Source organism: Sporosarcina sp. SAFN-015 (genome assembly GCF_059415085.1).
On the sequence record NZ_JBPFDR010000002.1, the window covers coordinates 343,769 to 400,247 of the forward strand.

At 43.7% G+C, this 56,479-nt stretch carries 62 protein-coding genes (1 of these 62 only partly in view); 44 read left to right on the forward strand and 18 right to left on the reverse strand.

The window, feature by feature from the left end; genetic code table 11:
* On the forward strand, window positions 1-1,138 hold the 3' portion of the coding sequence (locus tag ACR65H_RS04785) for a CdaR family protein (protein WP_440499021.1). 134 nt of this gene lie to the left of the window's left edge; only the last 1,138 of its 1,272 coding nucleotides appear in the window; the start codon falls outside the window, past its left edge; the stop codon is at window positions 1,136-1,138.
* Window positions 1,139-1,178: 40 nt separating this feature from the next.
* Complete coding sequence (gene glmM / locus ACR65H_RS04790; protein ID WP_440499022.1) at window positions 1,179-2,531, forward strand: phosphoglucosamine mutase; 1,353 nt, start codon at window positions 1,179-1,181, stop codon at window positions 2,529-2,531.
* 361 nt (window positions 2,532-2,892) lie between these two features.
* Here the strand turns inward: glmM and pstA are convergent, their stop codons facing one another.
* The 5 genes from pstA to ACR65H_RS04815 all read right to left on the reverse strand — a co-directional run bounded on the left by pstA (window position 2,893) and on the right by ACR65H_RS04815 (window position 7,381).
* Window positions 2,893-3,777, reverse strand: coding sequence for a phosphate ABC transporter permease PstA (gene pstA, locus ACR65H_RS04795; protein WP_440499023.1), 885 nt, complete (start codon window positions 3,775-3,777; stop codon window positions 2,893-2,895).
* 1 nt (window position 3,778) lies between these two features.
* Window positions 3,779-4,732, reverse strand: coding sequence for a phosphate ABC transporter permease subunit PstC (gene pstC, locus ACR65H_RS04800; protein WP_440499024.1), 954 nt, complete (start codon window positions 4,730-4,732; stop codon window positions 3,779-3,781).
* 104 nt (window positions 4,733-4,836) lie between these two features.
* Window positions 4,837-5,817 (reverse strand): PstS family phosphate ABC transporter substrate-binding protein, encoded by a 981-nt coding sequence (locus ACR65H_RS04805; RefSeq protein WP_440499025.1) that lies wholly within the window; start codon window positions 5,815-5,817, stop codon window positions 4,837-4,839.
* 175 nt (window positions 5,818-5,992) lie between these two features.
* Entirely contained in the window at window positions 5,993-6,814 is an 822-nt protein-coding gene (pstB, locus tag ACR65H_RS04810; RefSeq protein ID WP_440499026.1) for a phosphate ABC transporter ATP-binding protein PstB, read from the reverse strand.
* A gap of 126 nt (window positions 6,815-6,940) precedes the next feature.
* Window positions 6,941-7,381: a YtoQ family protein gene (locus ACR65H_RS04815; RefSeq protein WP_381441689.1), complete on the reverse strand. Its 441-nt coding sequence runs from the start codon at window positions 7,379-7,381 to the stop codon at window positions 6,941-6,943.
* A 107-nt stretch (window positions 7,382-7,488) separates the two neighbouring features.
* Here ACR65H_RS04815 and ACR65H_RS04820 point away from each other — a divergent pair, with 107 nt between their 5' ends.
* The 3 genes from ACR65H_RS04820 (at window position 7,489) to ACR65H_RS04830 (ending at window position 10,151) form a co-directional block, all read left to right on the forward strand.
* Entirely contained in the window at window positions 7,489-9,057 is a 1,569-nt protein-coding gene (locus tag ACR65H_RS04820) for an amidohydrolase (protein ID WP_440499027.1), read from the forward strand.
* Window positions 9,058-9,132: 75 nt separating this feature from the next.
* Entirely contained in the window at window positions 9,133-9,483 is a 351-nt protein-coding gene (locus tag ACR65H_RS04825; protein ID WP_440499028.1) for an NIPSNAP family protein, read from the forward strand.
* A gap of 110 nt (window positions 9,484-9,593) precedes the next feature.
* Window positions 9,594-10,151, forward strand: coding sequence for a GNAT family N-acetyltransferase (locus ACR65H_RS04830; RefSeq protein ID WP_440499029.1), 558 nt, complete (start codon window positions 9,594-9,596; stop codon window positions 10,149-10,151).
* A gap of 81 nt (window positions 10,152-10,232) precedes the next feature.
* On the opposite strand, the gene ACR65H_RS04835 is transcribed toward ACR65H_RS04830, so the two are convergent.
* The 4 genes from ACR65H_RS04835 to ACR65H_RS04850 form a co-directional block, all read right to left on the reverse strand.
* On the reverse strand, window positions 10,233-12,884 hold the full coding sequence (locus tag ACR65H_RS04835; RefSeq protein ID WP_440499030.1) for an MMPL family transporter: 2,652 nt from the start codon (window positions 12,882-12,884) through the stop codon (window positions 10,233-10,235).
* A 2-nt stretch (window positions 12,885-12,886) separates the two neighbouring features.
* Window positions 12,887-13,333, reverse strand: a complete 447-nt coding sequence (locus ACR65H_RS04840) for a MarR family winged helix-turn-helix transcriptional regulator (protein ID WP_440499031.1) — start codon at window positions 13,331-13,333, stop codon at window positions 12,887-12,889.
* Between the two features lie 204 nt (window positions 13,334-13,537).
* On the reverse strand, window positions 13,538-14,692 hold the full coding sequence (lepB, locus tag ACR65H_RS04845; protein ID WP_440499032.1) for a signal peptidase I: 1,155 nt from the start codon (window positions 14,690-14,692) through the stop codon (window positions 13,538-13,540).
* The gene (locus ACR65H_RS04850; protein WP_440499033.1) at window positions 14,673-15,188 is read right to left on the reverse strand and encodes an RNA polymerase sigma factor; all 516 of its coding nucleotides are present in this window, start codon (window positions 15,186-15,188) and stop codon (window positions 14,673-14,675) included. The genes lepB and ACR65H_RS04850 overlap by 20 nt, the downstream gene beginning before the upstream one ends.
* A gap of 97 nt (window positions 15,189-15,285) precedes the next feature.
* On the opposite strand from ACR65H_RS04850, the gene ACR65H_RS04855 reads away from it, so the two are divergent.
* On the forward strand, window positions 15,286-15,747 hold the full coding sequence (locus tag ACR65H_RS04855) for a DUF2691 family protein (protein ID WP_440499034.1): 462 nt from the start codon (window positions 15,286-15,288) through the stop codon (window positions 15,745-15,747).
* Between the two features lie 85 nt (window positions 15,748-15,832).
* On the opposite strand, the gene ACR65H_RS04860 is transcribed toward ACR65H_RS04855, so the two are convergent.
* Together ACR65H_RS04860 and ACR65H_RS04865 are read right to left on the reverse strand one after the other, a co-directional pair.
* Window positions 15,833-17,398 carry a DUF4179 domain-containing protein gene (locus ACR65H_RS04860; RefSeq protein WP_440499035.1) on the reverse strand — a complete coding sequence of 522 codons (1,566 nt, stop codon included), beginning with the start codon at window positions 17,396-17,398 and terminating at the stop codon, window positions 15,833-15,835.
* Complete coding sequence (locus tag ACR65H_RS04865) at window positions 17,376-17,942, reverse strand: RNA polymerase sigma factor (RefSeq protein WP_440499036.1); 567 nt, start codon at window positions 17,940-17,942, stop codon at window positions 17,376-17,378. Before ACR65H_RS04865 ends, ACR65H_RS04860 begins: the two co-directional genes overlap by 23 nt.
* Window positions 17,943-18,300: 358 nt before the next feature.
* Here ACR65H_RS04865 and ACR65H_RS04870 point away from each other — a divergent pair, with 358 nt between their 5' ends.
* Window positions 18,301-18,495 carry a YwbE family protein gene (locus ACR65H_RS04870; protein ID WP_440499037.1) on the forward strand — a complete coding sequence of 65 codons (195 nt, stop codon included), beginning with the start codon at window positions 18,301-18,303 and terminating at the stop codon, window positions 18,493-18,495.
* A gap of 385 nt (window positions 18,496-18,880) precedes the next feature.
* Here ACR65H_RS04870 and ACR65H_RS04875 read toward each other — a convergent pair whose 3' ends face one another.
* Window positions 18,881-20,197 (reverse strand): solute carrier family 23 protein, encoded by a 1,317-nt coding sequence (locus ACR65H_RS04875; protein ID WP_440499211.1) that lies wholly within the window; start codon window positions 20,195-20,197, stop codon window positions 18,881-18,883.
* A 182-nt stretch (window positions 20,198-20,379) separates the two neighbouring features.
* Between ACR65H_RS04875 and ACR65H_RS04880 the strand changes: the two genes are divergently transcribed.
* The 11 genes from ACR65H_RS04880 to ACR65H_RS04930 all read left to right on the forward strand — a co-directional run bounded on the left by ACR65H_RS04880 (window position 20,380) and on the right by ACR65H_RS04930 (window position 29,830).
* Complete coding sequence (locus tag ACR65H_RS04880) at window positions 20,380-21,354, forward strand: Rieske 2Fe-2S domain-containing protein (protein ID WP_440499038.1); 975 nt, start codon at window positions 20,380-20,382, stop codon at window positions 21,352-21,354.
* A gap of 142 nt (window positions 21,355-21,496) precedes the next feature.
* A complete protein-coding gene (locus tag ACR65H_RS04885) occupies window positions 21,497-22,300 on the forward strand; it encodes an ATP-binding cassette domain-containing protein (RefSeq protein WP_440499039.1) in 804 nt (267 codons plus the stop codon).
* On the forward strand, window positions 22,300-23,004 hold the full coding sequence (locus ACR65H_RS04890; RefSeq protein ID WP_440499040.1) for a hypothetical protein: 705 nt from the start codon (window positions 22,300-22,302) through the stop codon (window positions 23,002-23,004). Before ACR65H_RS04885 ends, ACR65H_RS04890 begins: the two co-directional genes overlap by 1 nt.
* 99 nt (window positions 23,005-23,103) lie before the next feature.
* Window positions 23,104-24,252 (forward strand): PstS family phosphate ABC transporter substrate-binding protein, encoded by a 1,149-nt coding sequence (locus ACR65H_RS04895; RefSeq protein WP_440499041.1) that lies wholly within the window; start codon window positions 23,104-23,106, stop codon window positions 24,250-24,252.
* A gap of 22 nt (window positions 24,253-24,274) precedes the next feature.
* Window positions 24,275-24,514, forward strand: coding sequence for a hypothetical protein (locus ACR65H_RS04900; protein WP_440499042.1), 240 nt, complete (start codon window positions 24,275-24,277; stop codon window positions 24,512-24,514).
* Window positions 24,511-25,530, forward strand: coding sequence for an NAD(P)H-dependent flavin oxidoreductase (locus ACR65H_RS04905; RefSeq protein ID WP_440499043.1), 1,020 nt, complete (start codon window positions 24,511-24,513; stop codon window positions 25,528-25,530). The genes ACR65H_RS04900 and ACR65H_RS04905 overlap by 4 nt, the downstream gene beginning before the upstream one ends.
* Window positions 25,530-25,706 carry a hypothetical protein gene (locus ACR65H_RS04910; RefSeq protein WP_440499044.1) on the forward strand — a complete coding sequence of 59 codons (177 nt, stop codon included), beginning with the start codon at window positions 25,530-25,532 and terminating at the stop codon, window positions 25,704-25,706. Before ACR65H_RS04905 ends, ACR65H_RS04910 begins: the two co-directional genes overlap by 1 nt.
* Window positions 25,707-25,766: 60 nt before the next feature.
* On the forward strand, window positions 25,767-26,234 hold the full coding sequence (locus ACR65H_RS04915; RefSeq protein ID WP_440499045.1) for a LytS/YhcK type 5TM receptor domain-containing protein: 468 nt from the start codon (window positions 25,767-25,769) through the stop codon (window positions 26,232-26,234).
* Between the two features lie 23 nt (window positions 26,235-26,257).
* Window positions 26,258-27,511 (forward strand): sensor histidine kinase, encoded by a 1,254-nt coding sequence (locus ACR65H_RS04920; protein ID WP_440499046.1) that lies wholly within the window; start codon window positions 26,258-26,260, stop codon window positions 27,509-27,511.
* On the forward strand, window positions 27,508-28,242 hold the full coding sequence (locus tag ACR65H_RS04925; RefSeq protein ID WP_440499047.1) for a LytR/AlgR family response regulator transcription factor: 735 nt from the start codon (window positions 27,508-27,510) through the stop codon (window positions 28,240-28,242). Before ACR65H_RS04920 ends, ACR65H_RS04925 begins: the two co-directional genes overlap by 4 nt.
* A gap of 130 nt (window positions 28,243-28,372) precedes the next feature.
* Window positions 28,373-29,830: a carbon starvation CstA family protein gene (locus tag ACR65H_RS04930; RefSeq protein WP_440499048.1), complete on the forward strand. Its 1,458-nt coding sequence runs from the start codon at window positions 28,373-28,375 to the stop codon at window positions 29,828-29,830.
* A 39-nt stretch (window positions 29,831-29,869) separates the two neighbouring features.
* Here the strand turns inward: ACR65H_RS04930 and ACR65H_RS04935 are convergent, their stop codons facing one another.
* Entirely contained in the window at window positions 29,870-30,619 is a 750-nt protein-coding gene (locus ACR65H_RS04935; protein ID WP_440499049.1) for a DUF3888 domain-containing protein, read from the reverse strand.
* Window positions 30,620-30,757: 138 nt separating this feature from the next.
* Here ACR65H_RS04935 and ACR65H_RS04940 point away from each other — a divergent pair, with 138 nt between their 5' ends.
* From ACR65H_RS04940 to ACR65H_RS04960, 5 genes are all read left to right on the forward strand, one after another.
* The gene (locus tag ACR65H_RS04940; RefSeq protein WP_440499050.1) at window positions 30,758-31,639 is read left to right on the forward strand and encodes a DMT family transporter; all 882 of its coding nucleotides are present in this window, start codon (window positions 30,758-30,760) and stop codon (window positions 31,637-31,639) included.
* Window positions 31,640-31,662: 23 nt separating this feature from the next.
* Window positions 31,663-32,430 carry an aminoglycoside 6-adenylyltransferase gene (locus tag ACR65H_RS04945; protein WP_440499051.1) on the forward strand — a complete coding sequence of 256 codons (768 nt, stop codon included), beginning with the start codon at window positions 31,663-31,665 and terminating at the stop codon, window positions 32,428-32,430.
* Between the two features lie 187 nt (window positions 32,431-32,617).
* The gene (locus ACR65H_RS04950; protein WP_440499052.1) at window positions 32,618-33,361 is read left to right on the forward strand and encodes a GyrI-like domain-containing protein; all 744 of its coding nucleotides are present in this window, start codon (window positions 32,618-32,620) and stop codon (window positions 33,359-33,361) included.
* A gap of 25 nt (window positions 33,362-33,386) precedes the next feature.
* Entirely contained in the window at window positions 33,387-33,806 is a 420-nt protein-coding gene (locus ACR65H_RS04955) for a GyrI-like domain-containing protein (RefSeq protein ID WP_440499053.1), read from the forward strand.
* A 101-nt stretch (window positions 33,807-33,907) separates the two neighbouring features.
* A complete protein-coding gene (locus ACR65H_RS04960; RefSeq protein ID WP_440499054.1) occupies window positions 33,908-34,708 on the forward strand; it encodes a hypothetical protein in 801 nt (266 codons plus the stop codon).
* 36 nt (window positions 34,709-34,744) lie between these two features.
* Here ACR65H_RS04960 and ACR65H_RS04965 read toward each other — a convergent pair whose 3' ends face one another.
* Window positions 34,745-35,719 carry an MraY family glycosyltransferase gene (locus ACR65H_RS04965; RefSeq protein ID WP_440499055.1) on the reverse strand — a complete coding sequence of 325 codons (975 nt, stop codon included), beginning with the start codon at window positions 35,717-35,719 and terminating at the stop codon, window positions 34,745-34,747.
* Between the two features lie 151 nt (window positions 35,720-35,870).
* Here ACR65H_RS04965 and ACR65H_RS04970 point away from each other — a divergent pair, with 151 nt between their 5' ends.
* From ACR65H_RS04970 to ACR65H_RS04990, 5 genes are all read left to right on the forward strand, one after another.
* Window positions 35,871-36,593, forward strand: a complete 723-nt coding sequence (locus ACR65H_RS04970) for a MerR family transcriptional regulator (RefSeq protein ID WP_440499056.1) — start codon at window positions 35,871-35,873, stop codon at window positions 36,591-36,593.
* Between the two features lie 114 nt (window positions 36,594-36,707).
* Window positions 36,708-37,889: a MalY/PatB family protein gene (locus tag ACR65H_RS04975; RefSeq protein WP_440499057.1), complete on the forward strand. Its 1,182-nt coding sequence runs from the start codon at window positions 36,708-36,710 to the stop codon at window positions 37,887-37,889.
* 321 nt (window positions 37,890-38,210) lie between these two features.
* Window positions 38,211-38,807, forward strand: coding sequence for a hypothetical protein (locus tag ACR65H_RS04980; protein WP_440499058.1), 597 nt, complete (start codon window positions 38,211-38,213; stop codon window positions 38,805-38,807).
* Window positions 38,808-38,888: 81 nt separating this feature from the next.
* On the forward strand, window positions 38,889-40,085 hold the full coding sequence (locus ACR65H_RS04985) for a class I SAM-dependent rRNA methyltransferase (protein WP_440499059.1): 1,197 nt from the start codon (window positions 38,889-38,891) through the stop codon (window positions 40,083-40,085).
* 117 nt (window positions 40,086-40,202) lie between these two features.
* A complete protein-coding gene (locus ACR65H_RS04990; RefSeq protein WP_440499060.1) occupies window positions 40,203-40,823 on the forward strand; it encodes a LysE/ArgO family amino acid transporter in 621 nt (206 codons plus the stop codon).
* Between the two features lie 222 nt (window positions 40,824-41,045).
* Here the strand turns inward: ACR65H_RS04990 and ACR65H_RS04995 are convergent, their stop codons facing one another.
* Genes ACR65H_RS04995 through ACR65H_RS05010 form a run of 4 tightly spaced genes read right to left on the reverse strand, consistent with a single transcriptional unit; the run spans window position 41,046 to window position 43,583 of the window.
* A complete protein-coding gene (locus tag ACR65H_RS04995) occupies window positions 41,046-41,456 on the reverse strand; it encodes a DUF3021 domain-containing protein (protein WP_440499061.1) in 411 nt (136 codons plus the stop codon).
* Window positions 41,453-41,911 (reverse strand): LytTR family DNA-binding domain-containing protein, encoded by a 459-nt coding sequence (locus ACR65H_RS05000; protein WP_440499062.1) that lies wholly within the window; start codon window positions 41,909-41,911, stop codon window positions 41,453-41,455. The genes ACR65H_RS04995 and ACR65H_RS05000 overlap by 4 nt, the downstream gene beginning before the upstream one ends.
* Complete coding sequence (locus ACR65H_RS05005) at window positions 41,889-42,704, reverse strand: ABC transporter permease (RefSeq protein WP_440499063.1); 816 nt, start codon at window positions 42,702-42,704, stop codon at window positions 41,889-41,891. Before ACR65H_RS05005 ends, ACR65H_RS05000 begins: the two co-directional genes overlap by 23 nt.
* Window positions 42,705-42,716: 12 nt before the next feature.
* The gene (locus tag ACR65H_RS05010; RefSeq protein ID WP_440499064.1) at window positions 42,717-43,583 is read right to left on the reverse strand and encodes an ABC transporter ATP-binding protein; all 867 of its coding nucleotides are present in this window, start codon (window positions 43,581-43,583) and stop codon (window positions 42,717-42,719) included.
* Window positions 43,584-43,613: 30 nt separating this feature from the next.
* Between ACR65H_RS05010 and ACR65H_RS05015 the strand changes: the two genes are divergently transcribed.
* The 16 genes from ACR65H_RS05015 (at window position 43,614) to ACR65H_RS05090 (ending at window position 56,446) form a co-directional block, all read left to right on the forward strand.
* Window positions 43,614-44,444, forward strand: a complete 831-nt coding sequence (locus ACR65H_RS05015) for a VanW family protein (protein ID WP_440499065.1) — start codon at window positions 43,614-43,616, stop codon at window positions 44,442-44,444.
* Window positions 44,441-44,980 carry an AAA family ATPase gene (locus ACR65H_RS05020; RefSeq protein WP_440499066.1) on the forward strand — a complete coding sequence of 180 codons (540 nt, stop codon included), beginning with the start codon at window positions 44,441-44,443 and terminating at the stop codon, window positions 44,978-44,980. Before ACR65H_RS05015 ends, ACR65H_RS05020 begins: the two co-directional genes overlap by 4 nt.
* Before the next feature lie 107 nt (window positions 44,981-45,087).
* The gene (locus ACR65H_RS05025; protein ID WP_440499212.1) at window positions 45,088-45,852 is read left to right on the forward strand and encodes a DUF817 domain-containing protein; all 765 of its coding nucleotides are present in this window, start codon (window positions 45,088-45,090) and stop codon (window positions 45,850-45,852) included.
* 100 nt (window positions 45,853-45,952) lie between these two features.
* Window positions 45,953-47,641, forward strand: a complete 1,689-nt coding sequence (locus ACR65H_RS05030) for a methyl-accepting chemotaxis protein (protein WP_440499213.1) — start codon at window positions 45,953-45,955, stop codon at window positions 47,639-47,641.
* Between the two features lie 18 nt (window positions 47,642-47,659).
* On the forward strand, window positions 47,660-48,307 hold the full coding sequence (locus tag ACR65H_RS05035; protein ID WP_440499214.1) for an HAD family hydrolase: 648 nt from the start codon (window positions 47,660-47,662) through the stop codon (window positions 48,305-48,307).
* On the forward strand, window positions 48,304-48,921 hold the full coding sequence (locus tag ACR65H_RS05040; RefSeq protein ID WP_440499067.1) for an NUDIX hydrolase: 618 nt from the start codon (window positions 48,304-48,306) through the stop codon (window positions 48,919-48,921). The genes ACR65H_RS05035 and ACR65H_RS05040 overlap by 4 nt, the downstream gene beginning before the upstream one ends.
* 177 nt (window positions 48,922-49,098) lie before the next feature.
* Window positions 49,099-49,356 (forward strand): hypothetical protein, encoded by a 258-nt coding sequence (locus ACR65H_RS05045; protein WP_440499068.1) that lies wholly within the window; start codon window positions 49,099-49,101, stop codon window positions 49,354-49,356.
* A 224-nt stretch (window positions 49,357-49,580) separates the two neighbouring features.
* Window positions 49,581-50,771 (forward strand): hypothetical protein, encoded by a 1,191-nt coding sequence (locus ACR65H_RS05050; RefSeq protein ID WP_440499069.1) that lies wholly within the window; start codon window positions 49,581-49,583, stop codon window positions 50,769-50,771.
* Window positions 50,772-50,936: 165 nt separating this feature from the next.
* The gene (locus ACR65H_RS05055; protein ID WP_440499070.1) at window positions 50,937-51,857 is read left to right on the forward strand and encodes a helix-turn-helix domain-containing protein; all 921 of its coding nucleotides are present in this window, start codon (window positions 50,937-50,939) and stop codon (window positions 51,855-51,857) included.
* A gap of 173 nt (window positions 51,858-52,030) precedes the next feature.
* Window positions 52,031-52,570, forward strand: a complete 540-nt coding sequence (locus tag ACR65H_RS05060) for a GNAT family N-acetyltransferase (protein ID WP_440499071.1) — start codon at window positions 52,031-52,033, stop codon at window positions 52,568-52,570.
* 10 nt (window positions 52,571-52,580) lie between these two features.
* Entirely contained in the window at window positions 52,581-52,976 is a 396-nt protein-coding gene (locus ACR65H_RS05065) for an NUDIX hydrolase (RefSeq protein ID WP_440499215.1), read from the forward strand.
* 22 nt (window positions 52,977-52,998) lie between these two features.
* Complete coding sequence (locus ACR65H_RS05070) at window positions 52,999-53,715, forward strand: nucleotidyltransferase domain-containing protein (RefSeq protein WP_440499072.1); 717 nt, start codon at window positions 52,999-53,001, stop codon at window positions 53,713-53,715.
* A 10-nt stretch (window positions 53,716-53,725) separates the two neighbouring features.
* Complete coding sequence (locus ACR65H_RS05075) at window positions 53,726-54,229, forward strand: NUDIX hydrolase (RefSeq protein ID WP_440499073.1); 504 nt, start codon at window positions 53,726-53,728, stop codon at window positions 54,227-54,229.
* Between the two features lie 101 nt (window positions 54,230-54,330).
* Window positions 54,331-54,783: a GNAT family N-acetyltransferase gene (locus ACR65H_RS05080; RefSeq protein ID WP_440499074.1), complete on the forward strand. Its 453-nt coding sequence runs from the start codon at window positions 54,331-54,333 to the stop codon at window positions 54,781-54,783.
* Between the two features lie 18 nt (window positions 54,784-54,801).
* Window positions 54,802-55,767, forward strand: a complete 966-nt coding sequence (locus ACR65H_RS05085; RefSeq protein ID WP_440499075.1) for a S66 family peptidase — start codon at window positions 54,802-54,804, stop codon at window positions 55,765-55,767.
* 292 nt (window positions 55,768-56,059) lie between these two features.
* The gene (locus tag ACR65H_RS05090; protein ID WP_440499076.1) at window positions 56,060-56,446 is read left to right on the forward strand and encodes a hypothetical protein; all 387 of its coding nucleotides are present in this window, start codon (window positions 56,060-56,062) and stop codon (window positions 56,444-56,446) included.
* Window positions 56,447-56,479: the final 33 nt, after the last annotated feature.

Sequence of the window (56,479 nt, forward strand, 5' to 3'; positions counted from 1 at the left end):
TCGCGACGTCCCAGTAGAAGTTTTTTATGATAATGAAAATCTCGTCGTCACAGGAGTGCCGAAGACCGTCAATATGTCGATTGACGGTCCCGCCAACCTTGTCCAGACGACAAAGTTGTTGAAGGATTTTACATTGAAGGTCGACTTGAGAAGCCTCGAATTGGGAAGGCATACAGTTAAGATCCAAGCTGAGAACCTTTCGGAAAAATTGGATGTGCGATTGGACCCAGCAACGGTGGACGTCGTCATCGAAGAGAAAATATCGAAATCATTCCCGGTAGAGCCTGAGTTTAACGAGCGATTACTTGCAGAAGGTTTCAATGCAGTTAGAAAAGAAGTGGAGCCTTCTATGATCCAAGTGACAGGCGCCAAAAGTGTCATTGAATCCATCAGCTTTGTAAAGGTTTCAGCAACAGGCGAGCAGGGCATTGATAAATCGTTTGAGCAAAAAGCCCGTGTCCGCGTGCTTGACCGGGATCTGAATAAATTGAATGTCATAATTGAACCCGAAGATGTGACTGTCAAAGTGGAAGTGAAGGAAAATAGTAAAGAGGTGCCGATCGTTCTAAGGGAAAAAGGTGTTCCGGGTGAGAACATTGTAATCGACTCCGTTTTCTCAGAGATGAAGACAGTGACACTTTACGGACCGCAGAAGACGTTGGAGTCTATTGGCGAAATCCGGGTAGATGTTGATGTTTCGAAAGTGAAGGAGTCAGGGACAGTAGAGTTGAATGTTCCAAAACCGAAGGGAGTTTCAAAACTTTCGGAGGACAAGGTCAAAGTGAATATTCGAGTTACGACTATGAATGGAGAAGATCCTCCTCCTGACGTATCGATGGAACCGACTGAGGAGGATGTTACTAAGGAATTCAAAAACATTCCTGTCGCTGTGAAAGGGCTTGATGAGAAATTTAGCAGTTCCTTTCTGAAACCAACTGAAGGTGTCGTTGATGTAACAGTGACGGCTAAAGAGGAAGTTATTAATTCACTAGACGTTTCAGACTTCGATATTAGCGTCGATGCTTCCGGGACGAATGAGGAAGGCGAACACTCATATCCGCTTTCTGTAGTTGCGCCTGACGATATTGCTTGGAAGATTTCAGAGGATGAAGTGACGCTTGAAATAAAACTCGCATAATGAAGAAGTTGATTATGAGCATTGAAAGGGAGTATGGATAATGACAAAGTATTTTGGAACAGATGGCGTCCGTGGGATTGCAAATAAAGAATTAACGCCTGAGCTTGCTTTTAAACTTGGTAGAATTGGCGGATATGTGCTGACGAAAGATTCACAGGAGACGTCACAAGTTCTTGTCGGCAGGGATACTCGCATATCTGGGCACTTATTGGAAAACGCTTTGATTGCAGGCCTATTGTCTATGGGAATCGAAGTAATGAGGCTCGGGATCATCAGTACGCCAGGTGTAGCTTACTTGACACGTGTCATGAATGCCCAGGCAGGTGTCATGATATCGGCATCCCATAATCCATTTGAGGATAACGGCATCAAATTTTTCGGAGCAGACGGGTTCAAACTGACAGATGAGCAGGAAGATGAAATTGAAACCCTCTTGCACGAAGAGACGGATAACCTGCCTCGCCCGGTAGGAGCGGATGTTGGAACTGTAACGGATTATTTTGAAGGTGGCCACAAATACATCCAATACTTGAAACAGACGGTTGATGAGGAGTTTACAGACCTCCATATCGCCCTGGATTGCGCGCATGGTGCTACTTCTTCATTGGCAACACATGTCTTTGCTGATTTGGATGCGGACTTGTCAACGATAGGTGTCTCACCGAATGGTGTGAATATCAATGACGGCGTCGGATCGACACATCCGGAAGGACTCAGCCAGCTCGTAATCGATAAAGGCGCAGACATCGGACTTGCTTTTGATGGTGATGGAGACCGCCTCATTGCAGTCGATGAACTGGGTAGGATCATTAACGGAGACCAAATCATGTTCATCATAGGGCGTCACCTCCAATCGAAAGGCCGCCTAAAATCCGACACGATTGTTTCTACTATCATGAGCAACCTCGGCTTTTATAAAGCGTTGGAGCGACAAGGCATGATGAGCGTCAAAACAGCTGTTGGAGACCGATACGTCGTCGAAGAAATGAAAAAAGGGAACTATAATCTCGGCGGTGAGCAATCTGGCCACATCATCTTGCTTGATTACAATACGACAGGAGACGGCCTATTGACGGCGTTACAGCTTGTCAACATCATGAAACGGACAGGAAGAAAGCTATCCGAACTTGCGAACGAGATGACGATTTACCCGCAGGAGCTCGTGAACGTCCGTGTTACAGATAAAAACAAAGTGACCGAAAATGCAAAAGTTGCTGCTGTTATTAAGGATGTAGAAGAGGAAATGGCCGGAAACGGCAGAGTACTCGTCCGTCCATCAGGAACGGAGCCACTCGTCCGTGTAATGGTTGAATCACCAGACCATGATACTTGCAAACGCTTTGTCAATCGCATTGCAGAAGTCGTTCGTGCAGAAATGGGAACGGAAGAATAAGAAACAGAATGAAGCTGTAGCAGAAAGTCGATAATTGACTTTTTGCTACAGCTTTTTTGTGTCAGTGGAAAGCCGCATTTATAGAAAATGCGTCATCCGCTCAAGAAAGTGGAAGCGCGCTCAAGAAAACGAATTAGCGCTCAAGAAATTGGAATTGCGCTCAAGAAAACGAATTAGCGCTCAAGAAATTGGAATTACGCTCAAGAAAAACGATTTGGCGCTCTAGAAAGTGAAATCGCGCTAAAGATTACGATTTTGCGCCCAAGAAAGTAGTTTCCATGCTCAAGGATAGCGAAATTGCCTCTCCTAGAATTATTCAAAAAAAATCGCACCCATAATGGGATGCGATGGAAAATACCACTTAGAATACACGCTGGAATTTATTCCGAATGATGATTGCTGTGGAATTTAAAATGAACAGTGCCACAAGCAATACGATGATCGTGGCGGCTGCCAAATTGGCGTATTCCGCAACTAATGAAGCATCCAACGTCCAGTAATAAATCTGTACCGGCAACACCGTAAAACGGTCCATAATGCCTCCTGGGAACGGTATGAGCAATGCAGGAATGCCTATGACGACGAGTGGTGCTGTTTCTCCAATTGCACGAGATAAGGAAAGAATTGCGCCTGTCAGGATTCCTGGCAATGCTGCCGGTAGGATGATCCGCTGAATCGTTTGCCATTTAGTTGCCCCTAATCCATAAGAACCTTCGCTTAAATGGAAAGGAATTGACCGAATTGCTTCTTGGCTTGCCACGATCACAATCGGCAAAATCAGCAGCGACATTGCCAAACCGCCAGCAAGGACGACGTTTCCAAGGTTTAACGCTCGTACAAATACTGTCATTCCAAGTATTCCGTAAACAATGGAAGGAACGCCCGCTAAGTTGGAGATATTCGTTTGAATGAACCCGAGTACTCGACCTTTCTTCGCGTACATCTCTAAGAAAATCGCAGTACCAACCCCTAAAAACATCGTGACTGGAGCAACGACAAGCATGAGCCAAAACGTTCCGAGAATTGCTCCCATAATTCCCGCGCGCTCCGGTTGTGTAGATAATTTACCTGTTAGGAATTCCATGTTAATGGAACCAATGCCGTCAGCTACAACTTTGTATAGTAAAACGACGAGAAAGAACAAGCCGAAAAAGGCGGACAGCATAAAAATGTACTTCGAAAATTGATTCAAGAGCATACGGAACTTAGTTCGACGGATATGTTGGTTTTCGTTTAGATGTTTCATGTTAGTATTCCTCCCTGAACTTCTTGGAAACAGCCCTTGCAAGAAGGTTCATAATGAGTGTGAAAACGAATAGCGTCATCGCCACTGCGTATAAGCTATAGTAAACTGTTGACCCAGCAGGAGCATCTCCGCCCGTTACCTCTACAATATAAGCGGTCATCGTCTGCATCGACTGTGTAATGTCAAAAGTGAAGTTTTTCGTACTGCCGCTCGCAATTGTCACAATCATTGTTTCTCCAATAGCTCGTGATATTCCAAGGACAAACGAAGCGATGATGCCGGATAAAGCAGCAGGTATGACAACTTTGCGAGTTATTTCAAGCTTTGTGGCGCCTAATCCTGCCGCTCCTTCACGCATTGCGTTTGGAACGGAGCTCATTGCATCTTCGGATAGGGAAGCAATCATCGGGATGATCATGACACCCATGACTAAACCTGGACTAAGAATATTCGTCGCTTGAAGGCTTGGAATGAATTCACGCAAAAGTGGCGTCACAAAAGTGAAGGCGAAAAAGCCATAGACGATTGTCGGTACGCCTGCCAGCAGCTCAAGCACCGGTTTGACGACTTTTCTAACTTTCGGAGACGCATATTCACTCAAGTAAATGGCGGCCATCAACCCGATTGGTGCGGCTACAGCCATTGCTATTAAAGACGAAGTTAAAGTACCCATCAATAAAGGGAGCAGTCCAAACTCAGGGTTCTGGCTTAGTGGTCTCAAGACAGTGCCCGTAAAGAAATCGAGGAATGGCACCCGTTTAAAAAACTCCACCGTTTCGGATAACAGTGTCCAAATGATGCCGATTGTCGTCAGGACAGATATGGAAGCGATCAATGTGAGGAAGATGGGAATTAGCTTTTCGATTCTTCTTCTGATTGAATTGCTGCGCTGATTTTGGTCGATCATGTCTCTAATATTCACTTTATCTGCTTTTGGAAATTCATGATTTATCATTATTGAAACTCCTTCCGGTAAGATGCAAGAGGATGAAGACTGCAGGCAGCCCTCATCCTTTTCTCGTCTAGACTCAATAGCCTAGGCGCTTGCGCTTTTGTTGCTTACAGGCCTTCGAGGAAGCTGACGTTTTCTTTTACTTCAGATTCTGGAATTGGTGCAAAGCCTGTTTCACCAGCGAAAGTATTAATATTGTTCATAACGTAAATTGCAAAATCTTTTACTTGCGGTTTTTCTTTTGCATGGTTCACATTCAAGTATGTGAAGACCGGGCGAGTGAAGTCCGCGTAAGCTCCGTCTTCAGCAATCGTATCTAATGCCGGCTCTACTGGACCATTTCCGAAGTCGACCGCGACAGCGTTCAACTTATCTTGGTTATTGACGTAGTAGCCGAATCCGAAGAACGCGATACCGTTTTTATCTTCAGAAACGAGGTTTACAAGTGTCGAATATTCTTGCTGTAAGTTGACTGAGCTATCCATATCTTGCTTATCAAGAATGCTTTCATAGAAGAACTCATATGTTCCGTGGTTTTCATTCGGTCCCATAGCATTGATCTTTTCATTCGGCCAATCTGGATTAATGTCAGACCAGTTTTCAACAGTGCTATCTGCAAGGAAAATGCTAATTAATTGTTCAGGCGTCATTTCTGTCGCCCAATCATTATCTTTATTGATGACGAAAGTAAGACCGTCCAAAGCAACTTTCAATTCTTTTACTTCAATACCGAGCTTATCCGCTTCTGCAGCTTCTTCGTCTTTGATTTGTCGGGAAGCATCGTTGAAGTCTGTACCATTTTCAACGAGGAATTTCTTGAAGCCTGCACTTGTACCTGCACGGCTCACTTCAACAGAGACGTTCTCTTGTTCGTTCACCATGTACTCCTCAGCAAGACGAGCCATGAGCGGGTATACTGTTCCGGAACCGTCGATTGCAACGCTGCCTTCCAGCTCTTCGCCAGAAGATCCTTGCGCGGAAGCTTTGCCGCTGCCTGAATCTGTGTTGTCATCATCTTTGCCGCATGCTGCAAGGACAACTGCAAACGCAGCCATGACCATGAATAAAAGAAACTTGTTGAACTTCATTGATAAATCCTCCCCTGAGTTATGTTCTAATGTAGATGAAGGAATCTCCCTCACAACTAAATCATAACGGCTGTTTGTTAAGTGAGTATTGTAAAAGTGTAAATGTATTGTAAATTGATTTTAAATGAAAAAATAAAAACCCGCTTTTAATAAGCGGGTTTCTATATCGTAAAGTTTAACCGAATCGGCCGTTAATATAGTCTTCTGTCATCTTATCTGAAGGATTGTTGAAGATAGTCGTCGTGCGGTCATGTTCAACCACTTCGCCATTGAGGAAAAATGCAGTACGGTCGGAAATACGTGAAGCTTGCTGCATATTATGTGTGACGATGGCGATTGTAACATCATTCTTAATAGAACGGATCAATTCTTCGATCTTATGTGTAGATACTGGATCGAGTGCCGAGGTCGGTTCGTCCATCAAAATCACTTCAGGATCGATGGCGAGACATCTAGCGATACATAGCCGTTGCTGCTGTCCGCCGGAAAGACCGTATGCGCTCTTATGCAACCTGTCTTTTACTTCGTCCCATAATGCTGCTTTCCGTAAACTCTCTTCCACGATGACGTCGAGCATCGCCTTGTTGCGGATGCCGTGGACTCTTGGTCCGAAAGCGACGTTTTCATAAATTGATTTTGGGAAAGGGTTCGGCTTTTGGAATACCATGCCGACTTTCGAACGGAGAATTTCGACAGGCATCGCCTTGCCTAAAATATTATTCCCTTTGAAAGTTACATTTCCTGAGATGGAGACATCGGCTGCTGTTTCCACCATCCGATTCAATGTTTTTATGAATGTAGATTTGCCACAACCTGATGGGCCAATGATAGCTGTAACTTCGCGTTCATTAATTGCCAAGTCTATATTCTTTAAAGCATGCGACGTGCCGTACCAGAGATTCAAGCCGTTCGTTTCATAAATCGGCTTCCGCCAGCTTTCATTTCGTACGACTGATAATGGTTTTTCCTTTATACGTTCATGAAGTGAAATTGTCATTTGAAATCCTCCTAGTTGGATTGAGGCTTACGTATAGTGTACGGGAGGATTATTGAGTGAGTATGAAGGCGATGTAAAGATTTTGTAAATGAAAAAGGCCATCCCCGACTCGGATAGCCTTTCATTTCATTCAAAAATATAATGCAATGCCTTCACGGCTTGGTCGACGGTTTCGACAGTGGCATGTGCTTTGCGTGATAGCTCTTTTAACGGATGATGATGCTGTTCGGAACGGATAAGGATAAGCGGCTTGCCGTATGCGACTGCAGCACTCGCATCCATTGCCGTGTTCCATTGCTTGTATTGCTCACCGAATAGAGCGATAACAAGATCGGCTTTCTTCATTAATAGTTCTGTCCGTAAATTGTTAAAGCTAGAAGCGGCTGCGTCTTTAAAAATCGCATTCGGCTGTTTGCCTAAAATCTCTTCACCGATATTATCTGAGCGATCGTGGTCTTCCATCGGGCCGACGAAGTCAATCGGCAAGTTTAAAGCAGCAACTTTCTGTTTCACTTCTTCGCGCCAAGATGTATGGATTTCCCCTGCAAGATAAACCGTTAATCTCATAAAAAATCCCTCCCTGAAATGATGGTTCCATTATAGCATTCATTCGAATTAGATTGCCCAACGTTGCATGAAAGTTTAGAATTAAGGAAAGAAAAGGGGGAATATGAATGAAAACGATTTGGCACAATGGCAAATTGTATACGATGGAAAAGGAAGGAGAAACCGTCGAGGCGTTGCTGACGGAAAACGGTAAAATTATCGCGGTAGGCGATTATCATGAATTAAAAGGTGAAGCGAATAACGAAATCGACCTTAATGGAGCGGTACTCTACCCTGGGTTCATCGACAATCATATGCATATAATCGGGCACGGTCAGAAGCTGCTTAGTCTGGATTTGTCGAAGGCGAAGTCCGCTGATGACATGATGGATATGCTCATGAACGCTTATCCTGATTTGAAAGCGGACGAGTGGTTCATTGGTGAAGGATGGAATGAGAACAATTTTGCGGATAAAAAGATTTTCACTCGCCACGAATTAGACAAAGTGACTGATTCGCCGATGTTTCTGAAACGGACGTGCAGGCATGCGGCTATTGCCAATTCAAAAGCACTTGAACTCGCAGGTATTACGAAAGATACACCAGATCCGGATGATGGGGTCATTGAGCGGGATGAAAATGGAGAGCCGACTGGCGTATTGAAGGAAGGTCCGATGGATCGGATGCTGCAGCTTATTCCAGAGCCGACCGAGGAGATGCTGACAAAAGCGCTTGAGAAATCGGTCGATGATTTGCTGTCGCTTGGATTGACCGGTGCAGTGACGGATGACTTAGGCTATTACGGTGATTATCGAAATCCGTTGCAAGCGTTCAGAAATGTCATAGGGGAAAAGAAAAAGTTTCGTGCGCATTTATTGCGGAGATCGACGGTATTTACGCAATTGATGGAAGACGAAGCAACGTATGATGAGCCGTGGATCGAACCGGGAGAAATGAAGTTCTTCATCGATGGATCGCTTGGTGGAAGCACAGCTTTGTTAGGGGGACCATATGCGAATGATCCATCTACTTCGGGCACAGCAGTGTTGACAGATAAGGAGATCGATGAACATGTGGCTACTGCACGGAAATATGGGCAGGCTGTTGCGATGCATATGATCGGGGACGGGGCGGTTGAAAAAGGATTGGACGCAATTGAGCGCCATCCAGTGCCGGAAGGGAAGCGGGACCGGCTTATCCATGTGAATGTGCTACGTGATGATTTAGTGGAACGAATGAAGAAACTTCCTGTCGTTTTGGATATCCAGCCAGTATTCGTATCGTCCGATTTTCCGTGGGTGATGGAAAAGTTAGGGGAAGACCGATTGGATTGGGCGTATGCATGGAAGCGGTTGATTGACGAAGGATTCATTTGCGGGGCAGGGTCGGATGCGCCGATCGAAGAGGTTGATCCGTTGCTTGGCATTTATGCAGCGGTGACAAGAAGGAAGCCGGGTGAGGCGCATGAAGGGTATTTGCCTCAAGAAAAGTTGAGCATGTTCGAGGCGGTGAGTTTATTCACATCAGGCAGCGCTGCTACAATTGGCAAAGCAGATTCACGAGGTAAGTTAGGTGTCGGTTTTGATGCGGATTTTACAGTGTTGGATAGGGATTTGTTTGAAGTGGATGAAGAGGAGATTCTTGAAACGGCTGTTGAGATGACAGTAGTGGCAGGGGAAGTTATGTATCGGAAATAACAAAAGTATTTTTGGAAGGAAGATAACATGATGTTAATCGTCTGTTATCTTCTTTTCAGCATGTGGGGGGATCTTATGTTTTATAGAAAAAAGTTTTATACTGTGAAAAAAGAGTTTGTCGAAATCTTTAATGAACATTTCAATAAAACCAACTTGCCTAACCAGTTAAAACACGGGTCCAGGTTAATTGGTCGTTGGATGAAGGAAAATGAAGACGATACTGTCGAGATTTTTGCTATTTGGGAATATGACAGTTATGAGGATTATGTGGAAATTGAAACTAAGATAAGAAATGATCATGCTCATGTGGAGCGTGTGAAGGACTGGTACGCAAAGAACGGTGGCCGAGGTTATGTATTGAAGGAATATATTCTAGAGGTTAAAAATGAAGCCATCACATCGACTCTCGAAGAAAAGGCACAGTGATTGACACACTTGGGAAAACGAACTTGCTCAGGCTGATATAGTAATTGATGCTTGCTAAGGTTGAAAACAATGTTAGGCATGGAATTTTTCAATTAATGGAGTGAGAATAAATGATCGATTTAAGTCACAAACCACTACTACAAGGGGAAAAAGTTATACTCAGACCTTTTAAAGATGAAGACTTCCCCTATATTAAAGAATGCTTGCTAGATCCAGAGGTACTAAAATTGACAGGAAGCAGTTCAGATTTTGATTGGGATAAAACTCTTCAGTGGTACAACACAAGAAATGCACAAACGGATCGCCTGGATCTTGCGATTGTTGACCAATCTCAAGGAAACTTAGTGGGAGAGGCTGTGATCAATTTATATGATGAACAGAATCATAGCATGAATTTCAGGATCCTAATTGGACCAAGAGGAAGGAATCGAGGATTCGGAACAGAAGCAATACAACTTATCATTGAATACATATTTACAAATACGACACTTTACGAACTGACCTTAAGTGTGTTTGACTTTAATCCAAGGGCGAAACATGTGTATGAAAAGTTAGGCTTTGTGCAGGTAAGTATCGATAAAAATGATTTGGAGTTTGAAGGACAATGGATTGATTCGATTAATATGAAATTGACGAGGGAAGATTGGCTGGAAAGAAGAATTGTTTAGCGCACAGAAATTGCTTGATCACGGATGAAAAATTAGAAAACGGAGCAGAAAGGCACCTTCCCCTTCCTGCTCTGTTTATATTTATCCTCTAAACGGCCACCAAACTCCACGGCCAAACGATACAGTAATTGCCGGAATAAGCAACGGCAAGATAATCAAACCGTATAACAGCAATCCGGTAATAACAATCGTCGCGATTTGCACGAGGCTCAATACGCCGGATGGCATCATCGCACCGAATGTACCTGCCAAAATGATCGCTGCAGTAATGATGACCGTCCCCATTTTCGCCATGGAAGTAACTAAAGCGTCCCGGACATTCTTCCCGTTTATGCTCTCTTCACGGAACCGGTCGAGCAGGAAGATCGAATAGTCGACGCCTAACGCAATCAGCATAATGAAGCCGAAGAACGGAACTGCCCAGCTAATGCCGTCATATCCGAGACCGTTGACGAAGATGAGCTCTGTAATGGACACCGATGTATAATAAGTGAGCAACAATGAACCAATCATATACGCTGGCATGATTGCCGAACGGAACAGGATGAACAGCACGACGAACAAGCCGACGAGCATGATCGTCACAGTCCGTGTAAAGTCCTTCGTTGAAATATCATTCAAATCGGCATTCATGACGGAAATCCCGCTGAATGCAATATTCGCTTCTTCGAAAGGAGTTCCGATGACAGACCTGTGAATCGTGTTTTCGATATCCTCCACTGTCCCGATTGCTTCGCGGGAATATGGATCCTGTTCGAGAATGACTTCAAGGATGATGCCCGTTTGCTCATCAATCGTATACCGGTCAATGACAGGTTCGAACTCTTCTTCTGCAAGCGTTCCTTTTGGAATGAACAGCCCTGTATCTCGGACGCTCTTCGTGTCTCCCATATCTTTCATCATATCAGCAAGTTCCGAAAGTCCTTCGTGAATCTCGCCAAGACCTCCGTTAGCTGCATCTACACCATTAGCAAGCTCTTTCAAACCACCAGCAAGCTCGCCCATCTGACCCCCTGCTCCGTCTAACTGATTTGCAGCGCCATACAAGCTATTGCTAACTTTGCCAAGCTCGGTTCCTAACGCTTTCAAACCGCCGGCAGCTTGTGCAGCAGGCATTCCTTGTTCAAGTCCACCGGCAATTTGTGCTAACTGATCGTTGATTTGCTTAATGCCGCCAGCAGCCTGACGCAATCCTGCACCTCCTGAAGAAGCTGAATCCGAAGGCAATTCTCCTGTAACTTCATTCAATCCGCCCTGCACTTGGCGTAGCCCGTCTTGAACTTCTGCAAGTCCGTCGACTGCTTCATTCAACCCATCTGCCATCAGCGCAATTTGATGATCGACATACAAGTCTTCAATTAATTCACCAGTCGGGCGGGTAATGGTGCGAACGCTTTTGACGCCATCGACTTTTTCGAGATCTTTGCTGATGGATTCCAAATAGGTGACATCTTGTTCATTTACAATCTTCGTATCTTTTTTCAAAATGACTTGGACTGGCAATGAATCCCCTTCACCGAACGCTTCGGAAATCCGATTCAGTCCCATGACGGATTCCTTGCTGTCATCGATCTCGTCGACTGTGTTGAACGACAAGTCATTGTCATACGTCATCAGAAGCGGAATTGTAATAACAGCAACAATCAGCATCGAAATGAGCGGGCGTGAAACCGACACTTTGCTGAACGCAATCCATACTTTACTGTCTTTATGCGATGCAGCGCCTTTGGAAGGCCAGAACAATTTATCTTTCAATAAAACCATAAATAACGGAACGACCGTGTAAAGAATGAGTAGTAGAACAGCTATCCCGACTGCAACGGCGACTGCTGATTTGAAAATAGGGAAGTCTGCGAATCCGATCGCTGCAAATCCGATGAATACTGCAGCGGCACTGATGAATAGCGTGCGGCCTGCTGTTTTGTATGTGTTAATAACCGCGTCTTCCACGGCGTGACCTTCTAGCAATTCCTCTTTATAGCGGCTTAACAAGAGAATACAATAGTCGGTTCCTAAGCCGAACAGAATCGCCACGAGGAAGATCTGCGTATAGTTTGAAACAGGAAAGCCGAACCAATCGATGAAAAACGCAACAAATGATTGGCTGAGCAAATACGAAATTCCAACTGCCAATAGTGGAACGAAAGGTGTCACGATCGAGCGGAATACAATCAGTAACAAAGCAAAGATCAGAACGACTGTAATCAATTCCGTCTTTTTCAACCCTTCCTGCGCGCTAATATTAACGTCATTGTTAATGATTGCTTCACCTGTCAAATAGACTGTTTCATCTTTAGGCAGAATGTCTGCATGGATTTTATCCGCAAGCTCAATAATTTCTTCCTGAGTTCCGTCCACTGTAACTGGAACGAGGATCGTTTTCTTATCCTCCGAAACGAGCTGTTTCTCCATATCTTCACTTTCAAACGGATCGAGTACATCCTTCACCGGTTTCCCGATCGTTTGGATTTTTTGTGCCACTGCTGAGACATCTTTCTTTAATGCCTCATCGACTGGCTTGTCGAGTGCATATACGAGGGATATCGTATCTTCCGAAGCGCCTGCTTTCTCCAGTATGTCTGCAGCTTTTTGTGACTCCGCCGTATCCGGCAACTGGAACGAACCAGCGTTCTCTGCCTGTTTCGCTAGGTCAGGAGACAAGATGAATAAGATCGCAGTAAGCGCAACAATCCCGATAAAAATGGGCCATTTGAATTTCAGCACATGTTTCATACTTACATTCCTTTCATATGTAAAATATCTTTTAATTTCCGAAACGTGTTAACGAACGTATCAATTTCATGTTCCTCTACTTTTCCGACGAACAGCTTTTCAATGCTTTCATAGACGGCTTCGTCGGACTTTCTGAGAACTTCTTCTCCAGAAGTGGTCAACCGAACAATTTTCGCACGTTGATCATTCGGATCCTTATCGGAGGCAACAAGCCCTTTTTCTACCAACTTCTTTAACCGGGTTGAAATTGCACTCTTATGCACTCCTTGTATTTCGGCCAACTTTCCATTTGATAAGGGACCTTGCGTTGAAAGTATTTTCAGCACTTGAATCTGCTCAGGTGAGTATTCATCCCAAACATCGACATTGACCGATTTTACAACATGCTCGGATCCGTAAATTAACACTTCCTGAAACAACTCGATCGCTTCTTCCAGTTTCTCTCTCAATATAGTAGACCCCCTCAACTAATATACATAGTTTAGGGGGTCTACTAATTTGCGTCAATGGATAAGATAGGTCGCTTGGGAGGGGAGGACGCGAGAAAGCTTGATAGGATGGGGCGTAGGAGGATTGTGACAAAATCGTGGCAGAAACAGAAGACAAACTGAAAGGCACTACGGATGTACCGCGTGCCTTTACTGGATAAGGTATTACTCCGCAGTGCCTGTAATAATTCCTTCAATCTCTCCAATCGGCAGAGGACCATACTCGCGGCTATCGTATCCCCGCCACCATTGATCAACGAGAATGAACACCGTATTTTCTTCAACAGGTACGGCTGCCATGTTCATATTGAAGTACTCCCTTGTTGATTGTTCATCCCTATATACGCTCCTCGGTACCGTATTGAAATACTCTTCCTCACCTGCGCCGCGCCTGGTTGCTTTCCCGTAAAACGTATCAAGCCTCTTTCCGTCGATAAACACTTGACCGCCTTTAATTTCAACCATTTCACCGGGCAATCCGACGACTCTTCCAATATACATGTCAGGAACGGCCGAATTTTTGGCAATGACGGATGCAGGCATACGATAGTAAACGGCTTGCCCCCGCTGTAACTCTTCGAAATCAGTTGAAACGACAAGCTGCCCATGCTCATGGAATTCGAAGTCATGATTACCCCTATCCATTGAATCTATGCTCCATTCGATCAAAAATGTATGTTCCGTCTGTGGGGCGTAATCCAAACGTTCGGGTGTTATGTCATCGGTGATTACCTCAAGAGTGTCCAAATAAATCCTTGTGGAATATTCGACACCGTCTTCACCGGCAAGGATTCGCGGTCCAAGTTTCTCGAAGTGATAAGTGAACCCCGTCTTGCCATCGACCTTAAGTGTGTACGTATCGCCCCTCTGTGTAACTGTGTAATTTTCGTACGTTCCAGGGATTAACAAGGGCTCCTTAATTTTGTAGCCACGTAAGTATGCTTCCCTATCCACTTTGCCTGATATAAAACTTGAACCAAGGAAGTCATCTTTAATTGTCAAGGAAGTTCCATTGAATTCCAAAACGTATCTTGTAGGACTCGTTAGACTTGATTGTTCTAAAAGCATGCCATCCCATGAAGCCGTTACATTCCTTGTATCAGAACCACCAATGGTTGCATATAATCCGACGCTAACTGAAAGTAGAACAATAAGTGAGATGAAGGTAGGGAGCAATGTATTTATCCGAAACGTTTTCTTAGGGTGGGTTGAAGTAAAGATACTCCGGTGTATTTTCTCTTTCTGTAGGGAGGAAGGTTTAAATGGTTGGCCTAGCTTCTCCAACTCTTGCGCTATATCATCATCGGATAAGTGTTTCATTCGTAAAACCACCTTTCTCTAATTCCTCTTTGAACGCGGCAAGTGCCCTCGATAGGCTCATCTTCACTTTTCCTTCCGACCAATTAAGGACGGCCGACGTTTCTTTTGTCGAAAACCCTTGGATTTTCCGCAGGATAATGACTTGCTGGTAACTTGGCTTTAGTTGGTTGAGCGCTTCGTAAAATTGCTTTTGCTGTGTATTAAGAAGGACAATTTCCTCCGATGAACGTTCGTGCTTGGGGTTATGCATATCAAAATAATACGTAATGGGATTCCTCTTTCTGAAATAACTCATCGTCGTCGTGTAGGCGATACGGAAAATCCAAGTTTTGACGAGAGAGTCCCCTTTGAATTGATGTTCATTCCGGATAACCTTCATAAATGTCTCTTGCGACAAGTCCTCGGCTGTATGGGAATCTTTCACGAGCATGAGGATGTAACTATAGACGGCATCATAATATTCATCAAACCACGCTTCACTCGACAAATCATTCACCTCACTTGTTACTTACTTAGACGCAAACTATGAAAATCGGTAACGGGTTTATAGTAAGATTAGGGAAAATCATTAAATAGATAGGGGGGCAAGAGGAATGAGGGGTATTAAGTTTCAAATAAGGAACGTTTACGGCAAACAGTTGGCTGATCTCTTAGTGGATATAGTCGACCCGAAGTGGGTGTGGTCCATCGATCCGGTCGAATCGTATAAGGTGAAGAACGACGCCTTGTCAGATCCGCTTTTTTCGGAAGCAGTTATGGATGGTCCGGAGTTTTTGGAGTTTATAGATACACACGTCCATTATCTCATATTTGCAGACTTGAAAGCTTTCCCAATACGAAAAAATATCGTCGAAGTGAAAAACTATGAAGACTTTATGCGCACTGATTGCCAGCTGGCATTTCTATTAATCGATTCTGTGTACACGCACATTCTATCTAAAGATGAAGAGATAATCCGCAAGTTTGGTGAACGTGCGCGGTCGAAAGGCTTCGCGGAAATCGAGTACCTAACGGATGAAAGGGTGAGTGGAATGCTGCTGACGGTTTGGGGGTAGAGGGGGGCGGCTGTTCAATCGAAAGCCTAGAACGATCCCAACAAAAAACGGCTGCCTATTATACCTAGGCAGCTGTTCTATTTATTCATTCACCAGTCAACGGGACTCTCCATTGCTTCTCAGCAGGGTAATAACTTGTCATTGAAACAAGATACAATGTCAATTCCTCTGGCACTTTTTCCAAACCGTCCAATCGCAAATCGATTGTTGCTATGTGCCGGCCGTTTTTATCCTTTTTATCCAAGATGGAGCTGCTGAAGTTGGCAGGGTAGCTGTTCCCATTGTCATCAACGGCAATATAGCTGCCTAAGTCTGCATCAAGCGAGTCGGCGCTGCCTTCCATTTTGATGACGACAGAACGATCCTTGCCAATCAAAGGTTTTTTCACGCTTTTAATCTCTAATTGAACTCCTTTATAGTCAAAGGCAACTGGATGCTTGTTACTGTCTTTCGGATTAAATGTAAATGAAAGATCTGTAGGTTCCTTTTTATAGACGCCATCTAATACAAATGTCAGCTGTTCTTCATTCTTCGGTACGAATGAATGGATCCAAGCAGTGCCCCTTGATGTACTCAGTTCCTCTCCCAAGCCTTGCAACATGCCTGCCGTGTCTGAATTAGGATTACGTGCTGTTGTATAGATCACTTCTCCTTCTGCATTTTCAATATGATATTCGATTGAAGAGTTATTGCCTAAGATAAGTGAATCCATGCTTCCTTTGCCAAACTGCTCCTCAAACTTGCGCATTGCCTCTTTCGACTTTTTTCTCTCTTCTTCCGTGAAAGCTGTCTCGAAAAACAACTCCATGGAAGAAGGGGCGATTTGCAGTTTCTTCAAACCGACTTCTACACCGTGATGGACAGATCTTGCACTTGTTAAGTCTACCATTTTTGTCAGTTTGCGGTTTTCATGCAAGTCGACAGGGACGTCCAATTGCCAGTTGCCTTTCACTCCATCTAGTTCTGTAAGGTCAAATTGAATTGTCATGTGCTCAATATCGTCTTGATCACGAAGAGAGAACTCGATGAGCCCATAGTCGCTTCCTTGCTGCCAGCCTGTTCCTAATGTGTCTAATACTTCGCCATTTTGATCAACCGCTGTAATTGTGTTTTCATTCAAATACGTATCTTGCGGTTTTCCACCTTTGTTTAACACTTTATACGAAAGAGAGACCCTTGATGAGTCGGCAATAACGTCTTCCACAACAAATGTCAGTCCCTGATCTTCAACTTGCAAATCAACCCGCTGTGTAAGACCAGCATCCGCTGCTATATTCAACCCTTTATCAACTTGGTCGGAAGAAAACAGTCCACCTATAAAATGAGCAAAGGCAGGGTTGACGGTTGCACCGATGCCTACCGCTAAAATAATACCCGCAGCAGTAAGTACTACTCGTTTCCAAACGGCTTTTCGTTGTTTTTTCAATTTCCCGTATGGCTCCAACTGATCCAATACAAGATCAGTGAAATTCTCAGGCAAGGTAGGTGTTTGCAACGTTTCTTCAATGAAGCGCAGTTCCTCTCGAAATGCATTCACAACATTTCCGCAGGACTTGCATGACTGTACATGCGCTTCAATTTCTGCCATCTCCTGTTTAGGTAGCAACTGATCTACAAATTGCGATAGCTTATCCGCCATTGGACATTTCATGAAAATAGCCTCCTTCACGTTTCACTGTTTCTCTCATCTTTTTCTTAGCCCGATGCAGTTTATTGCGAACTGTCGATGTAGGCACTTCCATCACTTCACCGATTTCTTCGTAACTGATTTCATTCACATAACGGAGAAGAATGATGAGGCGTTCGTCTTCGGGCAAAGTAGCAATCAGCCGCTCCAATTGGCGGCTTTTCTCTTTCTTCAGAAAAACCAATTCAGGATGATTCGGTTCGACTACTCTTTCTTCGTCTATTACGATTTGGGTCATCGAATAACGTTTCTTCCGAAATTCATCCATGCAATGATTGATAGCCACCCGGTAGATCCAGCCGGAAAATGAACCGCTGGCGTCATATTTATCAAGGTTACGGTACACTTTGATGAACGCATCTTGAACAAAATCTTGTGCGTCTTGCGGATTTTTCGTCATACGTAAAATGGTCGCATACAGTTGATTTTTATATTTGTTAATAATATGTGCATAGGCTTGTTTGTCGCCCGCTAACACTTGCTGTACCCAAAGCTGTTCCTGTTCCATGGTGACCTCCTAACTGAAACGGACATGCGCATGTCTTTTGGTGTTTCATATAGTATAACGGGTTTACTTACGAGAAAATTTCATGTTAGGTACTTTTATTGAAATGAAAGTTGAAGAAGTATGAAGAAACGGTGGTAAAGTGATGAGAAGCGGTGGTAAAGTATCGAGCATCGATGGTAAATGGTTGTGCATCGGTGGTAAACTGTCAAGCCATGGAAGTAAGGCTTTAAGGTTTGCAAAGATAGAGCGAAAGTCGATAATGTTTTAAGTGCATTATGATAGAATGAGGGCAATTCATTCGAAAAGGGCAAGCCCATGTTGTTCAAAGTATTTTTCAAAAGAGAGAGGAAGCGTAAAGATGGATGGACGTAATCGAAGTGATGTGAAGCCGGGATTGAAAGTCGCTGTTATTCTAAAAAAGGACCAGCGTACCGGTGTAAAGACGGAAGGCATCGTCAAGGATTTATTGACGAACTCGAGCTTCCACCCACATGGTATTAAAGTACGGCTGGAAGACGGGCAAGTCGGAAGAGTAAGCGATATCCTAGAGTAATCTTGCTTAGGGCAATCGCGTTTAGAACGATCCGCCGCGCGCCCAAAGTCAAGAGTACCGCGTCCAAAGCGGGCTGCCGGGCGTTCAAAGTCCAGGGTGCCGCGTCCAAAGCGAGTCGTCGCGCGTCCAAAGTCAAAGGTTCCGCGTCCAAAGTCAAGGTTACCGCGTCCAAAGCGAATCGTCGCGCGTCCAAAGTCAAGGGTTCCACGTCCAAAGCGAGTCGTCGCGCGTCTAAAGTCAAAGGTTCCGCGTCCAAAGCGGGCTGCCGGGCGTCCAAAGTCGAAGGTTACGCGTCCAAAGCGATCCGCCGCGCACCAATAGAAAAATCCAACACATACCAAAAACCGGCGAAAGGACATCATTGTCCTTCGCCGGTTTTCCTATTCTACTCTTTCGCCTTATTCGGCGGAATAATCAAGTTCAACAGCACAGTCGCCATCGCGCCGACTGTAATGCCTGAGGACAAAATATAGTTCGCCCAATCTGGTACAGTTGCGAGTACTTCTTTCGGCAAGACGGTCACTGCGATTGTTAATAAAATTGGAATGCCGATCACCATCATATTGCGGTCGTCGATAATAATTGGCTGAATAACTTTCATGCCGTTCGTAACGATTGCTACGCAGACGATACCAAAAATGCCGTTAATGACAGGTTCTGGTATGCAAGTGATTGCTGTTGATAGTTTTGGGATGAGTCCAAGGCAGACTAAAATGCCGCCGCTTACCATAATGACCGTACGGCTTGCTACACCTGTAATGGCAAGCAGCCCTGCATTTGAGGAATAGCCCGTCATCGGCGTGCTGCCGACGAGTGCACCTGCGAAACAACCTAACCCTTCACCGACGGAAGCGCGGTTCAGACGTTTTTCATCCAACTCTTCTCCCGTGACGGAGGAAACGACAAACCATGTTCCTGTCGTTTCAATTAAGATGATCAAATAGACGAAAATCATGGAAATGATAGCGCCTACGTCAAATATCGGTTTTCCGAAAGGGAGCAGTGATGGCAATGAAAACCATGCCGCTTCCTTCACCGGACTGAAGTCGACTGTACCAAAGAAGCTTGCTGTTATAATTCCGCCTAAAATGGCAAGCAACACCGAAACGAGGCGGAAGAATGTGCCTAATCCTCCTAATCGGCGTCCGAGCAACATGCAAATGATGACGATTGCTGCGGATACTGAGGCAATGATAATGTTGTCACCAATATTTCCTTCCGCAATAAAGATATTATTCAAGCCGACAGGCATAAGTGCGATGCCAACAATAATAATAACTGTTCCGCCGACTAAAGGAGGAATTACTTTTCTCACTGCCTTAGCAAACCATTTTAGCGGATAGCCGATTAAAGCGATCAAAATTGCCCCGGGTATCAAGCTCCCTGCAATGGCTCCAAGCCCCAGCTTCCCGCCGATTGCCGCGATAGCACCAATCGGCACATAAGAAGGTCCTTGAACGACAGGCATTTTAATGCCAGCCCCTGTTTGGATCAACGTCGCGATTCCTGTCGCTAAAAAGCACATCTGAATGAAAAATGCTGTATTTTCGATAGTTAATGATAGCAGCCCTGCAATAATGATAGGAGCAATGTATAAATCCATTGCAAGCACATGCTGTAATCCTAGGATTAATGCTTTTGGTGCACGCACTTTATCATTTACTCCAATTATAATTCCGTTCCTATCATTCTTTTCCACAATTCATTTCCCCACTTTCGTGTGTTGGATTGGTTTAGTTGAATTATAGTTGAAAAAATGACTTTTGTATATAAAAAACCGAACTATTTTAGTTGGTTATTATTATACGTTCGTATTTTATGTTGACGTACCTATATTTTATTGAGTAAAATGAACATACGATAACAAGTCGGGAGGAAGTTGAAATGGTAGAAGATCAAGTATTGCTGGAAGATTGGATTGTCGCTTGTCGTTCGACGGATGTAAAAGAAAAGCCGATCCAAGTCATTTTAATGGGGGAGAGGCTCGCCATTTTCCGAAACAGCAAAGGTGTCCATGCGTTCAAAGATTTATGTATCCATCGAGGGGCGGCTTTATCGCTTGGCGAAGTGAAGAATGATTGTCTCGTCTGCCCGTATCACGCTTGGGAGTATGATGATTCAGGCGCTTGTGTACACATTCCACAATTGCCTGAAGGAAGAGCGATCCCGAAAAAAGCGAAAGCATCGTCGTATAGCTGCATCGAGAAGTATGGCCTCATTTGGGTGAACTTCGCGGGGAATGAACCGGAGATTTTCGACTACAAACCAATGGCAGATAATAGTTACCATAACGTCATTTGGGGACCGCAAGAAGTTGTTGCGAAACCGCCGCGAATTATTGAAAACTTCCTCGATGTCGGCCATCTTGCTGTTGTGCATGTCGGCGCATTGGGAACGGAAACGCATCGTGAAGTAATGGATTACAAAGTGAATAGAGAAGGGGATCGTATCTTTTCGGATGAAATTGCAATTTTCCAACCAGACCCAGATGGTTCGGGTATTCCGAAATACGTTTATTACACATATGAAATCCATCGTCCATTCACGGTCAGCTTCACGAAAAGGGACAAAGAAAACGATACATTGATGACGATATTATTGACTGTTCGCCCGATTGATGAAGAACGCTCAGTGGCATATGGCATCTTGTCTTTCAATTATGAAACAGGTCTTTCAGATGAAGCGATCATTACATTCCAAGATGAGATTTTTGCGCAAGACAAGCCGATCGTGGAAAATCAAAAGCCAGAAGAACTACCTCTTGACTTGCAAGTTGAACTATCGTTAGTATGCGATCGGATGAGCATCGCTTATAGACAGTATTTGAAGGAACTTGGCGTAGAATTAGGAACTGCATAATAATAAGGTGCTGGACAGATTGTTTCTGTTCAGCACCTTTTTTCATTAGTCTGTCGAACAAAGTGAACGTAGACCATCCATTTCCAAATGCTGTATACTTTTGCTAAATGACTAAGCGCTAAAGCAAAGGGGATGAGTGCATATGTCTCTCATTTTAGAAGCTGTTCAAGTTAGTAAGGAAATAGAAGGAAGACCCATCCTGCAAAATATCTCGTTTGGATGCTCCGCTGATACGAGGTTATTAATTCGCGGAAAAAACGGGTCGGGAAAAAGCACTTTGCTTAAAATGCTGGCCGGGATTACTGAACCTTCCAGCGGAAAAATAATAGGAAGTGCTCAAAAAATCGGGTATGTGCCTGAGCATTTTCCGGAGAGCCTGCGATTCAGAGTGAAAGAGTATTTGTTGTTGACTTCATCTTTTCAAGGTGGCTCGAAAGTTTCTATTGAACAAGAACTATTGAAGTTGGCTGGGTTGTTCAGTCTAGAACCGTTTCTCCATACTTCACTTAAAGCGTGTTCAAAAGGAACAAGGCAAAAGGTAGGCATTATTCAGGCTCTCATTACGAAACCAGATCTTCTATTATTGGATGAACCTCTTACAGGGTTGGACGCAGAATCACAGCAGGTCCTCATACAATTGCTGAAAGAAGAACAAATCCCAATCATTTTCACTTCTCATGAGGATACACTCGTTACTAATTTAGCAAAGGAAGTTTTACAGATTGAAACCGGGCAAATCACGCTTCAAATCGGGAAAACAGTACCGAAAAAGAGGATTAGCGTTAATTGCCGTATGAGGGAAGATTTGAATGACCTTCCTGTCAGTCAATTGCACTTCGATGGAAAGATTGCAGTCTTCACAGTCGAAGGGGATGCAAGTGATCACGTACTGCGAGAACTGTTGCGGAAAAATTGTTCCATTTTAGATGTGAGGGAGTTGACGTAATGGTTTCGGGGTTCATTCGCTATCAATTCAGCAGTTATATTCGATCGTTGACATTCATACCTCCGCTCACAATATTCATCGGCTGGATCATTCTTTTCTATACATATAGTGGTGTTCCGATCATGAGCAGCTATGCAGTCACGTGCATCTCGCTATACTTAGTCATGACATGGGTGGCAATGAATGTCTTTGCTTTGGAAGGGGAAAGTGAAAAGAATTTACTTTTTGTGCAACTGCCTAGCAAAAAAGATTATTTATGGGGGAAATGGGTTGTTTGCTTTCTTATTGCGTCTATTTTAGAATTCATAGCGATTGTTTATCCGTTGCTAATAAACAGTTTTAAAGAGACACCTCAGCTTGTTCACATAAGCCTAGCGATTTATGGACACCTTTTTTTTGCGGCTTTCGGTATTATAGTCGGTTCGTTTTTTTCCAATAGTAAAGTGGAATCCAAGAGATTCGCCTGGCTATCGGTGATGCTAGTTATCGCTATTTCGATTGCCCAAGAAGGCATTATCGAGAAAGCGAATATCTTTAAATGGTTGCTGCTACCTTTTCCGCCCGTGTCGCAAATTCTTCGTCATTTCACAGACGAAGCGTTATCGATCGGTAAAAACTTTTGGATGGATGCCGCTTGGGTTGTCTTCTATTCCTTCATTTATCTTCTACTAATAACCCGGCTGTTCTATCGGAAAGAGCGATAAGACAAAATGCAGATGCTGGACGGAATCATACCGTTCAGTATCTTTTTTTAATTCAAAATAATGTATACTAGATGAAAGAGAGATTACGAGGGGGATGGCATGAAAACTCTTTGGGGCATTCTGTCTGTATTGTTCATCTGGGCGCTTGTATTTCCGTTCGCGGCTTTCGGGGCGTTCCTGTTATATGCTTCCAATAAGGCGTTTTTGCTGCCAATGGTTGCTGCGCTTTATCTGGCTTTTGGGGCGATGCTCGTCATGGCACGGTTCGAACTGTACAAGTTTAAAAAGCAGTTCTGGCTCGGTTCGGCCGCACTTGTTGTGATATCGCTCGTATTTGCCATTCCAAGCGTCTATGAAAAAACACGGCCGGTCATCACGGATGGGCAAGTGGATCTGGCTTCCTACCAGCCGCACCAAAAGGGAACAAAGGCAGTAAAATTAGAGAACCCTGCCTCCTTACAGCTTGAGGATAATTTGCCGGTCATCGATGGGGCGACGGCATTGTATCCGATTTACGCTGCTTTCGCACAAGCCGTTTATCCCGAAAAGGAGTATCCGCCGTTCGAAGGCGAGGTCATGTCCAACCGGACGGGGCAGGCGTATACGAATTTGATTAACGGCACGGCCGATATCATTTTTGTATTGGGACCGTCGAAGCTTCAGCTGAACCAGGCGGAAAGTGCGGGCAAGGAACTGAAGCTGACGCCCATCGGAAAAGAGGCGTTTGTCTTTTTCGTCAATGAGAAAAATCGTGTAAAAAGCTTGACGGAGGATGAAATCAAGGAGATTTATTCCGGAAAAATCACCAATTGGGCTGAAGTCGGCGGGCGGAACGATGATATCCGAGCCTTCCAACGTCCAGAAAACAGCGGGAGCCAGACGGCCCTGCAGGACTTCATGGGTCTGACGCCTATCATGAAACCGCCGACAGAAGACGTCATGTCACTCATGGGAACGATCGTCGGCGAAGTGTCCGACTATAAAAATCACCGGAATGCGATCGGCTATACATTCCGATACTATTCGGAGCAGATGGTGAAAAACAATAAAATCCGTCTTCTTCAAGTAAACGGTGTTGAACCGACAGTGGATACGATTCGATCTGGAGAATATCCGATTACGAACGAATTTTACGCCGTGACGGCAGGAAGCGACAATCCACATGTCGAAGCTTTCATCGAATGGATTTTGTCAGATGAAGGACAGGAAATCATAGAGAAGACCGGCTATGTTCCAGTCGGTGAGTGAGTAGATTAATAGGAAGGAGTGCTTGAACTTGATCGTCGCACTTTGGCAAGCATCATTGGTCATTTCGTTTCTTTCATTCTTTTTCGGTTTATTCACCAAGTCGAAAACGTCATTGCTCATCAGCTTTTTAACTTCTTTGCCAATCGCCTATTACTTCTTAGGCGCTAATAATGCATTTAAATTAATGGCGCTGTTTTCGGTATTTCCCTTAGTGATCATGTATTTGTTTTATCGGCATGAAAGAAGGAGAGTAGGCACATGACTCTTCCAAAAAATTTAGGTATCGAGCATCCAATCATCCAAGCACCGATGGCGGGGATTACGACACCGGAATTTGTCGCGGCATGTGCGGAAGCAGGGGTTTTGGGATCCATCGGGGCAGGTTATTTATCAGCAGAAGCTACAAGGGATAGTATCCGCGAAGTGAAGAGGCTTACGAATAAGCCGTTTGCCGTTAATCTATTTGTTCCGGAACAGACCGAAATGGATCAAGAGCAGCTGCGCCAGGCATATTTAGCATTGCACCCGATCGGCAAAAAAATCGGCTTGCCGTTTTGGAAGGCTCCCTTGTCCGAATCGTCATTTGACGCACAAATTGCCGTTATCATCGACGAAGGCGTTAATATTTGCTCCTTTACATTTGGCTTGCCGGACGAAACAGTTATCCGGGACTTGAAGGAGCATGGAGTCTATTTAATCGGCACTGCGACAAACGTTGAAGAAGCGATTCTCGCCGAAAAAGTCGGGATGGATGCAGTCGTTGTGCAAGGCAAGGAGGCGGGCGGGCATCGTGGTTCTTTCCTAAGTGAAGAACTTATAACGCTCGATGAACTGCTGCCTTCCAGTATAGAAGCTGTCCGTATTCCGATTATTGCAGCTGGTGGAATTGCGAACAGGGAACAGCTTGAACTGCAGCTTTCCCGCGGAGCACAAGCCGTCCAGATCGGCACCGCCTTGCTTGCGGCAGATGAAAGCGGGGCGCATCCGCTCCACAAAGAAGCGGTCCTCGCAGCGACTGGGAATTCCACTGTGCTGACGAAGGCTTTCTCCGGAAAACCGGCAAGGGGAATCCGCAATCAGTTCATCGACATGATGGAAGGTGTGCCGATTGCGCCGTATCCGTATCAGAATGATTTGACGAAAAAGATCAGGGCTGAAGCCGCTTCGAAAGGAAATTTGGAGTTCATGTCGCTGTGGGCTGGAGAACGTGTAGGAGAGACAGCCGGGGGAACAGTTGAGGAGATTGTCGGGAGATTTGTAGGGAAGGCGGACGGGTAATGAAAGGCATACTACTTTCTCTATGTGTTGCGCTGTTGCTCGTCGGCTGTTCAAAAGAGAATGTCGAGTCGGATGACGATTACGCATGTACAGACCACTACGGGTCGGTGCATGCTTTTTTTATGGCAAGTTGTTCATTCTTAAATTTTCTTCCATATGAAAAGTTGACAGAATAGAATGATTTGACGTCCTCTTTGCAGTATAATCAGTTACAAACATCACAAGTTGCTGGGGGAATGGATATGTTGGATCTTCTTGTGATCATGCTGGAGCGGGTTGGGACGATTGTGGCGGTGGCGTTCATCTTGACGCGGTTCCGCTTCTTTAAAAATATGGTCCATCAGGATTCGCTTGACCGAAAGCAGGAAATCACGGCCATCCTGTTTTTCGGCTTCTTCGGCATCATCGGGACTTATTTTGGCGTAGCATTCAATACGCAGACGCTACATTTCAATAGTGTGTCGATTGAGTTGACGACGGATGAGGCAATTGCAAATTCGCGTGTCATCGGCATCGTCGTGGCGGGCCTTTTGGGCGGATACCGGCTCGGTGTGGGGGCTGGGTTGATTGCCGGACTCCATCGGATGTCGCTTGGCGGGTTCACCGCTATTTCGTGTGGAATTTCAACAATCATTTCAGGCATATTGGCGAGCGCGTTTTACAAGCGGGGTAACACATCAAGCCACTTGCCGCGTTCGGCATAGGTGCGCTTGCGGAGACGATGCAAATGGGACTCATTTTAGTCCTTTCTGAGCCGTTCGAAAAGGCTCTCTCCTTAGTCCAGACGATTGGAATGCCGATGATCCTCGCGAACGGCATCGGAACAGCGCTTTTCCTGCTCATCGTCTATAACGTCATTAGCGACCAGGAAAAGGCGACGGCCATCCAGGCGCAGAAATCATTGCGGATCGCCGACCAGACAATCGGTTATTTGCGAAAAGGCATGAATACGGAAACGGCCCTCGCTGTGTGTAACATACTGTTCCGTGAGTTGAAGCCGAGCGCCGTTGCCATGACGAATAAAACAGAAATCCTCGCCCATGTGGGACTGGCCGATGACCACCACCAGGCATTCAGTCCGCTTCAGACGCATATTACGAAAGAAGTGCTTCAAAACGGGGAGCTCGTTCTTGCGAATGAGGAAACGATCCATTGCGTCCGCAATGATTGTCCGTTAGGTGCAGCTGTCATAGCTCCGCTGAAATTGAGAGATGAGACAATCGGTACATTGAAGCTTTATTACCCTTCCGAAAAAGCGATCACGAATGTCACGGTTGAATTGATTGCAGGACTTAGCTCCCTTCTGAGCAACCAGCTTGAAATTGCGGAAGCGGATCGTGCATTCCAGCTTGCGAAAGATGCGGAAATCAAAGCCTTGCAAGCGCAGATCAGTCCGCATTTCTTGTTTAACTCGATGAACATCATTGTTTCCTTGATCCGGACAAATCCGGATGAGGCGAGGAGGCTGCTCACATCCCTTTCCTATTTCCTCCGTCAGAACCTTGAAGGGACAACGGTAGATAAAATTACGTTAGAACAAGAGCTTTCTCATGTGAAAGCTTACTTGAAGATCGAAGAGGCCCGCTTCATCGACAAACTGAAGGTTTGCATAGATGTGGATCCATCCATCCTTCACATTACGATTCCGCCCCTCACGCTCCAGCCTCTCGTGGAAAATGCTATTAAGCACGGCATTAAAGACATGCAGAAGAACAGCGTTGTGCAAGTGAGAATACAGGATGAAGGGGACGCGATCAGCATCCTTGTCCAAGACAATGGCACTGGGATTTCAAAGGAAAAACTTCCCCTTCTTTGTGCCAATCAAATCGAATCCGAAACAGGTACAGGAATGGGGCTGTACAACGTGAACCGGCGACTTATGATGACGTTCGGAAAACAGGCGGCACTGCATATTGAAAGCGAAGACGACAACGGCACGGAAATTTCATTCCTAATTCCGAAATTGGAGGTGGCTACATGAATCAGATGATACGCGCGGTCGTCGTGGATGACGAGCGCTATGCAAGGGAAGAGCTGATTTTTTTAATTGAACAGCAGCCTTTTTTCCAAGTCGTTGGGGAGGCGGATTCTGGGGAGGCAGCCATCATGAAGGCAATTCAGCTGCAGCCTGATGTCCTTTTTTTGGACGTTGAGATGCCGAAGATGTCCGGGATGGAAGCCGCGAAAGCGCTGATGGAATTAAAGAAGGTGCCCCTTATCGTTTTCGCGACCGCTTATCCTCAATTTGCAGCTGAAGCGTTCCGAATTAATGCTGTCGACTATTTATTGAAACCGTATGATGATATGCAAGTGAAGCAGGCGGTCATCCGAATTCAGGAGAAATTGATGCCAAAACTGGGCTCGGAAAAAGGGGGACATTTAGGTAAGCTTGCCATCGAGATGGATGGGGAGATTGACTATATTCCCATTCATGAAATCCTATATATGTTCCGCGATGAAAAAGTGACGAAAATCATCACAGCAAGGAAGGAATACGAATTGCGAATGTCTTTGAAGGAACTGGAAAGCAGGCTTGCGCCGTACTCGTTTTTCCGCATCCATAAAGGCTATCTCGTCAACCTTCTGCATGTAAGCCGCCTGACGCCTTGGTTTAACGGTGCGTATCAGCTGGAAATGGAAGGGCGCAGCGAGAAGTTATCCGTAAGCCGGAATTATGTCCGGGATTTGCGGCAACGATTGGAGCTTTATTAAATTTGCATTTCATAACGCCTCTTCTGCATGTCACTCTATGATTTGAGCATCTTGCGATAGAAGAGCCCCTTTTCGGAACATTTACTATAAACTGAATGAAACCGCTATCATTTGGGAAGGGGAAAAAGAGATGGTTACATTTTTATTTGGTATTGTTTTATTAATTGTCGGTTACTTCACGTATGGCAAGTTCATCGAGAAGATGTTCGGAGTGAAGGACGACCGCGCGACGCCTGCATATACGAGCGGGGATGGAGTGGACTATGTGCCAATGAGCACAAAGAAGAACTCGCTCATCCAGCTCTTGAATATTGCAGGGGTCGGCCCGATTTTTGGACCGATCATGGGAGCGCTATATGGTCCGGTCGCGTTTATCTGGATTGTTTTCGGTGCGATTTTCGCCGGTGCAGTGCATGACTATTTGACAGGGATGATTTCCATCCGTAATCGAGGTGCGCATTTGCCGGAGCTAGCGGGCAAGTTTTTAGGGAAATTTATGAAACATATCGTAAATGCATTTGCACTTCTTTTATTGGTACTCGTCGGAACAGTTTTCGTTTCTGCGCCGGCAGGATTGCTGTACAACTTGATGAACGGCTGGATGGCAATGGGGATTATCGTAGCGTTGATTTTCCTTTATTACATTTTGGCAACGCTGCTGCCTGTCGATAAAATCATCGGCCGCTTCTATCCGATTTTCGGTGCGCTTCTTATTATCAGTGCAGTCGGAGTGGGCGGAATGATGGTCATTAAAGGGGTGCCCATTCCGGAATTGACGTTTGAGAACATGCATCCTGGTAATTTGGCGATCTTCCCGCTTCTGTTCTTGACGATTTCTTGCGGGGCATTGTCCGGTTTCCATGCGACACAGTCGCCCATCATCTCACGCACGACGCAAAAAGAAGGACAAGGCCGCAAAATTTTCTACGGCATGATGATTGCTGAAGCGATTATCGCAATGATCTGGGCGGCGGCAGGCATGTCCTTGTTCAACGGCTACGGCGGCTTGAATGAAATGCTTGCAGCGGGCGGTCCGGCATTGATCGTCAGCGAAGCGTCTACGCTTATGCTTGGCGCAGTCGGCGGAACGCTTGCCGTCCTTGGGGTTATCGTTCTTCCCATTACATCTGGCGACACGGCTTTCCGCAGCGCCCGGATGATCATTGCCGACTATTTCAAAATTTCACAGGTGAAAATGTCAAGCCGTCTATGGATTGCGGTTCCTATGTTCGCAATTTCCATCGGATTGACGCAAGTGGATTTTGATATTCTATGGCGCTATTTCTCATGGGCAAACCAATCGACGGCGGTCATTGCCTTGTTCGTCGGGGCGATGTACTTATTCATTGCCAGGAAGAACTACTGGGTGGCGCTCATTCCAGGGACATTCATGCTCATGGCAACGACAACATATATATTGAATGCGAAAATCGGTTTCCGTCTGCCTATGGATGTGTCGTATATCGGAGCATCGGTCATTTCAATCTTCCTCGTCACGCTATTTTTCTTTGCTGCAGTTCGTGCACGGGCATCGCAAGTTCCTTTGGAAGAAGACATTTCTCATTGGAAAGGCGCAGCAACAAACTAATACTATTGAAGAGACGGCTTCGGCCGCCTCTTTTATTATTTACATATACCAAAGCAAGTCGTACTCCATCTTTTTCCCTTGTTCGCTGTCTTTGTCAATGACTTTCCAAATGCCATTCTCCTTTAGAACTTTGTAATAGAAATTAGTTCCATCAGCTTTTTTGAATAGGATGAAGCCGTCATTGCCTTTAACGAAAGTTACCGGGTTGATCACATTTTTATAAGGCGGTTGGATTTCTGTGCTTAAGATATTAATGACAATTTCCTCTGCGATATGTGCGAGTGAATTGAAATCATTTTGTTTTTCGGCCTTATACCGTAACTGGTTGTAGTCGTATCGTTCATAAGGCAATAAATTCAAGTGGAACGACTGTTTAATATCGATGAGAACTTCTTTATAAAACTTCTGGATTTTCTTTTCTTCATCATCGCCTTCATGAGCAAAATCGAGCAATTTAATACCTTTCGGACTTATCCCGAATTGCAATGTCTCCTTACCGTAAGGCGGATTTTCCGCTGTCTCGAAAGTGTTTACTTGCACTTCCACTGTGAAAGAAAATCCTCCTTTTTCCTCCCTCTGGATGCTTACTATTTTCGCATCATACAATCCATACGATTTGTCGTAGCCGTAATATTCAATGACTCCTTCCGAAATATATGGCTGGAGTGTTGTTAACAGTGCATCTTGGATGGATTGTTGGTCATTGGTTGCCTGTTCTGCTTGGGACAATATAGGATGAATGAACATCGAAGTCATGAGGATTGGAATTATGAAATGCAATAGTTTCAATAGGGAAACCTCCTAACCGGGTTTTATGCTTATGTTTTCCTATGTGAATGAAACGATACGTTATACAAAAAAATCGCCTTGCATGAAGTCGGTTGAGCTATAATAAATTCAATTGAAAAACTGGTATTGGAGGATGCTATGCGAAAATATTATGGTGAAATCGGATTGCTGCTAACAGCGATCATTTGGGGAAGTGGATTTGTTGGAAGTGCGGTTGCATTGGATTCCTATACGCCTTATCAAATTTTGGCAGGAAGATTTCTAATTGGAGCCGTGTTACTATGTGCGGTTTTTTATAAAAAATTGAAGTTTATTTCAAAAAGCGCATTGATCAAAGGGGCTATTCTAGGTGTCTTCCTTTACATAGCATTTGCGTTGCAGACAGTCGGCCTTCAATTTACGACGCCATCGAAAAATGCATTTTTGACAGCGGTGAACGTCGTTATTGTACCATTTATCGGGTTGGTGATTTATCGAAGGAAACTGGATATGTTTGAAGTGTTTGGTGCATTTTTAGCGATGTTTGGCGTGGCGGTTTTGTCACTTCAATGGTCAGCAGGCATCAATATCGGGGATTTCCTGTCATTCTGCTGTGCGATTGGCTTTGCGTTCCATATTTTCTATACGGCTCAATTCGTAAAACAGGAAGATCCGATTGCCTTGACGATCGTACAGATGGCAACAGCAACTGTCATTAGCTTCATCGTCGTCTTAATGAAAGGCGAGATGGCGTTCAGCATGCAGCTTGAAGGATTGACGTCTTTGCTCTATTTAGGCATTTTCTCGACAACAATCGCTTTTTTATTGCAAACCATCTCGCAGAAATTCATTACAGAAACGAAGGCAGCAATCATCCTTTCGACGGAATCATTATGGGGGATGGTCTTCTCCGTCATTCTATTGAGTGAAGTTCTTACGCTTAAGATGGGAATCGGTGCGGTTTTGATACTTGCTGCTATCATCTTATCGGAAACGAAATTGAGTTTTTTGAAAGGCAGTAATCCAGCTAGATTGGGATAGAACAATTAATAAGGGGTGAATGTATGTATAGTGCTGAAGAGAGAAATGATTTTTTCATTAAAACGGTTGAGAGATTAGAGTCTTCTAATTTAGTTGAAGGAATTGTTCAATTAGGTTCCGGAGTGATTGGATATAAGGATGAATACTCAGATATTGATTTGATGGTTGCGACTTCTCTAGATGTTGAGAGCACAAAAAGACTTGTGTATCAGACACTTGGTGATTTCAATCCTATCTATATAAAAGAAAAGCAGTTTAGCAAGGATATCTATCTGTTGATCGCATTTCTGGGGAATTCACTGGAGTTTAATGTGTCCATTCTTCCTAGGGAATTATTGAATGTGAAATCACCTTTGTGGAAAGTGATTGTCGATAATACCGGATATATTTCCGAAAAGATGAATGCTGAAAATGAAGTATTTCAAAATAAGCCTGTCCAATACGAGGTAAATTTTGATATCGCTTTTGAGTTCGTTTATTGTGCATTGAGTGTGGACAAAGAGATGAAGAGAAATAATTTCATCTATGCGTTGAAGATGCTTGATAGTATGAGAGAGTACACGCTAATTGTACAAGCAATGAACGAGCAAAAGAAGCTTCACCAATTTAAAGCGTATGAAACATTAAACCCTTCCTTTATTAATGCTTATCTATCGACATATCCGGCTGAGCTAACTATGGAAAGCTTGGAGGCTTCATCAAAACAATTAAAAGAACTATTCGCCAATGTTGTTGAGCAGAGTTCTACTATTACGATGGATAAGGAATTACGAAATCTCCTCAAATTTTAATGAAAAATCCTTGACCTGTCCCTTGGAGGCAAGTTTAAGATGGAAATAGCAAAAGCGGAAGGTGGCGTATAGCTGTGACAGGCATAAGACAGATCTGCGAAACGGCGAACTTTGCCGTGCAGCGGAGCTGGCTTATGACCCGAGCAGCTGCCGCCTGGAGCTAGATGAGACAAGGGGGAGGGGAACTATGCTATCAATCGGGAAGACAGCCTATCTTGTCGGGCTCACGACGAAGGCGATTAAACATTACGAGGAAATCGGACTTGTCCAGCCTGCTTATGTGAGTCCGGAGACGGGATACCGGTTTTATTCGCAAAAAGAACAGCAACAGCTCGTGCGAATCAAGACATTGAGGAATTTCGGCGTCTCCCTTTCTGATATTTTGCGGGAAGGAGATGACCAAATGGATCGGTTGTTGATGAATCGAAAAAAAGAAATTGAGCAGGAAATTAATGAGCTGCAAGGGAAGATGGAAGGAATCGATCAATTACTAACAAAAGGGGAGAAGGAAATGGAAACACGCATCGTGGAAAGCGAAGGGTTTACAGTAAAAGGGTATGAGATGCAAGGTCCAGTATCGGACATTCCAGCAGAATGGGATCGGTTAATCAAGGAAATTAACGAGAAAAGTGTCGTCGTAGAAGAATCATTTGGTGTTTGCTTAAGTATGGAGAATGATATCATCCATTATATTGCAGGGCTGAAATCAGAGTTGGCGGAAGGGTTCCCGGACACGAAAGAAGTTGTCATTCCGGCTGGCAAGTTCGTCGTTGCAAAGGTGGAAGGCGGCATTCCAGGCATCCCAGCTGCATATGACTACATCATTCAAATGGAAGGCATTCAATTGCGGGATTGCTACGATTTCGAGCGATACGTCCATCCGGAGGGGGCGGCGGAAGACGTTATCGAGATTTGGATGCCAATTGAATAAGTAAGTCCAAAAGGGGATGGAATCAGTGGAGACACGTATTGAACATGTAGAACATTTCACAGTGAAAGGCTATGAAATGAATGGCTCGGTTTCGGAGATTCCGAAGCTATGGGATAAATTGAATGGAATTATAAAAGAAAACGGCGCAAAGCCTGAAGATTCTTTTGGGGTTACGCTAGGCATGGAGAATGGCAATTTTCATTACTTGGCGGGTATTGATGCGCAATTAGCGGAGGGTTTCACAGATGCGAAGGAATTGACAATTCCGGAAGGTAAATTTATCGTCGCGAAAGTTGAAGGAGGAGTCGAAGCAATTCCAGCAGCATTTGATGCGTTGCTCCGAAATCCGGGTGTGAAGCTTAGACACAGCTATGGGTTTGAAAGATACATTCATCCGATTGGTTCCGACGGGTATGAGACGGAAGTTTGGGTGGCGATAGAATAATGAGAGATCTGGCTTTCGCCGGGTCTTTTTTATTTATTCCCCATTTGTGAATCCAAATGGTTTTCGTAACGTAGATGAGAGTAAAGCAAGGGGGTGGCATCATGAAAGAAATTTATCGAAAGACGTCGATTTTTGGATTCATTGGCGGTACAGGGATGATCCTATTTTGTATTCTCTATTATTTCATTTGGTATGAGGGCTTTGCCGTAAATGGTGATGTTTTATTTGAAATAGGAATTGGCGGATTGGCTGCGCTTGGTGCGGGATTTTATTTCAAACATGCATCTGAAAAGATGGTTGACCCTGAAGTGGTCGAAAGTAAATGGGATATGGAAAGTGTCGGGGAATTAATTCTGAAAAGAGTGCCGTCGTTGCTGCCGAAAACGTACAACGTCGATCATAACGGACAACCTTTATTTCAAATCCAACCTACAAAAGGAAGATTTCTTAATAATCTTCTCTTTTTCTCATCTTTTGAAAAAGGAATGGTGTTTCCTGTCGAATACGACATATTATCAATGGACGGGTTTCCAATTGCCACATTTCACATCAGGAACAATGTGAAACAGTTTACGTTAACGTTGAAGCAACCGGATGGCACGGTCATCGGATATTACATACAAAAGCTGTCAAAATCAGCAATGAAAAATCGCGGGACACTTTATCACGCAGATGGCTCAGTCTGGAGACTGCTTGAGGCTAAAACCATGGCAGGGGATATCGATGTAGTAGATGAGGAAGGCAGGAGAACTGCGTCTTATCGCTATGGGTTGTTTCCTTATGCTGCGAACCCTGCATTTCAAAGCACCGCCCATCATGAATATGTGAGGTTTGGCGAGCATGTTTCGGTAGAGGAAAAGCTAGCTTATGTAATGATTTTCTTCTTTTGGTTGGATACGTGATGTGACCATATAAAAAAACCACCAGATAGGTGGCGATTAAATTTGTATGAGCAACAAAATGATTGAAGATAAACAGAGACAAGCGCTTGCCAAATATAAAAAGACAAGTACCTGCTTTGGCTTTAGGCCCGCGCGCAACAGCCGATAGTGAATCTGACTGGCATCTGCCTGAAAGATAGATTTGCCTTGCATATAACGTTTGGCTATGACAAAGAGATTATCAAAGATCGGCACTCCCAAAGCCAAGATGGGAATAAACAATGAGAGAACGGTCGCTTGTTTAAACGCTCCATCCAAGGCGATCACCGCAAGCATAAAACCGAGGAAACTTGCACCCGCGTCTCCCATGAAAATCTTTGCAGGCGGTTTATTAAAGCGTAAATAGGCGACGGAAATCCCTACTAAAACAATGGCCATCATGGCTGAATTCGGTTGTCCTTTCGCAACGGCGACAATAAAAAGCGTGACGGCAGATATCGCGACAAGCCCTCCCGCAAGCCCATCCATGCCGTCCGAGAAATTAATTACCGTTGTCACCCCGAATATCCATAAGATCGTCAGTATAAACTGCAGAATAAATGGAAGGGTGACATATTCACCTGATAGCGGATTTACAAAACCGTTGAACGTAATACCTGAAAAGAAGACTAAAATCGCCGCAGAAACCTGCACAATGAATTTCGGCAACGCCGGAAAATCTTTCCCTTTCGTCTTAAACCAATCATCAATCGTCCCAATCGTTAACAGTAATACGCCGCCTCCGAAAAGTGCACCGGTCTCCCAAGTGAACTCTCTCGTAAAAAGAAGATAGACGGAAAAAAAGCCGATAAAAAGCGCATAACTCGCCGTCAGCGGAATTGGTTTACGGTGTAATTTACGTTCAACGTTCACCTGCGGCTTGTCCACAAAATCAAGATGGAATGCGAGCTTTCGCAGCGGGGGAATTAGAGCATATACAATAAGAAATGACGCAAAAAAAGCTGATATGTAAAAGATTTTTCTCACCACCATTTTATTAATTTTCTATTAATAGCAACTATAATAGCAGACGAATTTCTCTGTAATTGGTTCCCCATTTTCCTTTGAAAATTCTTTGCTGATTTGTGTTGACTCTTACGTTACGTCATACTTTATAGTCAATAGTGAAGGGAGACGGGGAACTATGAAAGTGAAGGAAGTGGCGGATTTGACCGGTGTGAGTGTGCGCACGCTCCATCATTACGATGATATCGGTTTACTCGTTCCGGACGAAGTGACGGAGGCAGGCTATCGGGTTTATTCCGATGAAAACTTGACGACCCTCCAGCAAATTCTATTCTTTCGTGAAGTCGGCTTCCCTTTGAAGAAAATCAAGGAGCTGCTCGATAGTCCATCATTTAACCGATTGGAGGCGTTCGAGCTGCAGCGCGACATGCTGCTGTCAAAGCGCCGTCAGTTGGATGTAATGATTAAGACGATTGAAAAAACGCTCCAATCCGAGAGAGGAGAAATGACAATGACGAACGAAGAGAAATTCAAAGGATTCGACTTCAGTTCGAATCCATATGAACAGGAAGCAAGAGAACGGTGGGGAGATGAAGCGGTCGACAAGGCGAACAAAAATGTTGCCCAGTTCGGCGAGAAAGAACAGCAGGAGATGAATCGGATTTATTCCAATCTAGCGGCACTTCGCGGCACTGATCCCGCTTCATCGGAAGCACAAGCAGCAATCGCTGATTGGTATGCGTTTTTGAATAAAATCGCTCATTACTCGCCGGAAGCATTTGCTGGTTTAGGTGAAATGTACGTCGCGGACGAACGATTCACGAAAAATATTGATCAATTCGGCGAAGGATTGGCTGTATTCATGCGGGATGCGATGAAGGCATATGCGGATAAAAACTGATTGTATTTTTGACACCCGAATTTTCCGGGTGTCTTTTTAATGGAAAAAACTATCTAGACGTTCTAATCGTGTTGGCGTATTGTTATATAAATAAGAAAACGGGAGGAATTGCAAATGAACGTTGCTGAATTTTGCGAGCGGTATGCGGTAGAGCGAAAAGGAACTAATTCATTGAAATGGGATGCATTAGACGTGCGATTCGGTGATCCGGATTTGATTGCCGCTTGGGTTGCTGATATGGAATTCAAAGCACCGGAAGCTGTTCTGGATGCATTGCACGAGCGAATCGAACATGGTGTATTCGGTTATTCTTACGTACCGGATTCTTTCTATGAGGCATTCATCGATTGGGAGAAACGCCATCACGGTTATGAAGTGAAAAAAGAGTGGATGCGATTTTCTACAGGAGTTGTTACTGCGCTTTATTGGTTCGTCAATGCTTTCACGAAACTAGACGAGTCTGTTCTATTATTGACGCCTGTCTATTACCCATTCCATAATGCCGTTAAGGACACTGGTCGGAAATTGGTAACATGCGGACTTGTGAATGAAAATGGAAAGTACCATATTGACTTTGACGCATTCGAGAAAAGCATCGTTGACAACGACGTAAAGCTATTCATCCAATGCTCCCCGCATAATCCGGTCGGCAGAGTATGGACTGAAGAGGAATTGACGACAATCCTATCGATTTGCAAGAAGCATGGCGTCCTCGTCGTTTCGGATGAAATTCATCAAGACCTCGTCATGGAAGGTCATAAGCATATCCCTTCGGCAATTATTAATGATGGAGAGTTTGCAGATCGACTCATTACGGTAACTGCTCCATCCAAAACATTTAATTTAGCAGGACTCTTAACTTCTCATATTATTATCGAGAATGAACAGCTTCGAGCTGAATTTGATGCCTATGTGAAGACAGTGAACCAAACAGAAGTGAACATCTTGGGACTTACTGCGGCGGAAGCAGCTTATCGGCGCGGACAAGAATGGTTGGATGGCCTGTTGGCAGTCATTCGGTATAACTATGAGCATGTGAAACAGCACATACAGGAAAAAGCACCTGAAATCATCATCTCCCCATTGGAAGGTACATATTTAATTTGGCTTGATATGAGGAATGTCATCGAGGAGGGCCAAACGAAAGAGTTCATTCAAGACCGTTGTCGAATTGCTGTCGATTTTGGGGAGTGGTTTGGTTCGGAAGGGAAAGGATTTATTCGCTTAAACATGGCCACAGAGCCAAGATTTGTTGAACTTGCCGTCGGAAATATTTTGTCGAACCTTGGAAAGTGAAAACTGCTTTTACTTTATTTTCAAGAAAAGCGGGAAAGTCGTCGTGTTTCGTAGTATAATAGGAAAATCATCGATAGATGTGAAATCGTTACTCCCATGACAACCGTTGCCATCGCTTTCCGATAGAATTGAAAAATCTTGGGAAAGTGAAACTCTCCATATAGTTAAAACGTATAATACATATATAGAAAAATACTTGAACTGTCCGCCCCCAATTCATGTCTACAACTTAGGGCTTAGAAGTTTTCAATCTGCAGACGGTTTAGGTTCCTGAAAAAATTGTACATACTTGTAGAGAGAGATGAGTTAGGGGTTGGAATAATGGGGAAAACAATCTATATCGTGCTCACTGACACGGGAACGCTGCTGTCAAAGGCGATTGGCATGTATACAAGAAAGGATTTGAATCATGCCTCTATCGCATTCGACGAGCAATTGACCGAAATTTATAGTTTCGGTCGGAAGCAGCAATACAATCCGTTCCTCGGTGGGTTCGTACGTGAAAATGTTGCGGAGGGCATCTTCCAGGAGGCCGATTGCGCCGTCTACCGTTGTGAAGTGACAACGGAAGCTTATATGCGGATTCGTCAGAAAATCGTTCAATTCGAGTTGAATCAAAGTGACTATAAATATAATTTTATCGGTTTGTTCGGCGTGGCGCTGAATAGAGAGATTCAACGGAAAAGAGCCTTTTTCTGTTCGCAATTCGTCGCAACCATCATGCAGGAGAGCGAAACACACCGACTGCTGACGAGACCTTGCCTGACAATGCCGCATCATCTGGCGTATTTGCCGCATATGGAACTAGTGTATGAAGGCGACTTGAAAACGTATTTAAATAAGGTAAGAGGGCCGCAAATGGAACGTCCGATTCGAATGGGACTTTGGAAAAGTTTGGCGTTCCGCCTACTCGCCTAATGTGGAAGCTTCTCCGTTATGAGAAGCTTTTTTCATATTTACGTGCGATAATGAAAAAAATGATGGAAAAAGGATGACACGATGACGAAAACAATTGATGTACAAGTGAACGCTCAAAGCATAGCAGCCTTTAAAAAGGGCTACCCATTGATTTTAAAAGACGCAGTGATGAATCCGGAAGTGCTGATGGAAGAGGGGACAATCATCCGTTTGGTTGATAGATACCGTAAATTCATCGCAAAAGGTTATTATGGCAATCAAAACAAAGGAATTGGCTGGGTTCTGACAAGGGACGATAATGAAGAAATTGATTTCACATTTTTCGAATCAAAGATCTCTGCGGCCCTTTCACGACGGGAATCATTTTTCGAGGATAGCGAGACAACCGCATTCCGTATCTTCAATGGTGAAGGCGATGGTATAGGCGGGTTGACGATTGATTATTTCGATGGCTATTACATGGTGAGCTGGTATAGCGAAGGGATTTATTCCTTGAAGCATCATGTATACGGTGTGTTGGACAAGCTTGTGGATTACAAAGCGATCTATGAGAAAAAACGATTTGATACAAAAGGTCAATATATTGAACAGGATGATTTCGTAAAGGGAACTCCAGGCGATTTCCCGATTATCGTGAAGGAGAACGGCATGAATTTTGCCGTCGATTTGAATGATGGTGCAATGACGGGGATTTTCCTCGATCAGCGCGATGTGCGTAAAGCGTTGCGCGACAAATATTCCGAAGGTAAGCATGTGTTAAATACTTTCTCGTATACTGGCGCATTTTCGGTTGCGGCGGCTCTTGGCGGAGCGCGCGAAACGACGAGCGTCGATTTGGCGAAGCGCAGTTTGCCGAAGACAATCGAACAGTTTAGCGTAAACGGAATTGACTACGAAGCACAGAACATCAAAGTGATGGATGTGTTCGATTATTTCCGTTATGCGAAACGTCATGAGCTGAAATTCGATGTTGTTGTTTTAGATCCGCCAAGTTTTGCACGCTCCAAGAAATACACATTCAGTACAGCGAAGGATTACCCGGCGCTGTTGCAGGATGCGATTGCTATTACTGAAAAGAACGGCATCATCATTGCATCGACGAATAACGCAAGCTTCAGCATGAAGAAGTTCAAGACGTTCATTGAAAAAGGATTCGCGGATGCTGGTTCGCGCTATAAGATCCTAGAGGAATCTTCATTGCCGAAGGATTTCCGTACAAATCGCGACTTCCCGGAATTCAATTACTTGAAAGTCGTCATTTTGCAGAAGTTGAAATAAAAAATGAGAAGCCATCTCCACTGTGGAGGTGGTTTTTTCGGTTATGGCGCTATTCCTATTGCAAATGCCAATAGAAAGCCGTTCAATAGATAGAAAGAGTAAAAGGGGGAAGAGAGGATGGTCGAGGCGATTCTGCATGGCGTCATTCTTGCGATCGGGCTTATTTTACCGTTAGGCGCACAAAATGTGTTTGTGTTCAACCAAGGGGCATTGCAGCCAAAGCTAGTGAGGGCACTTCCTGTTGTTGTGACCGCTGGGGTTTGTGACACAATATTAATTGTGGCGGCTGTATCGGGAGTTTCATTGCTCATCTTGACGTTCCATTGGTTGGAAATGATCATGTTTGCTGTCGGAATACTATTTTTACTGTACATCGGAATTTCACTTTGGCGAAGCACCCCTTCCTCAGTAGAGGTGGAAGCAGAAAGATTTTCTCCTAAAAAGCAAATCTTATTCGCCGCGTCCGTTTCTTTATTGAACCCCCATGCGATCATCGACACGATTGGCGTCATCGGGTCAAATGCCTTAAGTTATTCAGGAGAGGCTCGTTTTGCATTCACATTGACGACGATCATCATTTCATGGTGCTGGTTTTTCGGGCTTGCACTCGCTGGACGGATGCTCGGCAAGATGGATACGAGCGGGAAATTTATTGGCATGTTGAATAAAATCTCCGCATTCGTCGTCTGGGGAGTTGCGCTCTATATGGCAATCAGGCTACTCGGCAAGTTTCTTTGAAGATCTATTGAATCCGGAAAGTTATCTATCGAATCTGCAGTTTTATCAATCGAATAACGATACTTATCACCAAATCAGGACTTAAGACCCGATAAAATAGGGGGCGTTACTTGATGGTGCCTATGCAAGACACATTTAAGCCAACGAAACTTATTTTCGCTGGCTTTTTCATATTCATTATGCAATTGTAGTTATTAGTCAGAATACTTTAACAGGTATCTTTTATAGCTCTTTTAATTCTTCATTTAATGCAGTTGCCTGCTTTTTGAAGTACAGATAGAAGGCGGTCCAAATGATTGCATAGATGACGATGAAAAGACTGAGTATGCTTAGGAATCCTATCGCTGTAAAAGGTACCCATCCTATTACGAATGCTACGATGAAATACAGAACTGACACACAGATGAAATGGAATATCGTTTGAACGGGCAATGTAAGCTTTTCATTTTCAAAAAATAATGGTGTCACTGTAAAAAACCATCCACAAAAAACTGTTCCGACTGCATTTTTGACAAGAATTGACGAATTCAATGTTTCATTGTTGCCAGCGTAAATGACAAAAAATAAGACGACGAGTGTAAGAAATGACCCAAAAAAGATGCCTAATATGCTTCTGATTGCAAACGTTTTCATCCGTTTTTCCTCCTGTTCATCTTCAAGGCTTCCTTGATGCCGCTTACGTAAGTGCGCGACACGTATTCCTTCGCCCCAGATTTAAAGTGGACGACTAACGTACCATTGAAAGAGGCTTCAAAACGGCTTAGCTCATGGAGGTTGGCGATGACCGATTTTGATAGCCTGATGAATTTTGTGGAAGGCAACATTTCCTCAAGCTCATAAAGCTTCTCTTTTAATGAAAATGTTCCGGCAGCCGTTACTGCCATGACGCCTTCCTTTTCTGTATGAAAGTAATGAATGTCATCAGGCTTCAAAATATGTTGCATCTCGCCATCTCTTCCGACGAGAAACTCCGTTTTCTTCCCCTTTAAAAAATCAAGGATTTCCTTTATCGAATCATCCACTTCATTACAATGGATTGTCACTTTCGTCTCTTCGTAAATTTCATCAATGTCCAGTGAAACTTTCATTTCGCACATCTCCTCCTCGATCCCTATTAATAGGATACCATTTGAAGGAAGATTTTCGCAGACGATTTCCAAAACGCAATACGAATAAAGAGAGAGCTGTGACGATCAATATATAGCCGATGGAAATGAACGTAACCCCGTTCCATTCCAACTGACCGTTCCAAACAGCAATGAATAATTGATTCATATGATAGACTGGGTTGAAATCGGCAATGACCTGCACGAACTTTGGCATCATGGCAATCGGCATCGTGAATCCTCCTGTAAACATGACGACTTGAAAGATGACAATGGAGAAAACGAGCGCGCCATTCATGCTTGTGAAAAGAGAGTAGATCGCTGAAGAAATGACGAGCAATGCCGCATTCAACATGATGAACGTACCGAATGCCAAGATGAAATTCAACGGCTGGAATGAAAGATCATAAGCGATCATGCCGATGAAGAATACAAGGAAATAGCCGAGGCTCGTAATGATGATTGACCTCAATATATTTGAAAGCAGCAATGTCCTCTTCGGAACAGGCGATAAAATAATCCTCTTTTCCACGCCAGTCGTACGGTTCATCACTTGATCAAACCCGAATGCGAAAAAGACGACACCGAATGTGATGAGCAAAATGAAGGAAGGGGTATACGTTTCCGCATAATTAAGATTGCCAGTATACGTGGCGTCTCCGAAAAGCTGCCCCATGAATAAATACGTAACCGGCGGAACGATGATTGTAAATACCATATAAAAAATTTCCCGTGTAAACATGAGCAGATCATACTTCAATTGAGTGAGTAACATTTGAATTCCTCCTTATATAGACACTTTTGATAAGTAAAAGTCGTTGATTGATTTGTAACCGGTAGACAAAATTCCTTCCGTCGAATCGAACACTTCATTAAGACCTTCATTCAACAGCATCACTTTGTCGCAATACAATTCGACTTCGTCCATATTATGCGTCGTCAAAATGACCGTGCCGCCTGTACGTTTGTTGTAGTCGGTAATATACGTCCAAAGCGTATTTCGCATATGCGGATCTAACCCGGTTGTCGGCTCATCCAAAATGAGCAATTTTGGTTCGGATAAAAAGGCGATGGCCAGACTAACAATTTGCTTCCAGCCTCCCGATAATTTATCGAAGTATTTTTTACGGTGAGGCTCCAATTTGAAATCACTGACAATCTGTTCAATGTCTACAGTTGAGTTGTAATACGCTTTGAATAGCTTCAGCAATTCGATCACCTTCAGCGTTTTGTAAAACTGAGTTGGCTGCAGAACGGCTGATATGTTCTTGCGTATATGTTCAATCTGGCTCGTCGTTAACGTATTCAATTCATTGTCCAATATGGCGACATTCCCATTGTCGTACGGCTTTAGCGTCATTAATATTTCTAGAAACGTAGATTTTCCTGCTCCGTTTTTGCCGATAACTCCAATAATTTCTCCAGCATTCGCTGTAAAATCGATTCCCTTCAAAACGTTGTTCTCCCCATATGCCTTTTGCAAATTGCTGACCCGCACAATTTCCATTTGCCATCCCTCCGTCGCTGTTCTTTGTACCCTTACTATATCCAGCTGATCCGATTCAGTCTGCCGGTTTTCGATGACCGGTCGTTTTTCTACGGTCAGTTGCAAAAAAGCACCTGTCAGTTGCATCCGATAAAAAGGAGAATCCATAATTATTGTGGAATCTAGTAGAAAAGAGAGATGGTTCAATTGGTTTCATTACAACCGAAAAAACGAAGCAAACTAAGGATTTTTGCAGGAAAGAAAGTGTATAGGCTGAAACGGTATAGTGAATGGTTGTTTGACGGGAAAAAGTATGCGCGAAAAAGGCTTGCCGATAAACTTCCCTATGTAATTATGAAGCATCGTACTCCTTTGCTAAGGCAATTGAAGGACGTTGACATGCAACTGCAAAGGAATAAAATAACGAATCTTCAACTCGCCGCAAAGCGATTGCATAAAATTGTCATTGAGCCAGGAGAAACTTTCTCATACTGGCGTCTTATCGGCAGTACGACAAAACGGAAAGGGTATGTGGACGGCATGATTCTCCATTACGGAAGAGTGACTGTCGGAACGGGCGGGGGCCTTTGCCAACTGTCGAATCTTATTTATTGGATCACGTTGCATACACCGCTAACTGTGACGGAGCGCTATCGTCATAGCTATGACGTCTTCCCTGATTCGAATCGCAGACAGCCATTCGGCAGTGGGGCGACATGTGCTTACAATTATTTGGATTTACAAATAAAGAACGAAACACAAACGCCATACCAGTTGATGATCTATTTAACAGATACACATCTTAACGGTGAATGGCGCTCGATTGTGCCGGCGACACGGACGTATGAAATCTACGAGAAACATCATCATTTCACGAGGGAATTATGGGGTGGCTACGTCCGCCATAATTCGATTTTTCGGAAAGTGATAGACGCGCAAGGGAACCAGATTGACGATGAATTCGTCACAGAGAATCATGCGATAACAATGTATGAGCCATTTCTTACATACGGGGGGGATGAGAAATGATTGTTATGATCAACGGAGCGTTCGGTGCGGGAAAGACATCTGTAGCGGATGAACTGCTGCGGAGATTAGATGGAGCGATGCTGTTTGACCCGGAAATGGTCGGATTCATGCTTAGGCATATCATACCGGATGATATGAAATTGGAAGGAGAGAAAACGGGGGATTTTCAAGACTTGGAAATGTGGAAACCATTGACGGTCTACGTTGCTAGACAACTGCGCGAGACGTACGGCAAGGATTTGATTGTGCCAATGACAATTTACAACAAGGATTATTTCAATGTGATTCATGGCGGCTTTGTAGAGATTGACCCTGAAACATATCATTTCTGTTTGACTGCGAAAAAGGAGACGATCCATGAGCGGTTGCTGGAACGTGGTGAGGAGCAAGGCAATTGGTGCTTTGCACAGACAGATAAATGTATTGCCGGGTTTGAAGATCCATGTTTCGAGCAATTTATTTCTACGGAAAATGTCGGAATCGAAGAGATTGCCGACGTTATTTGCAAACAAATTGGGGTGGCATCTGTGTATTAGATCCGAATGTGGAAGTAGCTGATTGAAATGAAGGCTTATGCAGCGGGAGGAAAATATAAATGAGACAGCAGGATATGCATCCGGAAAAACAGCCAGCGTTAAACATCATAAGAGCATGTAAACAACTCGTCCATTTCGGCTGGCAGCAGTCTCTTTCCTGTTTGTTCCCAGTCGTTATTTTCGCCTCCTTGGCACTGACAAAAATCATACCACTACCATTTCTTCCCCGATATGACTGGCTTCTGATCATTTGCGTTCTCATGCAATGGTGGATGTTGCGTTCAGGGCTGGAAACAAAAGATGAACTAAAAGTAATTACGTTATTCCACGTCATCGGACTCACTCTTGAAATTTTTAAGGTGAATATGGGCTCGTGGTCTTATCCAGAGGAAGGATACTTTAAAGTTTTTGGAGTGCCTTTATATAGCGGCTTCATGTATGCAAGTGTAGCGAGCTATTTATGCCAAGCGTGGAGGAGGCTGGATGTCGACCTTATTAAATGGCCGCCTTTTTGGATAGTAGTGCCTCTCGCATCTGCGATTTACTTGAACTTTTTCACCCATCACTATTGGATCGACATTCGTTGGTGGTTATCTGCACTTGTCATCATTGTCTTTTGGAAATCGTGGGTGAGCTATAAAGTGAATGGAACCCAGTACCGGATGCCGATTGCCTTATCATTTATCCTTATCGGATTTTTCATATGGGTAGCTGAAAATATCGCAACGTTCTTCGGTGCATGGCAATATCCAAACCAAGCCGATGCTTGGAGCCTCGTTCACCTAGGAAAGGTGAGCTCATGGCTTTTATTAGTGATTGTCAGCTTTCTTATCGTAGCGACATTGAAGCTAGTGAAAGGGAAAAACCCGTAAGATCGATGCAATCTTAACAAACACTTTACATCATACTTTGTCCCTATGACCTATAATCGTAATTGACTATAGATCGTTAAGGGGATGCTAAGATTTGAGAATGACAGTCGGGAAAAAGTTATGGGTTGGTTTTTTAGCGATTCTATCAATAGTTCTGTTAGTCGGAGTATCCGGATTATGGGCCCTATCCAAATTGGATGGAGAGTACCGTTATTTAATTGACGACAAGATTAATAATGTCATGCTCTTGGAACAGTTATTATCAGCCCAACATGCCGATGCAAAAAACATTCGGGGCTACATCATTTACAAAGATGAATCTTATATCGAACAACGAAAAGAAATTATGGACGCCATTAAGGGAAAAATAAAAGCGTTAGATCAATCGATACATACGCAATCCGAACGTGAGATTATGAAAGAAGTAAAGGAGACTTCTAAAAGCGCCGAGCAAATCAGTGAACTGATTGTCCGGGATGTCCAAGCAGGGAATACAGATAGTGCAATGGACTTGGCAAAGGAAGTTTCATTTTATCAAGAAGAAGTCTCTGCTAATCTTCAGCAGCTCATTCACCAGCAAGAAACCGAACAGAAACATACTGAAGAACAGCTACAAACCGTATTAAAGTGGATATATGTAAGTATTGGGGGCTTAATCGGCATCGCAGTAGTGGCGAGTATCATCATTGCCCGAATCATTAGCCGTAGCATTGCTCGACCAGTAAGAAAGATGACTGCTTCTCTTTTACAACTTGCAAACGGAGATTTTACAGCAGGGCCGATTTCCGTCCGAAACAAAGATGAAATAGGGGAAATGGCTATCGCGCTGAATGGAATGACAGAAGACTTAAGAGGAATTCTGACAACCGTCAAAGAATCGGCTGTCCAACTTGCAGTCCATGCAGAAGAATTATCCGCGAGCTCAGAAGAAAGTCTTGCCGCTTCGGAAACCGTTGCAGAAATAACTGAACGGAATTTGATGGCGAGTGATGTCCAAGTAACGAAAGTGAATGAATCTAACCTTTCATTGAATGAAATGCTAAAAGGAATTACCCGAATCAGCGATGATAATGAAAGAATGCAACATGCATCGACGGAAGTTGCTGTTCTCGTTACGGATGGAGCCTCACAGATGAAAGAAGTGAATGAGCAAATGGGTAAAATCAGCTCGTCCATTAAGAGATCATCCGACACGATCGGTCAACTGGCAACCCATTCGGAAAAGATTCGCGAAGTGACTTCGGTTATTACGATGATGGCGGAGCAGACGAACTTATTGGCGCTGAATGCAGCAATTGAAGCTGCGCGAGCGGGGGAACATGGCAAAGGATTCGCTGTAGTAGCTGAAGAGGTGCGCCAGCTTGCAGACCAATCGAAGCGGTCAGCAGGACATATTGGCCGAATGATTGATGAGATGGTGCATAACGTCGAGAGATCAATCATAACAGCGGAAGAAGGCAATTCATTTATTGCCAAAGGAAGGGCATTGTCTGAAAGCACTGGAGAGGTGTTTCAAAGGATTGAAAGTGCAACAGTAATGATGAACGATGCAATGAATGCTGTCTCTACAAATATTCAGGAATTGAGGTCAATGACGGATATCATCTCTGCTGAATCGCTAAGCGTACTAGATCTCGCTTTGCAAACATCAGCGGAAGCTCAATCCGCAAGTGCAGCGACAGAGGAACAGCTATCCGCAAATGCAGAAATATCATCACATGCACAGACGTTGGCAATTCTATCGGATCGTCTACGTGGGGATGTAAACCGGTTTGCGATATCTGAGTAATGGAATATGGGGGAATTAATGGTGAGAGCGATTATATTTGATTTTGATGGGACATTGGCGAATACATTGCCAATTTGTTATTACGCATTTCAAAGTGTGTTTAAAGAATTTGATAACAGAGAGCTTACGCCAAACGAAATTTTAGGTATGTTCGGTCCTTCAGAAGTTGGCATTATTAGAGAAAATCTTTTAAGCCCTCATAAAGAAGAGGCGATTGAGTATTTCTATAAACAATATTCACAGTCCCATATTGATTTAGTGGAAGCCAATCACGACATATATGAATTAGTCACGTCCTTAAAAGGGACGGACATAAAGTTAGGGATTTTCACAGGCAAGGCAAAAAGAAGCTTAGATATATCCTTGGAAAAATTACATTTAGAAGGGTTGTTTGATGTCATTATAACCGGCGATGATGTACGCAATCCAAAGCCTGATCCAGAAGGGCTATTGAAAGCTTTATCTATATTAGATGTGAAGAACTCCGAAGCGATATTTGTTGGTGATAGTGATGCAGATGTAATTGCCGGAAAGCAATCCGATGTTTTTACAATTGGCGTTCAATGGCTGCCTGAATATCAAACTGCAACATTTAGCGAGCAACCCAATTTGCTTATGAATAGCGTGACGGAATTTGAGGATTACGTAAAGGCGGGGGTCAAATGAGTACGTCATGGTTAGATTGGGCAAAAAGGATTCAAGCATTGTCTCAGTCTGGGTTAGCTTTTTCGAAGGACATATATGATATCGAGCGTTACGAAGAGTTACGTCAAATTAGTGTAGAGATTATGGCGGAGTATACCGACCTTGAAATTAATAAAATTGAAGGCTTGTTTACGAATGAAACAGGCTACCAAACGCCAAAAGTGGACGTTCGAGGCGTCGTTTTTAGAGATGGTCAAATATTAATGGTGAAAGAAAATATCGATGATCAATGGGCTTTGCCAGGTGGTTTTTGTGATATTGGATTATCTCCTTCAGAAAATATAGTGAAGGAGATTAAAGAGGAATCTGGTTATGATGTCTTCCCGGTGAAATTACTCGCCTTACTGGATAAAAACAAGCATCCGCATCCTCCAGAACCATACCATTACTATAAAATTTTCATTTTGTGCGAAATTATCGGAGGGAAGCCAGCTGTAGGACCGGAAACGAATCAAGTTAATTTCTTTTCGGAACACAATTTACCCCTTCTTTCTGCGAATCGAAATACCGAATCGCAAATTAAAACAATGTTTGAATACTTGAAGGACCCTGAAAAAGAAACGATATTTGATTGATATTTTTCCTGCAGATTTCCGTTCAATGGCTTGAACGGTCTTTTTTTGCTGTTTTCGTAAACTTTTTTGCTTTTATTAATTTTGAAGCCTTGATGAATTTCTGATAAAATATATAGTAGAATTTGTAAATGCAATATACAATGAAATATTCAGCATAGTGATAGGAGGTTTTGTAAAATGGATTTAGGTTTAACTGCATCCTTGATTTTAAACGTGGCATTGCTGATTGTAATTTTTGGTCAATCCAAGGAAATCAAGGTTTTAAGGAAAGAGAACCAAAAATCGCTTCCTAATAAAAGCAATGATGAATTAATTGCCGTAGCAAGTGGAAAATTGAAATCTATAGGTGATATAAAAACTATAAAGTATCTGAGAGAAGAAAAGGGCATGTCAATGTTAGAGGCAAAACAATTTGTGGATACCCTAAAAGAATAGATTAATTAAAGGTCGCAAATTTTTGCGGCTTTTTTTATGCTCTTCTTAACGTCTGAACGAATCAAAAATTTCCTAGTCACATTGCACCGCCCCCGTAAAAGCAACAATCTATACGAAAACAGCCTTTATTTATGAATAATAATGTTGGAAAGATTGAGGAAACTATTGATGGGCTATAACGTATACGTACTATTACTAAAACTATGAGTGTTAGGAGAATGATTATGGCCATAGAATTGCGTGCAATTATCCCTTATTTGACTGAGGAAAGATTGTCCGCTTTCTGGACGGATTTCCAGGTAGGTGCGTATGCGTTATATACAGATGAATCTGTGTATTTGTTTCATCATCCTGCCTATCCTGAGACAATGCAATCTTTTGTACAGCTTCCATGGAGTGAGGAGTTTGCTGGGAATACGTCGATTTTGTTTCATGATTACCCAACAGCCATTGTCCAAATGGACAGCGGTATAGATGAGAACCGTTTGTACTCAGTACTTGCGCATGAGTTGTTTCATGGATTGCAGTATGTCAAAGGCGAGTCAAGGTTCCCCGATGAAGTGCTCGGGATCACGTACCCGCTAGTTGCCGAGAACGTGGAGTTGCGCCAACAGGAGCGGTTTCATTTGTATAATGCTGTTACCGCGATGGGCGCAGAAAAAAGAAAACATCATCTAAACCAATTCATTTTGTATCGTGAGAAAAGAGCAGAAGTCATCGGTCCATTTATGAAATATGAGCAGTTGATAGAAACGGTTGAAGGTCCTGCATTTTATGTAGAGTTACATGCGTATGTTGCGAAAAGCGGTGTTTCAAAGGAAAGAGAAATCAAGTCTTACGGTGAACCTTTGCTTGACATAGCAGATGCAACTAGACATTTACGCAGAAGTTGCTATAGTGCTGGGTTGTTCCTTTGCATTCTATTAGACGAAATTTCCCCAGGATGGCAAGCGGGCTTCATGCAATCCGAGTTGACGTTATACGAGTATTTCAGACAGTTTGTCGATCCTATTCAAGAAAAGGCACTAGAAAGTGATTCATCAGTGGACATCAGTGAACTCGTCACCACTATAATGAACGAGCGAGATGAAAGGATCGCGGAATCTCTACAGCAGGCTAAATATGTACTTAGCATTCAGGGAGAAATCAAAGTTACAGGAATTGACCCGATGAACATTATCGTCAGCGGAAATAAATTGCTGCATCAAAATTTTGTTCGTTTGAAGATGAATGAACAGGATTATTTATTTCGGCTGCCAGTCATCGCTTTGATAGAAGACAGCATCTTTGGTTGTAAATATGTTCAAATTCTGTTGAATGAGAAATTGGTTGTAGAAGAAGGGGGAATTTTCATTCCGGGTGTCGGTATCGTTGAAGGTAGATTCGATGAAGTAGAATCGACTTTGTGGATATAAAAAGATTTTCTTCGCAATAGCTTAGAATGAATGTAAGGTGTTACTATTCTAATTCCACCGTTAGTAGAATCCTCGTATTCAACCGATAGTTGATAGGCGACTAAAGGGCGATATGCTACGCTGAATGTACAGTGCGCGCTGAAACTTAATGGGGAGGTTGTTTGGATGTTGGATACTCTGAAGGTTGGGAGCTTCATATCAAAGCTGCGAAAAGAAAAAGACTGGACGCAAATGGAATTGGCGGATCGTTTAAACGTAAGTCATCAAGCTGTTTCAAAATGGGAGCGTGGCGATTCGTTGCCGGATATCGGAACGTTGATGCAGATTGGGCAAATTTTCGGTGTGTCAGTTGATGAGTTGATGAATGGGGGAGCCGATAAGGAAAGCTCGACTTATATCCATAATCTCGGAAGGATCATGACAGGGTTTACTGAAAACCGTCGGGATGAAGTTGCTAAGATGATCAATACGGGAGAAGCGGATATGGAAGGGTTGATTGAAGTGGCGCCATTACTAAAAGCAAGCGAATTGGCGGAAGTGACCGAACGAGTGGACAAGCGGTTATTCAACCAAGATTTGGTCGTGCGGTTGGCTCCATTTGTCGAAACTGAATTGTTGGATGGATTGGTGACAGAGGCGATGGAAGACGACGTCGATATGAAATTCGTTCAAAAACTGGCTCCGTTCATTAGCAGAAATGCTTTGCTCCGTTTAGTTGATAAAGCAAATAAAGATGGAATGGATTTGAATGTCGTTGTTCGCCTAGCGCCGTTTATCGGGAAGGAAGCCGTAGATGAACTCATTGAGCAAGCGATAGATGAAGGGATTGAATGGAATCTCATCGTCCGCTTGGCACCTTTCTGCAGCAAGGAAAAATTAATGAGCTTAGTAGATCGGACTGTGGATGGCAAGTTGGATTCAAGTTGTCTTATTTCGCTTGCACCTTTTCTCGGAAGGGAATCTTTGAAACGGCTTGTGGATGAAAAGGAAATTGGCAATATGGATCCAGAGACAATTGCGCGTCTAGCGCCTTTTGTTGACAAGGCGACGCTGAGCGGATGGATTCAAGCGTTATTGGTGAAGTAAGAAGTGAAGCAGCACTGTAAATCGGTGCTGTTTTTTTGTTCTGAAAAAAGGAATTACGTGACGTATTGTTGAATAATAGCAGATGAGAATACAATATGTATTTTTATGTATTCTTTTGGTAGTTTTATGTATTATTGATGTTTCTGCTTATTAATCCGATTGGGGGATGAGTAATGAGAATAAGAAATGGCCAGTTGCTTGTCCGGGATTTAATTGAAGGGGACAAGCTTTTGTTGGTGAAGTGGTTGTCCGATCTAGAAGTTCTTCAGTATTACGAAGGTAGAGATCGTCCATTGGATTTAGCGCAAGTCGAAGAGGATTTTTTTGGGGAAGCGGAGGAAGAGACGAGGTGTCTCATTTTATTTGATGAGAAGCCGATAGGATATGTGCAATTCTATCCGGTTGGGGATGAGGAAAGAAGGATCTATGGCTATTCTGATCCGTCAGAAATTCTTTATGGTATGGACCAGTTTATCGGCGAACCTGATTATTGGAATAAAGGAATCGGGACGCAACTTGTTGAAATGATTGTAGCGTATTTATTGACTGAAAAAAATGTAGACCGCATCGTTATGGATCCACAAACGTGGAATGAGCGGGCAATCCGTTGCTATGAGAAATGCGGGTTCAAGAAAGTGAAGCTTTTGCCTAAGCATGAATGGCATGAAGGGGAGTATCGGGATTGCTGGCTGATTGAATATATCGGGAAGTGATATTGTGAATATAAGGGATCGAGGATCTGCCGTTATTATTGAGGGAGATAAGATTGTACTTATTAAGAGAAATCGTGATGGAGAGGAATATTACGTCTTTCCAGGTGGCGGAATTGAAAAAGGTGAAAGCCCTGAACAGGCTACAATTCGGGAAGCGTTCGAGGAGCTAGGTGTTCGGATTGATGTAATAAAATGTCTTGGGACTGTTGAATTCAAAGGCAAGCAGCATTATTTCATTTCCAAAATTGTCGGAGGGGAATTTGGAACAGGACAGGGCGAGGAATACGAAGAAAATCGTAACCGCGGAATCTATGAGCCGATGTGGATACCGATTTCTGAGCTCGACTCGTTAGATGTTCGCCCAATGGAAATTGCTAAGATATTGATTGAACAGAAGGAAATCTGAAAAGTGGTTGGAGGAACCAGGGATGAGAAGAATGAAAAGAATGAAAGCACCGTTTGCAGCCAAACGATTTGTCGATGAAGAATTTCCTCATTGCCAAGCTGCGCTTCTCGCGGGAAGCGTAATTAGAGGCGAAGAAACCCCAACATCTGATCTGGATATCATAATTTTTGATAATCAAATCGAAGAAGCCTATCGTGAATCCCGTATTGAATACGGCTGGCCGATTGAAGTATTCGTACATTCTTTGACTTCCTATAAAGACTACTTTAGAAGTGATGCTGAAAGAGCACGTCCCTCGCTGCCTCGAATGGTGGCGGAAGGAATTGTGTTGAAGGACTCCGGAATTTTATCCACGATTAAAAACGAAGCTGCGGAGCTGTTAAATAATGGGCCTGCCTATTGGTCAGAACAAACATTAACGACAAAGCGGTATATGTTGACAGACGCACTTGGGGATTTGATAGGCACACAAAATGAAGCGGAAGCCCTTTTTATCGCCAATACGCTTGCCGAAGCAATCCATGAATTTGTACTACGGACGAACGGGCAGTGGATCGGCGCTTCCAAATGGATCGTGCGGGCTTTGAAACAATACGACGAGGATTTTGCAGAAAGATTTGTGAAAGCATTTGACGCTTTTTATAAAACGGGCAATCGAGAAGGAATCATCAAAATCGCAGACGAAGTACTAGCACCATTTGGCGGAAGATTATTTGAAGGGTACTCTGTTGGGAAATGAGGCGTTGAAGATGACGGTCACATACGTTGATTGGGGCGGACATAAGTTAAAGCTCACATGGATGCAAGGGTTGATGCCCACTAGGGAGTTGATTACGAGTGTGCATGCATTTTGTTTTCATGAGGGGCGGCTGCTCATGGTTAATTTGAATGATCGTGGTTGGGACTTCCCAGGAGGGCATATCGAGGCAGGCGAAACTGTGGAAGCGTGTGTCTGTCGAGAAGTGGTGGAGGAGGCTTACGTGACTGGTGATTGCACGCTGTTAGGTGCCCTTGAAGTGAATCATGAAGAGAATCCGTTATGGCATCCATCCAGCCCCTATCCGAAAGTGGGTTATCAAATGTTTTACCGGATGGACATTACGGAATTTCTCCCGTTTGAGGCGGGTTTTGAATCGTCGGAGAGGTTGCTGATCCAGCCGGAAGAAGCTGCTCACTATCATAAGGGATGGCAGACTGGCTTTGATGAAATTATGGATGCAGCAATACGTGTTCATGAGTTATCTATTGAATAAAGTGAAATATCTATTGGATACCAAGAGTTATCTATTGAATATCACAATTTATCACCAAAATAGAACCTTTGATTCATATAAAAGAAAGGCGGTCAGCTTAAATGAAGATACGAAAATTACAGCATGATGAAACACCGCCATATGAATTGCTTCTACTTGCCGATCCATCGCGTGAACTTGTAGAAGCATACGTAGCAGAAGGAGAATGTTATATCGCGGAGGAACAAGATAACATAATTGGAGTATTTGTTATCGTACCGTTGACTAACGAGACAGTGGAGATCAAAAACATCGCCGTCCGTGAAGACAAGCAAGGTCATGGGATTGGCAAGAAATTGCTTGGTGCAGCTATTGAGGTAGCAAAAAGCCATGGCTATGAATGGATCGACATCGGAACGGGAAATTCAAGCATAGGTCAGCTTGCACTCTATCAAAAATGCGGGTTTCGCATTTCGGGTGTTATCAAAGACTTCTTCGTGCAGCATTATGATGAGGTCATTACGGAGAACGGTATCCAATGCATGGATATGATTCGGCTTAGGCTGCAAATTTAGTAAATGGAGAGAAAAAAGATGCGAATTCCAGAGAAATTAAAACAGGGAGACGAAATAAGAATCATTGCGCCAAGTCGGAGTGCAAGCATTTTATCCGAAGAAGGCGTTCAAACTGCAAAAGAGCGGTTAGAGAATTTAGGTTTCAATGTTTCATTCGGTAAACATGCTTTTGACAAAGACCTTCAAAACTCCACCTCTATTCAGCGACGAGTAGAGGATTTGCATGAGGCATTTGCCGATGAAAATGTAAAAGGCATTTTAACGGTCATTGGCGGGTTCAATTCGAATGAACTCTTACCATATATTGATTATGAATTAATAAAAGAGAACCCGAAAGTTTTCTGTGGATATAGCGATATTACAGCTATCGGAACAGCGATATCGACGCAAACAGGAATGGTAACATATTCTGGGCCACATTTCTCAAGCTTTCAAATGCAAAAGGCGCAGGAATACCAAACACATTTCTTTACACAATGTCTCATGCAGGATGTGCAGTTTACATTGGAACCATCTGAACAATGGAGCGACGATGCATGGTATTTGGATCAGGAAAATCGGGTCTTCGAGGAGACTGTTTGGAAGACATATAACGACGGAACAGCGAGCGGCGAGCTTTGGGGAGGTAATTTGTGCACATTGAATTTGCTGCAAGGAACAAAGTACATGCCAGAGATTGAAAATGCGATTCTTTTTGTTGAAGATGATGAGATGACGATTCCAGAAACGTTCGCAAGGGATTTGACGTCTTTATTGCAAAATGCACAGTCCATAAAAGCTCTTGTCATCGGTAGATTTCAACGAGCATCGAAAATTACAGAAGAGCAATTGCTGTTTATTCTGGATAAACATCCAATATTGAAGGAGATTCCTGTATTATACGACGTGGATTTCGGCCATACCCAGCCGATTTTCACATTCCCGCTTGGTGGAGAAGTGCAAGTGGACGCTTCGAACGGGTTTTTAAAACCTTTGAGATTCTAAGAAGATTTCAATCCATTTCGCCACTTCGCCTTATGCCTGTCGCATCTGAGCAAGCCGCTTCCGCTTTTCTTATTGTCCAGCTCCAGCGGCTAGATGCTCGGGTCATAAGTCGAAGTTGCTGCGTGGCAAAGTGCGCCACTTCGCCAATTCGCCACTTCGCCTTATGCCTGTCGCATCTGAGCAAGCCGCTTCCGCTTTTCTTTTTTGTCACGAATTCGTCGGGAGACAAACAGCGACTTTCCCATTACGCTAAAAGTAACAGATGTGAAACTTTCGTGGGAGTGTTGCTGTGATGAGGTGGATGTTGATTCCGATGTTGCTGTTTGCCGCTGTGATGATGACAGGTTGTGTATATGAGTATACGGAGGAAGATGGCTATCGCATGGCGGTCATCAATGAAGGGTTTCCGGTTCCGAAAAATGCCTATGAATTGAAGCCAGAGGATTGCACGTCAGAAATTGCAAAGTCGGCGAAGTATAAGTTGAAGGGTATCGGGGATGAAGAAGGAACCCCGCCTGCAGATTATTTGGAGGAAATTCAAAAGTGGGGATGGACCGAGCTTGAAGACAAGCGGGTCGGCCATGTTCATTACTTTGAAAAACAGGGCAAAATCATGTCACTTATCATTCAAGAAAATGTGTTTGATGTGTTTGAGATGAGTGATGATGTGGAGTTGTAATTTGACTGCACTCCAAGTTGAAAGCAATCGACT

Coding starts and splice junctions, on each gene's coding strand:
- ACR65H_RS05005 (WP_440499063.1), bottom strand. CDS start 42,704: ATGTTACTCACTCAATTGAAGTATGATCTGCTCATGTTTACACGGGAA.
- ACR65H_RS05015 (WP_440499065.1), top strand. CDS start 43,614: ATGGTTCAATTGGTTTCATTACAACCGAAAAAACGAAGCAAACTAAGG.
- ACR65H_RS05055 (WP_440499070.1), top strand. CDS start 50,937: ATGTTGGATACTCTGAAGGTTGGGAGCTTCATATCAAAGCTGCGAAAA.
- ACR65H_RS04920 (WP_440499046.1), top strand. CDS start 26,258: ATGGGACTCATTTTAGTCCTTTCTGAGCCGTTCGAAAAGGCTCTCTCC.
- pstB (WP_440499026.1), bottom strand. CDS start 6,814: ATGACAATTTCACTTCATGAACGTATAAAGGAAAAACCATTATCAGTC.
- ACR65H_RS05020 (WP_440499066.1), top strand. CDS start 44,441: ATGATTGTTATGATCAACGGAGCGTTCGGTGCGGGAAAGACATCTGTA.
- ACR65H_RS04990 (WP_440499060.1), top strand. CDS start 40,203: ATGGTCGAGGCGATTCTGCATGGCGTCATTCTTGCGATCGGGCTTATT.
- ACR65H_RS04865 (WP_440499036.1), bottom strand. CDS start 17,942: ATGGAACAGGAACAGCTTTGGGTACAGCAAGTGTTAGCGGGCGACAAA.
- ACR65H_RS05080 (WP_440499074.1), top strand. CDS start 54,331: ATGAAGATACGAAAATTACAGCATGATGAAACACCGCCATATGAATTG.
- ACR65H_RS04930 (WP_440499048.1), top strand. CDS start 28,373: ATGGTTACATTTTTATTTGGTATTGTTTTATTAATTGTCGGTTACTTC.
- ACR65H_RS04975 (WP_440499057.1), top strand. CDS start 36,708: ATGAACGTTGCTGAATTTTGCGAGCGGTATGCGGTAGAGCGAAAAGGA.
- ACR65H_RS05010 (WP_440499064.1), bottom strand. CDS start 43,583: ATGGATTCTCCTTTTTATCGGATGCAACTGACAGGTGCTTTTTTGCAA.
- ACR65H_RS05085 (WP_440499075.1), top strand. CDS start 54,802: ATGCGAATTCCAGAGAAATTAAAACAGGGAGACGAAATAAGAATCATT.
- pstC (WP_440499024.1), bottom strand. CDS start 4,732: ATGATAAATCATGAATTTCCAAAAGCAGATAAAGTGAATATTAGAGAC.
- ACR65H_RS04805 (WP_440499025.1), bottom strand. CDS start 5,817: ATGAAGTTCAACAAGTTTCTTTTATTCATGGTCATGGCTGCGTTTGCA.
- ACR65H_RS04970 (WP_440499056.1), top strand. CDS start 35,871: ATGAAAGTGAAGGAAGTGGCGGATTTGACCGGTGTGAGTGTGCGCACG.
- ACR65H_RS04995 (WP_440499061.1), bottom strand. CDS start 41,456: ATGAAAACGTTTGCAATCAGAAGCATATTAGGCATCTTTTTTGGGTCA.
- ACR65H_RS05060 (WP_440499071.1), top strand. CDS start 52,031: ATGAGAATAAGAAATGGCCAGTTGCTTGTCCGGGATTTAATTGAAGGG.
- ACR65H_RS04925 (WP_440499047.1), top strand. CDS start 27,508: ATGAATCAGATGATACGCGCGGTCGTCGTGGATGACGAGCGCTATGCA.
- ACR65H_RS04940 (WP_440499050.1), top strand. CDS start 30,758: ATGCGAAAATATTATGGTGAAATCGGATTGCTGCTAACAGCGATCATT.
- ACR65H_RS04885 (WP_440499039.1), top strand. CDS start 21,497: ATGTCTCTCATTTTAGAAGCTGTTCAAGTTAGTAAGGAAATAGAAGGA.
- ACR65H_RS05040 (WP_440499067.1), top strand. CDS start 48,304: ATGAGTACGTCATGGTTAGATTGGGCAAAAAGGATTCAAGCATTGTCT.
- ACR65H_RS04825 (WP_440499028.1), top strand. CDS start 9,133: ATGTTTTATAGAAAAAAGTTTTATACTGTGAAAAAAGAGTTTGTCGAA.
- ACR65H_RS05000 (WP_440499062.1), bottom strand. CDS start 41,911: ATGAAAGTTTCACTGGACATTGATGAAATTTACGAAGAGACGAAAGTG.
- ACR65H_RS04855 (WP_440499034.1), top strand. CDS start 15,286: ATGAGGGGTATTAAGTTTCAAATAAGGAACGTTTACGGCAAACAGTTG.
- ACR65H_RS04835 (WP_440499030.1), bottom strand. CDS start 12,884: ATGAAACATGTGCTGAAATTCAAATGGCCCATTTTTATCGGGATTGTT.
- ACR65H_RS04870 (WP_440499037.1), top strand. CDS start 18,301: ATGGATGGACGTAATCGAAGTGATGTGAAGCCGGGATTGAAAGTCGCT.
- ACR65H_RS04820 (WP_440499027.1), top strand. CDS start 7,489: ATGAAAACGATTTGGCACAATGGCAAATTGTATACGATGGAAAAGGAA.
- ACR65H_RS05035 (WP_440499214.1), top strand. CDS start 47,660: ATGGTGAGAGCGATTATATTTGATTTTGATGGGACATTGGCGAATACA.
- ACR65H_RS04880 (WP_440499038.1), top strand. CDS start 20,380: ATGGTAGAAGATCAAGTATTGCTGGAAGATTGGATTGTCGCTTGTCGT.
- ACR65H_RS05030 (WP_440499213.1), top strand. CDS start 45,953: ATGACAGTCGGGAAAAAGTTATGGGTTGGTTTTTTAGCGATTCTATCA.
- ACR65H_RS05090 (WP_440499076.1), top strand. CDS start 56,060: ATGAGGTGGATGTTGATTCCGATGTTGCTGTTTGCCGCTGTGATGATG.
- ACR65H_RS04950 (WP_440499052.1), top strand. CDS start 32,618: ATGCTATCAATCGGGAAGACAGCCTATCTTGTCGGGCTCACGACGAAG.
- ACR65H_RS04815 (WP_381441689.1), bottom strand. CDS start 7,381: ATGAGATTAACGGTTTATCTTGCAGGGGAAATCCATACATCTTGGCGC.
- glmM (WP_440499022.1), top strand. CDS start 1,179: ATGACAAAGTATTTTGGAACAGATGGCGTCCGTGGGATTGCAAATAAA.
- ACR65H_RS04910 (WP_440499044.1), top strand. CDS start 25,530: ATGAAAGGCATACTACTTTCTCTATGTGTTGCGCTGTTGCTCGTCGGC.
- ACR65H_RS05075 (WP_440499073.1), top strand. CDS start 53,726: ATGACGGTCACATACGTTGATTGGGGCGGACATAAGTTAAAGCTCACA.
- lepB (WP_440499032.1), bottom strand. CDS start 14,692: ATGAAACACTTATCCGATGATGATATAGCGCAAGAGTTGGAGAAGCTA.
- pstA (WP_440499023.1), bottom strand. CDS start 3,777: ATGAAACATCTAAACGAAAACCAACATATCCGTCGAACTAAGTTCCGT.
- ACR65H_RS05070 (WP_440499072.1), top strand. CDS start 52,999: ATGAGAAGAATGAAAAGAATGAAAGCACCGTTTGCAGCCAAACGATTT.
- ACR65H_RS04980 (WP_440499058.1), top strand. CDS start 38,211: ATGGGGAAAACAATCTATATCGTGCTCACTGACACGGGAACGCTGCTG.
- ACR65H_RS04895 (WP_440499041.1), top strand. CDS start 23,104: ATGAAAACTCTTTGGGGCATTCTGTCTGTATTGTTCATCTGGGCGCTT.
- ACR65H_RS04915 (WP_440499045.1), top strand. CDS start 25,767: ATGGATATGTTGGATCTTCTTGTGATCATGCTGGAGCGGGTTGGGACG.
- ACR65H_RS04860 (WP_440499035.1), bottom strand. CDS start 17,398: ATGAAATGTCCAATGGCGGATAAGCTATCGCAATTTGTAGATCAGTTG.
- ACR65H_RS05045 (WP_440499068.1), top strand. CDS start 49,099: ATGGATTTAGGTTTAACTGCATCCTTGATTTTAAACGTGGCATTGCTG.
- ACR65H_RS04960 (WP_440499054.1), top strand. CDS start 33,908: ATGAAAGAAATTTATCGAAAGACGTCGATTTTTGGATTCATTGGCGGT.
- ACR65H_RS04890 (WP_440499040.1), top strand. CDS start 22,300: ATGGTTTCGGGGTTCATTCGCTATCAATTCAGCAGTTATATTCGATCG.
- ACR65H_RS05050 (WP_440499069.1), top strand. CDS start 49,581: ATGGCCATAGAATTGCGTGCAATTATCCCTTATTTGACTGAGGAAAGA.
- ACR65H_RS04965 (WP_440499055.1), bottom strand. CDS start 35,719: ATGGTGGTGAGAAAAATCTTTTACATATCAGCTTTTTTTGCGTCATTT.
- ACR65H_RS04905 (WP_440499043.1), top strand. CDS start 24,511: ATGACTCTTCCAAAAAATTTAGGTATCGAGCATCCAATCATCCAAGCA.
- ACR65H_RS04830 (WP_440499029.1), top strand. CDS start 9,594: ATGATCGATTTAAGTCACAAACCACTACTACAAGGGGAAAAAGTTATA.
- ACR65H_RS04985 (WP_440499059.1), top strand. CDS start 38,889: ATGACGAAAACAATTGATGTACAAGTGAACGCTCAAAGCATAGCAGCC.
- ACR65H_RS04945 (WP_440499051.1), top strand. CDS start 31,663: ATGTATAGTGCTGAAGAGAGAAATGATTTTTTCATTAAAACGGTTGAG.